Origin of the sequence: Pseudoduganella rivuli, from assembly GCF_009674485.1 — a bacterium.
In the GTDB taxonomy this organism is placed as follows: Bacteria; Pseudomonadota; Gammaproteobacteria; order Burkholderiales; family Burkholderiaceae_D; genus Rugamonas; species Rugamonas rivuli_B.
Genome location: NZ_WKJJ01000025.1, coordinates 57,672 through 98,931, shown reverse-complemented (window position 1 = coordinate 98,931; position 41,260 = coordinate 57,672). Strand labels below are relative to the sequence as shown.

49 protein-coding genes and 1 tRNA gene (1 of these 50 running past the window's edge) are annotated in these 41,260 nt (G+C 61.7%); 36 read left to right on the top strand and 14 right to left on the bottom strand.

Annotated features, from left to right (window positions below; all coding sequences use genetic code 11):
• Nucleotides 1-162: 162 nt before the first annotated feature.
• Genes GJ700_RS30060 through GJ700_RS30050 form a run of 3 tightly spaced genes read left to right on the top strand, consistent with a single transcriptional unit; the run spans nt 163 to nt 3,437 of the window.
• Nucleotides 163-1,419: a hypothetical protein gene (locus tag GJ700_RS30060; protein ID WP_154381000.1), complete on the top strand. Its 1,257-nt coding sequence runs from the start codon at nt 163-165 to the stop codon at nt 1,417-1,419.
• Between the two features lie 10 nt (nt 1,420-1,429).
• Nucleotides 1,430-2,251 carry a metal-dependent hydrolase gene (locus tag GJ700_RS30055; protein ID WP_154380998.1) on the top strand — a complete coding sequence of 274 codons (822 nt, stop codon included), beginning with the start codon at nt 1,430-1,432 and terminating at the stop codon, nt 2,249-2,251.
• 37 nt (nt 2,252-2,288) lie between these two features.
• Complete coding sequence (locus tag GJ700_RS30050; RefSeq protein ID WP_154380996.1) at nt 2,289-3,437, top strand: alkane 1-monooxygenase; 1,149 nt, start codon at nt 2,289-2,291, stop codon at nt 3,435-3,437.
• A 6-nt stretch (nt 3,438-3,443) separates the two neighbouring features.
• Here the strand turns inward: GJ700_RS30050 and GJ700_RS30045 are convergent, their stop codons facing one another.
• From GJ700_RS30045 to GJ700_RS30025, 5 genes are read right to left on the bottom strand one after another with little or no spacing between them, the layout of a single operon-like run.
• Nucleotides 3,444-4,688, bottom strand: a complete 1,245-nt coding sequence (locus tag GJ700_RS30045) for a hypothetical protein (RefSeq protein ID WP_154380994.1) — start codon at nt 4,686-4,688, stop codon at nt 3,444-3,446.
• The gene (locus tag GJ700_RS30040) at nt 4,685-5,425 is read right to left on the bottom strand and encodes an outer membrane lipoprotein-sorting protein (protein ID WP_154380992.1); all 741 of its coding nucleotides are present in this window, start codon (nt 5,423-5,425) and stop codon (nt 4,685-4,687) included. The genes GJ700_RS30045 and GJ700_RS30040 overlap by 4 nt, the downstream gene beginning before the upstream one ends.
• Nucleotides 5,418-6,716 carry an ABC transporter permease gene (locus GJ700_RS30035; RefSeq protein WP_154380990.1) on the bottom strand — a complete coding sequence of 433 codons (1,299 nt, stop codon included), beginning with the start codon at nt 6,714-6,716 and terminating at the stop codon, nt 5,418-5,420. The genes GJ700_RS30040 and GJ700_RS30035 overlap by 8 nt, the downstream gene beginning before the upstream one ends.
• The gene (locus tag GJ700_RS30030; protein WP_154380988.1) at nt 6,713-7,453 is read right to left on the bottom strand and encodes an ABC transporter ATP-binding protein; all 741 of its coding nucleotides are present in this window, start codon (nt 7,451-7,453) and stop codon (nt 6,713-6,715) included. Before GJ700_RS30030 ends, GJ700_RS30035 begins: the two co-directional genes overlap by 4 nt.
• A gap of 23 nt (nt 7,454-7,476) precedes the next feature.
• The gene (locus GJ700_RS30025; protein ID WP_154380986.1) at nt 7,477-8,355 is read right to left on the bottom strand and encodes a UbiA family prenyltransferase; all 879 of its coding nucleotides are present in this window, start codon (nt 8,353-8,355) and stop codon (nt 7,477-7,479) included.
• Nucleotides 8,356-8,503: 148 nt separating this feature from the next.
• Between GJ700_RS30025 and GJ700_RS30020 the strand changes: the two genes are divergently transcribed.
• The 23 genes from GJ700_RS30020 (at nt 8,504) to ispF (ending at nt 28,770) form a co-directional block, all read left to right on the top strand.
• On the top strand, nt 8,504-9,484 hold the full coding sequence (locus GJ700_RS30020; RefSeq protein WP_154380984.1) for an NAD(P)H-quinone oxidoreductase: 981 nt from the start codon (nt 8,504-8,506) through the stop codon (nt 9,482-9,484).
• A 121-nt stretch (nt 9,485-9,605) separates the two neighbouring features.
• Nucleotides 9,606-10,364: a triose-phosphate isomerase gene (gene tpiA, locus GJ700_RS30015; protein WP_154380982.1), complete on the top strand. Its 759-nt coding sequence runs from the start codon at nt 9,606-9,608 to the stop codon at nt 10,362-10,364.
• Between the two features lie 35 nt (nt 10,365-10,399).
• A complete protein-coding gene (gene secG, locus GJ700_RS30010) occupies nt 10,400-10,858 on the top strand; it encodes a preprotein translocase subunit SecG (protein ID WP_154380980.1) in 459 nt (152 codons plus the stop codon).
• A 105-nt stretch (nt 10,859-10,963) separates the two neighbouring features.
• Nucleotides 10,964-11,048, top strand: a tRNA-Leu gene (locus GJ700_RS30005).
• A gap of 278 nt (nt 11,049-11,326) precedes the next feature.
• Nucleotides 11,327-11,686, top strand: coding sequence for an NADH-quinone oxidoreductase subunit A (locus GJ700_RS30000; protein WP_371868202.1), 360 nt, complete (start codon nt 11,327-11,329; stop codon nt 11,684-11,686).
• Nucleotides 11,687-11,689: 3 nt separating this feature from the next.
• On the top strand, nt 11,690-12,166 hold the full coding sequence (locus GJ700_RS29995) for a NuoB/complex I 20 kDa subunit family protein (RefSeq protein WP_154380978.1): 477 nt from the start codon (nt 11,690-11,692) through the stop codon (nt 12,164-12,166).
• An 18-nt stretch (nt 12,167-12,184) separates the two neighbouring features.
• Nucleotides 12,185-12,778, top strand: a complete 594-nt coding sequence (locus GJ700_RS29990; RefSeq protein WP_154380976.1) for an NADH-quinone oxidoreductase subunit C — start codon at nt 12,185-12,187, stop codon at nt 12,776-12,778.
• A complete protein-coding gene (locus tag GJ700_RS29985) occupies nt 12,778-14,031 on the top strand; it encodes an NADH-quinone oxidoreductase subunit D (RefSeq protein ID WP_154380974.1) in 1,254 nt (417 codons plus the stop codon). The genes GJ700_RS29990 and GJ700_RS29985 overlap by 1 nt, the downstream gene beginning before the upstream one ends.
• Nucleotides 14,032-14,049: 18 nt before the next feature.
• A complete protein-coding gene (gene nuoE, locus GJ700_RS29980; RefSeq protein ID WP_154380972.1) occupies nt 14,050-14,529 on the top strand; it encodes an NADH-quinone oxidoreductase subunit NuoE in 480 nt (159 codons plus the stop codon).
• The gene (nuoF, locus tag GJ700_RS29975; RefSeq protein WP_154380970.1) at nt 14,526-15,821 is read left to right on the top strand and encodes an NADH-quinone oxidoreductase subunit NuoF; all 1,296 of its coding nucleotides are present in this window, start codon (nt 14,526-14,528) and stop codon (nt 15,819-15,821) included. The genes nuoE and nuoF overlap by 4 nt, the downstream gene beginning before the upstream one ends.
• An 18-nt stretch (nt 15,822-15,839) precedes the next feature.
• Nucleotides 15,840-18,164: an NADH-quinone oxidoreductase subunit NuoG gene (gene nuoG / locus GJ700_RS29970; RefSeq protein WP_154380968.1), complete on the top strand. Its 2,325-nt coding sequence runs from the start codon at nt 15,840-15,842 to the stop codon at nt 18,162-18,164.
• Nucleotides 18,164-19,246: an NADH-quinone oxidoreductase subunit NuoH gene (nuoH, locus tag GJ700_RS29965; RefSeq protein WP_154380966.1), complete on the top strand. Its 1,083-nt coding sequence runs from the start codon at nt 18,164-18,166 to the stop codon at nt 19,244-19,246. The genes nuoG and nuoH overlap by 1 nt, the downstream gene beginning before the upstream one ends.
• Before the next feature lie 9 nt (nt 19,247-19,255).
• On the top strand, nt 19,256-19,744 hold the full coding sequence (gene nuoI, locus GJ700_RS29960) for an NADH-quinone oxidoreductase subunit NuoI (RefSeq protein ID WP_154380964.1): 489 nt from the start codon (nt 19,256-19,258) through the stop codon (nt 19,742-19,744).
• A gap of 24 nt (nt 19,745-19,768) precedes the next feature.
• Nucleotides 19,769-20,392 carry an NADH-quinone oxidoreductase subunit J gene (locus GJ700_RS29955; RefSeq protein ID WP_154380962.1) on the top strand — a complete coding sequence of 208 codons (624 nt, stop codon included), beginning with the start codon at nt 19,769-19,771 and terminating at the stop codon, nt 20,390-20,392.
• On the top strand, nt 20,389-20,697 hold the full coding sequence (nuoK, locus tag GJ700_RS29950; RefSeq protein WP_154380960.1) for an NADH-quinone oxidoreductase subunit NuoK: 309 nt from the start codon (nt 20,389-20,391) through the stop codon (nt 20,695-20,697). Before GJ700_RS29955 ends, nuoK begins: the two co-directional genes overlap by 4 nt.
• Before the next feature lie 41 nt (nt 20,698-20,738).
• On the top strand, nt 20,739-22,835 hold the full coding sequence (gene nuoL, locus GJ700_RS29945) for an NADH-quinone oxidoreductase subunit L (protein ID WP_154380958.1): 2,097 nt from the start codon (nt 20,739-20,741) through the stop codon (nt 22,833-22,835).
• A gap of 24 nt (nt 22,836-22,859) precedes the next feature.
• Nucleotides 22,860-24,362 carry an NADH-quinone oxidoreductase subunit M gene (locus GJ700_RS29940; protein WP_154380956.1) on the top strand — a complete coding sequence of 501 codons (1,503 nt, stop codon included), beginning with the start codon at nt 22,860-22,862 and terminating at the stop codon, nt 24,360-24,362.
• A 19-nt stretch (nt 24,363-24,381) separates the two neighbouring features.
• The gene (gene nuoN, locus GJ700_RS29935; protein WP_229507325.1) at nt 24,382-25,887 is read left to right on the top strand and encodes an NADH-quinone oxidoreductase subunit NuoN; all 1,506 of its coding nucleotides are present in this window, start codon (nt 24,382-24,384) and stop codon (nt 25,885-25,887) included.
• Entirely contained in the window at nt 25,887-26,222 is a 336-nt protein-coding gene (locus tag GJ700_RS29930; RefSeq protein WP_154381016.1) for a DUF2818 family protein, read from the top strand. Before nuoN ends, GJ700_RS29930 begins: the two co-directional genes overlap by 1 nt.
• A gap of 41 nt (nt 26,223-26,263) precedes the next feature.
• Nucleotides 26,264-26,821, top strand: coding sequence for an NUDIX domain-containing protein (locus GJ700_RS29925; RefSeq protein WP_154380954.1), 558 nt, complete (start codon nt 26,264-26,266; stop codon nt 26,819-26,821).
• A gap of 3 nt (nt 26,822-26,824) precedes the next feature.
• The gene (locus GJ700_RS29920) at nt 26,825-27,532 is read left to right on the top strand and encodes a hypothetical protein (protein ID WP_154380952.1); all 708 of its coding nucleotides are present in this window, start codon (nt 26,825-26,827) and stop codon (nt 27,530-27,532) included.
• Nucleotides 27,533-27,556: 24 nt separating this feature from the next.
• Nucleotides 27,557-28,270 (top strand): 2-C-methyl-D-erythritol 4-phosphate cytidylyltransferase, encoded by a 714-nt coding sequence (gene ispD / locus GJ700_RS29915; protein WP_154380950.1) that lies wholly within the window; start codon nt 27,557-27,559, stop codon nt 28,268-28,270.
• Nucleotides 28,271-28,272: 2 nt separating this feature from the next.
• The gene (ispF, locus tag GJ700_RS29910; RefSeq protein WP_154380948.1) at nt 28,273-28,770 is read left to right on the top strand and encodes a 2-C-methyl-D-erythritol 2,4-cyclodiphosphate synthase; all 498 of its coding nucleotides are present in this window, start codon (nt 28,273-28,275) and stop codon (nt 28,768-28,770) included.
• Nucleotides 28,771-29,031: 261 nt separating this feature from the next.
• Here the strand turns inward: ispF and GJ700_RS29905 are convergent, their stop codons facing one another.
• Nucleotides 29,032-29,553: a PaaI family thioesterase gene (locus GJ700_RS29905; protein ID WP_308700724.1), complete on the bottom strand. Its 522-nt coding sequence runs from the start codon at nt 29,551-29,553 to the stop codon at nt 29,032-29,034.
• 82 nt (nt 29,554-29,635) lie between these two features.
• On the opposite strand from GJ700_RS29905, the gene GJ700_RS29900 reads away from it, so the two are divergent.
• The 9 genes from GJ700_RS29900 (at nt 29,636) to GJ700_RS29860 (ending at nt 33,672) form a co-directional block, all read left to right on the top strand.
• A complete protein-coding gene (locus tag GJ700_RS29900) occupies nt 29,636-30,118 on the top strand; it encodes a MarR family winged helix-turn-helix transcriptional regulator (protein WP_154380944.1) in 483 nt (160 codons plus the stop codon).
• Nucleotides 30,108-30,410 carry a hypothetical protein gene (locus GJ700_RS29895; protein ID WP_154380942.1) on the top strand — a complete coding sequence of 101 codons (303 nt, stop codon included), beginning with the start codon at nt 30,108-30,110 and terminating at the stop codon, nt 30,408-30,410. The genes GJ700_RS29900 and GJ700_RS29895 overlap by 11 nt, the downstream gene beginning before the upstream one ends.
• A gap of 28 nt (nt 30,411-30,438) precedes the next feature.
• Entirely contained in the window at nt 30,439-30,846 is a 408-nt protein-coding gene (locus GJ700_RS29890) for a VOC family protein (RefSeq protein WP_154380940.1), read from the top strand.
• A gap of 50 nt (nt 30,847-30,896) precedes the next feature.
• Complete coding sequence (locus GJ700_RS29885) at nt 30,897-31,433, top strand: cysteine hydrolase family protein (RefSeq protein ID WP_154380938.1); 537 nt, start codon at nt 30,897-30,899, stop codon at nt 31,431-31,433.
• A complete protein-coding gene (locus GJ700_RS29880) occupies nt 31,434-31,748 on the top strand; it encodes a cupin domain-containing protein (protein ID WP_154380936.1) in 315 nt (104 codons plus the stop codon).
• A 141-nt stretch (nt 31,749-31,889) separates the two neighbouring features.
• Entirely contained in the window at nt 31,890-32,234 is a 345-nt protein-coding gene (locus GJ700_RS29875; protein WP_371868199.1) for an ArsR/SmtB family transcription factor, read from the top strand.
• A gap of 8 nt (nt 32,235-32,242) precedes the next feature.
• A complete protein-coding gene (locus GJ700_RS29870; protein ID WP_154380934.1) occupies nt 32,243-32,500 on the top strand; it encodes a hypothetical protein in 258 nt (85 codons plus the stop codon).
• Between the two features lie 31 nt (nt 32,501-32,531).
• Nucleotides 32,532-32,963, top strand: coding sequence for a hypothetical protein (locus GJ700_RS29865; RefSeq protein WP_154380932.1), 432 nt, complete (start codon nt 32,532-32,534; stop codon nt 32,961-32,963).
• Nucleotide 32,964: 1 nt separating this feature from the next.
• Nucleotides 32,965-33,672, top strand: coding sequence for a DUF4386 domain-containing protein (locus GJ700_RS29860; RefSeq protein WP_154380929.1), 708 nt, complete (start codon nt 32,965-32,967; stop codon nt 33,670-33,672).
• Here GJ700_RS29860 and GJ700_RS29855 read toward each other — a convergent pair.
• Nucleotides 33,669-34,643 carry a threo-3-hydroxy-L-aspartate ammonia-lyase gene (locus GJ700_RS29855; protein ID WP_154380927.1) on the bottom strand — a complete coding sequence of 325 codons (975 nt, stop codon included), beginning with the start codon at nt 34,641-34,643 and terminating at the stop codon, nt 33,669-33,671. The two genes, GJ700_RS29860 and GJ700_RS29855, sit on opposite strands and share 4 nt — an antisense overlap.
• A gap of 104 nt (nt 34,644-34,747) precedes the next feature.
• Between GJ700_RS29855 and GJ700_RS29850 the strand changes: the two genes are divergently transcribed.
• Nucleotides 34,748-35,668, top strand: coding sequence for a LysR family transcriptional regulator (locus GJ700_RS29850; protein WP_154380925.1), 921 nt, complete (start codon nt 34,748-34,750; stop codon nt 35,666-35,668).
• Between the two features lie 40 nt (nt 35,669-35,708).
• On the opposite strand, the gene GJ700_RS29845 is transcribed toward GJ700_RS29850, so the two are convergent.
• From GJ700_RS29845 to GJ700_RS29815, 7 genes are all read right to left on the bottom strand, one after another.
• Nucleotides 35,709-36,320: a GAD-like domain-containing protein gene (locus tag GJ700_RS29845; RefSeq protein WP_154380923.1), complete on the bottom strand. Its 612-nt coding sequence runs from the start codon at nt 36,318-36,320 to the stop codon at nt 35,709-35,711.
• Nucleotides 36,321-36,338: 18 nt separating this feature from the next.
• Nucleotides 36,339-36,956, bottom strand: a complete 618-nt coding sequence (locus tag GJ700_RS29840) for a GAD-like domain-containing protein (protein WP_154380921.1) — start codon at nt 36,954-36,956, stop codon at nt 36,339-36,341.
• Between the two features lie 24 nt (nt 36,957-36,980).
• On the bottom strand, nt 36,981-37,592 hold the full coding sequence (locus tag GJ700_RS29835; protein WP_154380919.1) for a GAD-like domain-containing protein: 612 nt from the start codon (nt 37,590-37,592) through the stop codon (nt 36,981-36,983).
• 67 nt (nt 37,593-37,659) lie between these two features.
• Entirely contained in the window at nt 37,660-38,271 is a 612-nt protein-coding gene (locus tag GJ700_RS29830; protein ID WP_154380917.1) for a GAD-like domain-containing protein, read from the bottom strand.
• An 11-nt stretch (nt 38,272-38,282) separates the two neighbouring features.
• The gene (locus GJ700_RS29825; protein ID WP_154380916.1) at nt 38,283-39,683 is read right to left on the bottom strand and encodes a DUF6861 domain-containing protein; all 1,401 of its coding nucleotides are present in this window, start codon (nt 39,681-39,683) and stop codon (nt 38,283-38,285) included.
• A 73-nt stretch (nt 39,684-39,756) separates the two neighbouring features.
• Nucleotides 39,757-40,734 (bottom strand): FHA domain-containing protein, encoded by a 978-nt coding sequence (locus GJ700_RS29820; RefSeq protein ID WP_154380914.1) that lies wholly within the window; start codon nt 40,732-40,734, stop codon nt 39,757-39,759.
• Nucleotides 40,731-41,260 carry the 3' end of a S1 family peptidase gene (locus GJ700_RS29815; protein ID WP_154380912.1) on the bottom strand. The gene runs 856 nt beyond the window's last position, so 530 of the gene's 1,386 nt are visible here — the last part of the coding sequence; its start codon lies off the right edge, out of view — the gene reads right to left on this strand; its stop codon occupies nt 40,731-40,733. Before GJ700_RS29815 ends, GJ700_RS29820 begins: the two co-directional genes overlap by 4 nt.

Below are 41,260 nucleotides of genomic sequence, written 5' to 3'. Positions count from 1 at the left end.
TGTGGCTGGCCGCCGCGCCGGCGCCACAGGGCTGGTGCGCGCACGTTGCGTCGGCCGGGCCGTTCGGCCGGCTGGACGTGGTATGCGCCGCGCCGCGGCGTGCGCTGCTGGCCGGCGCGGGCGGCATGGACATGGAATGGATGGATCATGAAAGGAAGACCGATGCAATTCTCCGCTGAACTGGTACGCCAGGCCGGTGACGCTTATTTCATGGCGCTCGACAGTCTGGGTTGTCCGACCGACATCGTGATTGTCGGCGACCTGGCGCGCGCCGCGCCGCTGGAACAGGCGCTGGCCGCCTACGCGCGCCTGGTGACGGCCTGGCCGGAACTGCAGCTGGTGCGCCAGCGTAGCGGCAATGGATGGCACTGGAGCGCGCGGCCGGAACCGGCCTGGCGCGCGGCGCTGGAGCAGGCCTGCGCGGCCTTGCGCGGCCACGGGCCCGTGGCCGCGGGCGATGCCGCGCTGCCGCTGCGGCTGACCGCGTGGGAGGCGGGACGGGTTGAATTCCGTGTCGACCATACATTTGCCAACGGCCGTGCCGGCTACTGGTGGGTCGAACAGTTCTTCCGCCAGCTCGATGCCATGGCCGACAGTGCGGCGGCGCCGGCGGTGCCGGCGCCGGCCGAACCTCCACCGGGGCCGGCCGTGCTGCCGGCCCTGATGCACGGCATGGTCTCCCAATGGCGCTGGCGCGCCCTGCGCGGCCGCTCCCCATTGCGGCGGGCGCAGCCGGAATCGGCGTTTCGCCACCATGTGGTGCGCCATGTGCTGACGGAGCGGCAGGTGGCGCAATTGATCGGCACGCGCCGCGACGGCGAAAGTTATACGCAGGCGCTGACCAGGCAACTGGCGGCGCACGTCCTGGAATGCTGCCCAGACACGCCCGGGTTCGGCATTCAAGTCGCTGCCGACCTGCATCCGGCATGCGGTGCGCCGATGCGCGCCCCCGGCAATTACACGGGCGTCATCACCGGCTATGTGCGGCGCGGCCCGCGCCTGGCGGCGCAGGTGGCGGAATTGTTCGGGCGTGTCCGCGCCGGCGCGCCGCTGGGCCTGATTCGCCTGTTCCAATGGTCGTCGCCGGGGCAGTCGCGCATGACAAGCTGGTTGGCGCGGCGGTTTGCCTTGCTGTTGCAAGGCAAGGGCGAAGTCATGCTGGATCCGCTCATGACCATTTCCAACCTGGGCCAGGTCGATGGCGCCCATACGCGCCGCTGGCTGAGCGCGGTATCGCTGGGCACCACCACGACCTTCATCCATGTCGGGGTATCGCGCATCCATGACACCACCACGCTCGAATTCACCTTCCCGGTCAACCTGTATGAACAGGCGGCAGTGGCGGACATGATCGCCCGCTGGCTGGAACGCGCGGCGCCAGCGGCCGCCAAACCGGCCGCAGCCGCTTCCTGCGTTTGAAAGGATAGTTATGCAACACACACCCATAGTGCACCGGCGCATGGAGTTCAAACTCGACGAGTTCGAACTGAACTGGAACGGTGGCGACGCCTACCGCAGCCAGGCGCTGAACGCGATTTCCATGACGTTCCCGGTGGGGGAACGCTGGCTGATCGATACCGTACGACGCGCCATCGACACGCTGCCGGAAGACAAACAGCCGTACTGGCGTGAATATGCGCGTGGCTTTATCGCGCAGGAATCCACGCACAGTGCGATCCACCGCAAATACAATGCCCGCCTGGAGCAGCTGGGCCTGGACAACTGGTGGGAGCGCCGCATCAGCAAGCGCGCCGAGTGGGGCGCGACGGGAACGCCGCTGAACCAGCTGGCGTCGTCGGTCGCCTACGAGCATATGACCGCCGTGCTGTCCGGCGCCACGCTGCGCAACCAGCAATGGCTGGCCGGCGCCGACCCGGAACTGGCGCGCCTGTGGAACTGGCATTCGTCTGAAGAGATGGAACACAAGCACTTCATCCACGAACTGTACCTGGCGATCGGGGGCGGCAAGACGCGCCGCGTGCTGTGGTACCTGTGGGCGCTGGCGATCTTCATGTATGAGTCCCATGCGCAGGCGTTTTACAACCTGTACCGCTCGGGCGCGCTGCGGCGCTGGAAGACGCTGGGTGAAGCGCTGCGCTTCAATTTCGGATGGCGTGGGTATGTCTGGTCGTGTACCTGGGGACTGGTGAGCTTCGTCAATCCCTGGTACAAGTTCCGGCGCGACGTCACCGACAAGCTGGCGCAGCAATGGCTGCAGGATAATCCGCCGGCGGCACGGCCGCAGGCCTGAAACCGGACCTCTGTTCATTCTTTTTTAATTCAATATCATGACTATTGCGCAAAGCGCCGGCGTGGCGCTGAAGGATCCCAACAAGGCGCTATGGCTGTTCAGCCCCCTGGTGCCGATCATGGCGCTGTTTTACCTGGGCCTGGGCTACTGGACCGGCCAATTGGCCTTTTACTGGGCGTTTCCGGTCGTAATCTACGTGTTCATTCCGGTGACGGACTGGCTGGTCGGACGCAACACCCGCAATCCGTCCGCCGCGCTGATCGACGCCATGGAGCGCGATCCCTATTACCCCGCGCTGGTCTACGCGTTCGTGCCGTTCCAGTTCATCGTCACGGGCTTCGGCGCCTGGGTCATCGCGATGTCGCCGCCGCTGCCCTGGTGGGCCATCTTCGGCCTGGCGCTGTCGGTCGGCGTGGTCAACGGGGTCGGTTTTATTGCCGCCCATGAGTTGACGCACAAGAAAAACGCGCTGGACCGCTGGCTGGCCAAACTGTCGCTGGCGCCCACCGCCTATGGCCACTTCTTCGCCGAGCACGTGCGCGGCCACCATAAGAACGTCGCCACCCCGGGCGATCCGACCAGTTCGCTGCTGGGCGAATCGTTCTGGCGCTACCTGCCGCGCGCGGTGCTGACCGGTATCGTTTCGGCATGGCGGATCGAGCGCGACCGCTTGCAGCGCCAGGGCCGCAGCACCTGGATCCCTGCCAATGAAAACCTGCATACGTGGGCGATGACGGTCGCGCTGTTTGGCGGCCTGGTGCTGTGGCTGGGCTGGATCGTGTTTCCTTTCCTGCTGGCCCAGGCGGCTTACGGCATCATCCTGCTGGAAGTGACCAACTACATCGAGCACTATGGCCTGTTGCGCAAGAAACTGCCGAACGGCAATTATGAACCGTGCTCTCCGGCGCACGCCTGGGACAGCAACCATTTCGTCTGCACGCTGTTCCTGTTCCAGTTGCAGCGCCATGCCGATCACCACAGCAATCCGGGCAACCGCTACCAGAGCATGCGCTGCTTCGACGGCACGCCGCAATTGCCCGCCAGTTATGTGACGATGATGCTGGTGGCGTATGTGCCGCCCCTGTGGTATCGCGTCATGGACCACCGCGTGGCCGCACACTACAACGGCGACCTGAGCCAGGCGCATGTGCACCCGTCGCGCCGCGCGGCGCTGGGGCTGGTGTAACGGCGATCAGAAAAGGAACAACTTGACGCCGGCGCTCAGTTGCGTGTGCGACAGGGCGCCGAATTCGCTGCGGCGCGCGCCGCCGTTGATGGTGGCGCCGCCGAAGATGGACAGGTGGCGCTGAAGGTTTTCTTCCCGGTAGATGCGCAACTGGCTGCTGCCGTCCTGCGGGTTGTGCGCCAGGTCGAGCCGCCAGTAGCGGCCGGTCTCCTGCGGGTTACTCTGCCAGCCCAGCCAGGCGGTGCGTGCGCCCAGCGGTTGCGGCGCCAGCGCCAGCGATTGGGCCAGCCGGAGCGCGGCGCCCGGATCGCCCATGGCCGAACGCAGCGCGTCGGTCGCTTGGCGGGCCTGGAAGGCGCGCTGCGCGGCGGTGCCAAGGCCATGCTGGCTGTACAGGTATTCCAGGCTGACCGACTGGCCGTTCTCACGCGTATAGCTGGCGCCCAGCAGCACGGTCTGGCCACGGCGGCCGGCTTGCGGCGCCGGCGCGTCCGCAGGCAAGACCGATTGCGGGCGCCGGCTGTTCCATTCCCCGTACAGCAGCCACGCATCATCCGGTATCCATTGCGCGAACCCGCCGATGAACAGCGCCTCCCGCGGGCGCCGGCTGAGCACGAGGCTGGCGACATGGCTGTCGCCCTGGCGTTCAAACCTGGCGAGGGTGGCGCCGTCGGAGCGCGGCAGGTCCATGCTGTGCGCCAGGGTGCGGGACGAGGTGACGCGGGCCAGCGTGACGCTGCCAGCCTCGCTGCTGTGACTGACGCGCAGCAGGTCGACCCCGGGCGTGTTGGCCAGCGGATTGCTGCGCGCCGAATTGAAATACAGCGGATGGCTGGGGGAGCGGTAGGACGCCGGTCCCCATGTCAATAGCTCGCGTCCGGCAGTCACGCTGGCGGCGCCGGCGCGCAGCCGCAGATAGGCCTGGTTCCAGACCAGTGGCGCGCCGCACGCATCGGCGGCGGACGGCGCGCTGCACGTGGCCACCCAGCTGGGATGCAGCACCAATTCAGGTTGCGCTGGCCATTCAGGCCAGCGCGCGCGGACGTTCAGGCGTGCATCGGCCAGCCATTGCCGCTCGGGCAGGCGCAGCGCATTGCCCGGATTCAGTTCGGCGTCCTGGCGCAAGTCCGACCGGGCGCCGTACAGCCAGACCTCCAGCGCGCTCGCCACATCGGCCCCGGCCGCCCTGGCCGGCGTCGCGGCGACCAGGCAGCAAGCCAGCGCGGCGGCCGATGCGCTACCGCCGCTCACAGCGCGTCGACGTTGAAGTCGCTGCCCGACAGCGCCATCGGCTTGACGTTGGTGAAGCGCATCCGGCTTTCCTCAACGGACACCGCATCGACCACCGTCATGTTGCTGACGAACGGCAAACGGCCACTCTTTCCGGTAACCGCGTTGCCATACTCGAAGGTGGCAGACTTCATCAGCTTGCCTGACAACGAATAGAACTCGGCGCGCAGTCCGACGTGCCGGCTGGCCGAGATCCAGTAGACGATATGGTCATATGTCGTATTGCGTCCCTTCGCCACCAGGTCGAGCACCTCGCATTCTTCGCCGTCGATCTTCTCGCGCCGCAGCAGCGTGGCGTTGTAGTCGCGCGCATAGTTGGTGGCGGCGACGTCGCCGATGGCGATCAGGCCGGACAGGCGCTGGCGCGGCGAAATCGGCACGGCCTTGCGCAAGCCGGGTTTGCCCAGCCACAGGTTGTTGTTCACCTGTAGCATTTTGGCGCCCTTGCTGCTGACCGGCTCCAGGATTTCCACTGTGCTGGCGCTGGCGATGGTGCGCACGCGCATCTGGTAATGGTCGTCGGGGCCTTTGCCCACGTTGATCAATTCCACATCCCAGCCCAGTCCGCTTGCACTGGCGCCGCGCGCGGCGTCAGATGCCTGCAGCAATTGCTGGGCGTCGGCAGCCAGCGCCGCGGGCGCTGACAGCAGGGTCGAGAGAAGCAGGGCGCCCGTATGGCGCGGAAGGAATTCAAACATGGCCTAAGGAATTGGGAATGGGCTGGCGTGCCGCGCGCAGCGCCGGCAGCCAGGTGGCCAATGACGACAGCAGGCACAGAAAGATCGCCACCAGCACGGTGTTGAGCACGTCGAGGCCGACATGCAGGGGAATCGCCAGGGTATTCGCCGGCGGCACATAGCGGATGTCGGCCAGGTTGACGCCGTAGCGGGCCGCCAGCATCAAGGCGAGGCCCGAGCCAATGCCGAGCACGACCATGATGGCCGACTCTTTCATGAACAACTTCACCACCGCTGCCGGCGTCATGCCCAGCGCGCGCAAGGTGCCGATCTCGCGCGTGCGCTCAATCACCGCCATGCTCATGGAGTTGGCGACGCTGAGGATCACCACCGCCAGCACCACGGCCAGCATCAATACGTAGGTGATGTCGTAAATGCCCTTGATTTGGCGGTAGAAGGCGGACACTTCCTGCCAGGTGCGCACTTCCAGGTCCAGGCCGTTGGCGCGGAATGCCGCCGTCAACCGGTCGCGCATGCCGGCGGTGGCGGCTTCGCCGGGATTTTCCTTGACATAAATGCGCTGCATGCGTGTGCTCGATTGCAACGGCGAATTGTCCTGCACCAGTTCCTTGGTGAACAGCACGGTCAGGCGGTCGGCCATGCCCGGCGCGTCCAGCAGCGTGCGGGTGCCAGACAGCGGCAGCAGCAACAGCTTGTCGTTGGTGGCGACATTGCCGCTGTTGAGCGTGTCGTGCACGTCGACATCCATCGCGTTGACCTGGCCGTGCAGCGTGCTGACCAGCATGGTGCCGTAGTCGCCACGCTTCAGGTTCAGGATCTGGCCCAGCCCCTCGGCCAGGATGGTCACGGCGCCCTGGCCCGACGGCAGCGGGCGGGCTCCGCCGTTGAACGGCCCCTGCAGCACCTGCAAGTCATCCGGGTCCACGCCTTCGCCGACGAAGATCGTGCTGCTCTTTCCATTGGACAGCAGCCCAAACGAACCCATGCGAGGAACCAGGTAAGCCTGCGGCAATTCGGTGCGGATGATGCGCTCGGCCCGGGCGAGGTCATCGGGGGTCAGCATGTAGCGGGCCGGCTCCAGGCGCCCCTGCGTCAGCCAGCCGCGCTTGTTGATCATCAGGTGGCCGGTCAGTTCGCCGTGCACGGCCACGTTGCCCAGGCCGACATAGATGCTTTTGGTATAGCCGGCAAACAAACCCAGCGCCATGAAACCGACCGCGATGCTGGCGACCATCACGATGCTGCGGCGCCAGTTGCGCCACAAGTTGCGCCATGCCAGGATCCAGTTCATGCGGCCTCCCTTGCGCAGTCGTCGACGATGCGGCCGTCGGTCAGGCGCACCAGGCGGGGCATGCGCTCCATCAGGCGCGGATCGTGGGTGGCAATGATGCACGTGGCGCCGGTGCTGCGGTTTAGCGAAGCCAGCAATTCCATGACTCCGTCGCCGGTGCGGGAATCCAGATTGGCAGTCGGCTCGTCGGCCAGCAGCACGCGCGGTTCGGTGATCAGCGCGCGGGCGATCGCCACGCGCTGGCGCTGGCCGCCACTGAGCCGGTCGGGCCGGAAATGCAATTGCCCTTCCAGCCCGACCTGTTCCAGCCAATGGCGCGCGCGGGCGGACGCCTGGGCTGCGGACTGGCCCTGGATATGCAGCGGCAGCATCACGTTTTCCAGCGCCGACAGGACCGGCACCAGGTTGAAGTTCTGGAAGATGAAGCCAATCTTGCGGCTGCGGCACTCGGCGCGGCGGACTTCGTCCAGCGCGGCGACATCGTCGCCTTCCAGCCGCAGCGTGCCGCTGGTGGGAAAATCAATCAGGCCCAGCAGGTTTAACAGCGTGGACTTGCCGCTGCCGGAAGCGCCGCACAGGGCGAGGTACTCGCCGTGGCGGATGGCCAGCGACACGTCGCGCAACGCTTGCACGTCGGTACGGCCGAACGGAAAGGTTCGGCTGATGGCCTGCAGGTCGTACAGGGGCGCGCGCGGGGGCGGCGTGGCGCCCCCGCTAATGGTCAGGTGGGAATTCATCAGGGATGGACGACAGTGAGGATTCAGCGCAATTGCGCGTCGAGCAGCGAAATGCAGGTCAGCGCGCCGCATACGTACAGCACGTACAGATGGGAAGCCAGCCGCTTGTCCTGCAGGCGGAAGTAGTACTCGGTGAAGGCCAGCATGGCCGCCAGGTGGACGTAGATCAGCATGAAGCCACGCGGCAGCAGGCCGTACTGCATGCCGCCGATGACCAGCGCGCAGACCGCCAGGTGGGTCGCATGCAGCAGCCACCTGGACGCCGTCAGCCCGAGCATGTTGGGGATGGTCATCACGCGGGTCTGGCGGTCGCCGTTCAGGTCGCGCACATCCCACAGCAGTTCGACAAAGTAATTCATGCCGAAACAGATGCCCACGATCAGCAGCGTCAGCGCTGTGGGGGCGGTGCCGGTATAGGCCAGCGCCAGGCCGATCAGCACCACCGACCAGTGCAGCGCCGCATACAGGTTTTTGACGTAGGGCAGGGTCTTGATGCGGACGGTTTTCCCCCCGATGCGCAGCGGCGCGCTGTAGGCGCCCGAGGTCAGCATCACTACGACGATCAGCATGCCGTAGCCCAGGTCGTGGCTGGCCGCCGCCGCCCAGGTCAGCGTAAACACGGACAGCGACATGGCGCGCGCATTCCTGCTGCGCGGCACCACCCGGCCGGGCGTGATTTCCGCATTCGCTGTATCTTCGTGCTCGTCGAAGTACATGTTGATCAGGTAGGCGAACAGTACCGAGCCCAGAATGGTCAGGTAAGCCATCGTGTCCAGCGGCAGTTGCAGATATTGGTTCCAGAAAGCCACGATCACGACACCCATGGCGATCACGTGTATGCGGTTGTGGAAAACGAAATTCATGGCGGCGCTGGCGCGCAGGGACGGGGCGGAGGAACGCATCAACGGGGGCTTAAAAGAAAGCTAAATTTATAAAAATGGAAAAGGTTGTAAAGTTTCCATCTTTCCTCGCTTTGCGTCAATCCTTTCCTTGATCGGCAACATGGCCATGCGCGTGGCTATAATGGCGCACCAGACTTTGGGAGGAGCGATGCGTGCAATAGAAATCACCCAGCCGGGCGGAGCGGACGTGCTGCAGTTGTGCCACAGGCCGGTGCCGGTGTGCGGTCCCGGGGAGGTGTTGATTCGTGTCCGCGCGGCCGGCATCAACCGTCCCGACGTATTCCAGCGCATGGGCAGCTATGCGCCGCCGCCCGGCGCGTCCGACATCCCGGGCCTGGAAGTGGCTGGCGAAATCGCCGGCGGGGATCTGTCGGGGACGCCGTTCAGGCAGGGCGACCTGGTGTGCGCGCTGACGCAGGGCGGCGGCTATGCCGAATACTGTACGGCGCCCGTGCGGCAGGTGCTGCCCGTGCCGGAAGGATTGAGCGTGCTGGAGGCGGCCTCGTTGCCGGAGACGTTCTTTACCGTGTGGAGCAACGTGTTCGACCGCGCCGGACTGGCCGATGGCGAGACCTTGCTGGTGCAGGGCGGCACATCGGGCATCGGTGTCACGGCCATCCAGTTGGCCCGGGCGCTGGGGCATCGCGTGTTTGCCACCGCCGGCAACGACGACAAGGCGCGTGCGTGCGAGCGCCTCGGGGCGGAGCGCGGCATCAACTATAAAACCGAGGATTTTGCGGCCGTCGTCAAGGAAGCGACCGGCGGGCGCGGTGTCGATGTCATTCTCGACATGGTGGGTGGCGATTATTTGCCGCGTGAAATCGCTTGCCTGGCCGATGATGGCCGCATCGCCATCATTGCGCTGCTGGGCGGCGCCAAGGGCACGCTGGACATGGGGCAGGTGCTGCGCCGCCGCCTCACGGTGACCGGATCCACCTTGCGTCCGCGTTCGGTGGAATTCAAGGGACGCATCGCCGCGCAATTACAGGCCCGGGTCTGGCCGCTGTTGCAACAGGGCGCGATCAAGCCGGTGATTTTCAAGACGTTCCCGCTGGAGCAGGCGGCGCAGGCCCATGCACTGATGGAAAGCAGTGCCCACATCGGCAAGATCATGTTGGCAGTCCAGTGAGGTCACGTCATCCCGGCATGACACGGGCTGATGTTGCAGGCAAGTTAATAGATCAACGGTATTCTTTGACCCCGATTAACGCCTCGCGTTAAAATAACGGGTTATTGAATTTTAGGCTACTATGCGACGCAAACTTGTAATCGGCAATTGGAAGATGAATGGCAGCCGCGACAGCATCAACACGCTGTTGTCCGGCATTATCGCCGGCCTGGGTGCCCAGTCAGCCCAAAAAGCGGATGTCGCGGTTTGTGCCCCGGCTCCGTACCTGGCGCAGTGTCAGCAGATGCTGGCCGCTACGCCGGTGGCATGGGGTTCGCAAGACGTGTCGGCCTATGCGGCCGGCGCCTACACGGGCGAAGTCGCGGCATCGATGCTGAATGACTTCGGCTGCCGCTACGCCATCGTTGGCCACTCGGAGCGCCGCGCGTATCACGGCGAGTCCAATGAACTGGTGGCGCAAAAAGCGCTGGCCGCCGTCACGGCCGGCCTGACCCCGGTGGTGTGTGTGGGCGAAACGCTGGAACAGCGCGAGGCCGGCCAGACCAGCGTCGTCGTGTGTGCGCAGTTGCAAGCGGTGATGGATGTGCTGGAAACCGCGCTGCTGTCGAAAATCGTGCTGGCTTACGAGCCGGTATGGGCGATCGGTACCGGCAAGACGGCAACGCCCGCCATGGCGCAGGAAGTGCACGCGGAATTGCGCAAGCAACTGGCGACCCGCAGTGCGGAAGTCGCGCAGGGCATGCAGATCCTGTATGGCGGCAGCATGAAGCCGGACAACGCCAGGGAATTGATGGCGCAGCCGGATATCGACGGCGGCCTGATTGGTGGTGCAGCCCTGAAGGCGGCCGACTTCCTCGGCATTATTTACGCGGCTGATTAAGCCGCCGAACATTTAAAAAACTGGAATAGAAACACATGAACGCTTTTTACAACGTAATCATCATCGTGCAAGTCCTGTCGGCGCTGGCCATCATCGGCCTGGTGCTGCTGCAGCATGGCAAGGGCGCCGACATGGGCGCGGCTTTCGGTTCCGGCGCGTCGGGCAGCCTGTTTGGCGCCAGCGGTTCGTCGAACTTCATGTCGAAATCCACGGCGATCGCCGCCGCGATCTTCTTCGGCGCGACCCTGGCGCTGGCATCGATGGCAACGCACCGCGCCAGCAGTACGGGCGGCGGTGTGTTGGAGAACTACAAGGCCGCACCAGCCGCACCGGCTCCGGCCAAGGGTGCGGACGCGATTCCTGGTGCGGCACCGGCGGCGCCTGCCGCACCTGCTGATGGCGTTCCGGCTGCTGCGGGCGTGCCTGCCGCCGCGACCGCGCCGGCTGCTTCGGCGCCTGTCGCGCCGGCATCGGCGCCAGCCCAGCAGAAGTAATCCGAGTACTCTAGGATTTTAGTCAAGTTTGTTCGTTTTTCTTCTTGTTTAAGCGCAATACGCATTAACAAAGGCGTTGAAACCGAGTAGAATAGCGGCCTTAATGCCGACGTGGTGAAATTGGTAGACACGCTATCTTGAGGGGGTAGTGGCGCAAGCTGTACGAGTTCGAGTCTCGTCGTCGGCACCATAATTAGAAAAAGCCAGCAAGGAGGCCTGGGTTATGCACCCTGACCAACCGCTGGTTTTTTTACGAGGATGTTTAGCCCGTGCCTTGCCTAACGCTGGGAAGGTGCGGGCGGCAAGAGCTTGTTTCAAATTGAACGCAGTTAGGCGTGGCAAAGAAGCCAGTGCGCTGCACGGTGAAAAGTCGCTTCGACGCTGTGTTCCGTAAGGAGCAGGCGCTCGCGCCGCGGTTGCTGCCGCGGTGTCATCTCAACCGAACGTTCAACATTAAGCTCAACCACCGTGAACCTCGAAAATTATTTCCCCGTCCTCCTGTTCCTTCTCGTCGGCATTGGTGTCGGCGTCGTTCCGCAAGTCCTGGGCCGTCTGCTCGGCCCCCACAAGCCTGATGCGGCAAAACTGTCTCCCTACGAGTGCGGCTTCGAAGCGTTCGAAGATGCGCGCATGAAATTCGACGTGCGTTACTACCTCGTCGCGATCCTGTTTATTCTGTTCGACCTGGAAACGGCATTCTTCTTCCCATGGGGCGTCTCGATGCGCGAACTGGGCTGGCAGGGTTTCATCACGATGATGGTGTTCATCGCTGAATTCGTGGTCGGTTTTTGGTATATCTGGAAGAAAGGTGCCCTTGATTGGGAGTGAGCCATGGCTATTGAAGGCGTATTAAACGAAGGTTTCGTCACCACGACGGCGGACAAGCTGATTAATTGGGCGCGCACCGGGTCGATGTTCCCGATGACGTTCGGTCTTGCATGCTGCGCAGTCGAGATGATCCATGCTGGGGCGGCGCGTTATGACCTGGACCGTTTTGGCGTTGTGTTCCGTCCGTCGCCGCGTCAGTCCGACGTCATGATTGTTGCCGGCACCTTGTGCAACAAGATGGCGCCGGCGCTGCGCAAAGTCTACGACCAGATGGCCGAACCGCGCTGGGTGATCTCCATGGGCTCATGCGCCAATGGCGGCGGCTACTACCACTATTCCTATTCCGTGGTGCGCGGTTGCGATCGCATCGTGCCGGTCGACGTCTATGTGCCGGGTTGCCCGCCGACCGCGGAAGCGCTGCTGTACGGCATCCTGCAACTGCAGAACAAGATCAAGCGCACCAACACGATCGCACGTTAATCGGGGCGCTTAAAAAATATGAGTACACAACTGGAAGTATTGCAATCCACCCTGGCCGCCGCGCTGGGCGAACGCGTTACCGTGACGGTGGCGCTGGGCGAAGTCACCCTGGTGGTGAAAGCCGCCGATTACTACAGCGTCATGCAGGCGCTGCGCGATAACGCCGCACTCGGCTTCGATCAATTGATCGACCTGTGCGGCGTCGACTATTCCACTTACGGCGAAGGTGCGTGGGACGGCCTGCGTTTCGCGGTCGTATCGCACCTGCTGTCGGTCAAGCACAACTGGCGCGTGCGCGTGCGCGTGTTCGCACCGGACGACGAGATGCCGGTCCTGGCCTCCGTGACCTCGCTGTGGCGCGTGTCGAACTGGTTCGAGCGCGAAGCGTTCGACATGTTCGGCATCATCTTCGAAGGCCACAACGACCTGCGCCGCATCCTGACCGATTACGGCTTCATGGGGCATCCGTTCCGCAAGGACTTCCCGATGTCGGGCTACGTGGAAATGCGCTACGACGAAGCACAGAAACGCGTCATCTACCAGCCTGTGACGATCGATCCGCGCGAAAACGTGCCGCGCGTGATCCGCGAAGAAAACTACGGGATGAAATAATGGCTGAGATTAAGAATTACACCCTGAACTTTGGTCCGCAGCACCCGTCCGCGCACGGTGTGCTGCGCCTGGTGCTGGAGCTGGACGGCGAGGTGATCCAGCGCGCCGACCCGCATATCGGCCTGCTGCACCGCGCCACTGAAAAACTGGCGGAACAGCGCACCTATCTGCAGTCCGTGCCGTACATGGACCGTCTCGACTACGTGTCGATGATGTGCAACGAGCACGCGTATGTGATGGCGATCGAAAAGATGCTGGGTCTGGAAGTGCCGTTGCGCGCCCAGTACATCCGCGTGATGTTCGACGAGATCACCCGTTTGCTGAACCACCTGCTGTGGCTGGGCGCGCACGCGCTGGACGTGGGCGCCATGGGGCCGCTGCTGTACGCGTTCCGCGACCGCGAAGACTTGTTCGACTGCTACGAAGCCGTATCGGGCGCGCGTATGCACGCGGCGTATTACCGCCCGGGCGGCGTATACCGCGACTTGCCGGACTCGATGCCGCAGTATAAGCAATCGCCGATCAAGTCCGCCAAGGCCATCAAGGAACTCAACGAAAACCGCCAGGGTTCGCTGCTGGACTTCATCGAAGATTTCACCCGCCGGTTCCCGACCTATGTCGATGAATATGAAACCCTGCTGACCGATAACCGTATCTGGAAACAGCGTACCGTCGGTATCGGCGTGGTGACGCCGGAAGATGCGCTGGCCATGGGATTCACCGGCGCCATGCTGCGCGGCTCGGGTATTGCCTGGGACCTGCGCAAGAAGCAGCCGTACGAAGTGTACGACTTGATGGACTTCGACATCCCGGTCGGTACCAATGGCGACTGCTATGACCGCTACCTGGTACGGGTGGAGGAAATGCGCCAGTCGAACCGCATCATCAAGCAGTGCGTGGAATGGCTGAGGAATAATCCTGGTCCGGTGATGTCGGACAACCGCAAGGTGGCGCCGCCGTCGCGGGTGGACATGAAGACCAACATGGAATCGCTGATCCACCACTTCAAGCTGTTCACCGAAGGCTTCCACGTACCACCAGGCGAAGCATACAGCGCGGTGGAACATCCGAAGGGCGAGTTCGGCGTCTACCTGATATCGGACGGCGCGAATAAGCCGTACCGCATGAAGTTGCGCGCTCCGGACTACGCCCACCTGGCGTCGCTGGATGAAATGGCGCGAGGCCACATGATTGCCGATGCCGTGACCATCATTGGTACACAAGACATCGTGTTCGGCAGTATCGATCGCTAAGTCCGAGAGGCAAAAAGAATGTTGTTATCCGAGCAGTGCTATAAAAAAATCGACCGCGAGTTGGCCAAGTATCCGGCCGACCAGCGCCAGTCGGCCGTGATGGCCTCGCTGGCTCATGCCCAGGTTGAACTGGGCTGGGTTTCCCCTGAAGTCATGAAGGAACTGGCCGACTACATCGGCATGCCGGCCATCGCCGTGCAGGAAGTGGCCACCTTCTACAATATGTACAACCTGAAGCCGGTCGGCAAACACAAGATCACCGTGTGCACCAACCTGCCATGCGCGTTGTCCGGCGGCGAACGCGCCGCGCATCACCTGAAACAGAAACTGGGTATCGATTACCGCGACACCACGGCCGACGGCGAATTCACGCTGATGGAAGGCGAGTGCATGGGCGCGTGCGGCGACGCACCGGTGCTGCTGGTGAATAACCACCGCATGTGCTCGTTCATGAGCAACGACAAGATCGACGCCCTGGTGGAGGAATTGAAGAAATGACCTGTCTGCACGACCGTCACATCCAGCCGCTGATCCTGAAGGACCTGACTGGCGACAACTGGCACCTGGCCGACTACGTGAAGCGTGGCGGCTATTCGGCGCTGCGCCGCATCCTGGAAGAAAAGATCGCGCCTGAAACCATCATCGCCGACCTGAAAACGTCGGGCCTGCGCGGCCGCGGCGGCGCTGGTTTCCCTACCGGTTTGAAGTGGAGCTTCATGCCGCGTCAGTTCCCTGGTCAAAAGTACCTCGTCTGCAATACAGATGAGGGCGAGCCGGGCACTTTCAAGGACCGCGACATCATCCGCTACAACCCGCACGCACTGATCGAAGGCATGGCCATCGGCGCGTACGCGATGGGTATCACCGTGGGCTACAACTACATCCACGGCGAGATCTTCCAGGAATACCTGCGCTTTGAAGAAGCGCTGGAAGAAGCGCGCGCGGCGGGCTTCCTGGGCGACAAGATCATGGGCAGCGAGTTCAGCTTCCAGCTGCACGCGCACCATGGCTACGGCGCCTACATCTGCGGCGAAGAAACCGCGCTGCTGGAATCGCTGGAAGGCAAAAAAGGCCAACCGCGCTTCAAGCCGCCATTCCCTGCGTCGTTTGGCCTGTACGGCAAGCCGACCACCATCAACAACACGGAAACGTTTGCCGCTGTCCCGTTCATCCTGAACATTGGCGCGGAAAACTACCTGGCGATGGGCAAACCGAACAACGGCGGCACCAAGATCTTCTCGATCTCGGGCGACGTCGAGCGTCCGGGCAACTACGAAGTTCCACTGGGCACGCCATTCGCGAAGTTCCTGGAACTGGCCGGCGGCATGCGCGGCGGTAAAAAGATCAAGGCCGTAATTCCCGGCGGTTCGTCGGCGCCGGTCGTGCGTGGCGAACTGATGATGAACACCGACCTGGACTATGATTCGATCGCCAAGTCGGGTTCGATGCTGGGTTCGGGCGCGATCATCGTCATGGACGAGACCCGCTGCATGGTCAAGGCGCTGGAACGCCTGGCGTACTTCTACTTTGAAGAGTCGTGCGGCCAGTGCACGCCGTGCCGTGAAGGCACTGGCTGGATGTACCGCATGGTCCACCGTATCGAGCACGGCCAGGGCCGTCCGTCGGACCTGGACATGCTGAACTCCATCGCCGACAACATCCAGGGCCGCACGATCTGCGCGCTGGGCGACGCTGCCGCGATGCCGGTGCGCGCCTTCGTCAAGCAGTTCCGCGAAGAATTTGAATATCACGTCGAGCACAAGCATTGCTTGGTGCCCGCTTACCTCTAAGCCTGCGTAACGATCACCATGGTTGAAATCGAAATAGACGGCAAGAAAGTCGAAGTCCCTGCTGGTAGCATGGTGATGGACGCTGCCAACAAACTGGGTACCTACATCCCGCACTTCTGCTATCACAAGAAATTGTCGATCGCAGCGAACTGCCGCATGTGCCTGGTCGAAGTGGAAAAGGCGCCGAAGCCTTTACCTGCTTGCGCCACGCCCGTGTCGGCCGGTATGGTTGTGCGCTCCGCCAGCGACAAGGCGGTGCACGCACAGAAGTCCGTGATGGAATTCCTGTTGATTAACCACCCGCTGGATTGCCCGATCTGCGACCAGGGCGGCGAATGCCAGCTGCAAGACCTGGCCGTCGGCTACGGCAAGAGCTCGTCGCGCTACGAAGAAGAAAAGCGTGTCGTGGCGCCGAAGCAAGCCGGCCCGCTGGTGTCGATGGAAGAAATGTCGCGTTGCATCCAGTGCACCCGTTGCGTACGCTTTGGCCAGGAAGTGGCCGGCGTGATGGAACTGGGCATGATCGGCCGCGGCGAACATTCGGAAATCACGACCTTCGTCGGCGAAGCCGTGTCGTCGGAAATGTCCGGCAACATGATCGACCTGTGCCCGGTCGGCGCGCTGACGTCGAAGCCATTCCGCTACAGCGCCCGCTCGTGGGAACTGTCGCGCCGCAAATCCGTGTCGCCGCATGACTCGCTGGGTTCGAACCTGATCGTCCAGGTCAAGAACGGCAAAGTCATGCGCGTGCTGCCGCTGGAAAACGAAGCGGTCAACGAATGCTGGATTTCCGACAAGGACCGCTTCTCGTACGAAGCGCTGGACAGCGCCGAACGCCTGACGCAGCCGATGCTGAAGCAGGGCGGCGAATGGAAGGAAGTCGACTGGCAGACCGCGCTGGAATACGTGGCGCACGGCCTGAAGAACATCAAGCACGAACACGGCGCGGACAGCATCGCATCGTATGCGACGCCGCATTCGACCGTGGAAGAGCTGTACCTGCTGCAAAAGCTGACCCGCGCCGTGGGTTCGGAAAACGTGGACTTCCGCCTGCGCCAGACCGACTTCGCGCTCGACGGCCAGGTGAAACCTTGGCTGGGCATGCCGATCAATGACGTCACCATGCTGCAACGCGTGTTCGTCATCGGCTCGTTCCTGCGCAAGGACCACCCGCTGCTGGCAACCCGCATCCGCGCCGCCGTGAAATCCGGCGCGAAACTGTCGGTGCTGCATGGCGCGGACGAAGAAAACCTGATCACCACCGCCAACAAGATCATTGCCGCGCCATCCGACTGGCTGGCCGCGCTGTCGCAAGTGGTGGTGGCTGTCGCCACCGCGAAAGAAGTGGCTGCTCCGGCCGGCTTCGACGGTATCGAAGCGTCCGACGCCGCCAAGGCGATCGCCGCTTCGCTGCTGTCGGGCGAGCGCAAAGCAGTCTTCCTGGGTAACGCCGCCGCCGCGCACCCGCAGGCATCGCAGCTGCACGCCGCCGCGCAGTGGATCGCCGAGCAGACCGGCGCCAAGCTGGGCTACCTGGTGGAAGCGGCCAACACGGTCGGCGGTTACCTGGTGGGCGCGAATGCGAAGAACGCCGCTCCTGCCTTCTTCGCACCGAAGAAAGCCTACGTGCTGCTGAACGTGGAACCGGAACTGGATGCGGCCAACCCGCAGCAAGCGATTTCCGCCGTCAAGGGCGCCGAGATGGTTGTGGTGATGTCCGCCTTCAAGCATGGCGCCGAATATGCCGACGTGCTGCTGCCGATTTCGCCATTCACCGAAACGTCGGGCACCTTCGTCAACGCGGAAGGCCGTGCGCAATCGTTCAACGGTACGGTGAAACCTGCCGCCAACGCGCGTCCTGCATGGAAAGTGCTGCGCGTACTGGGTAACATCCTGGGCCTGTCGGGCTTCGACTATGAAACGTCGGAAGCCATCCGCGACGAACTGTTCGGCGCCGGCGTGACGGACCTGTCGGCTAAACTGGGCAACGTGGCCAAGGCTGCGCCAGTGGCCGCCAAGTTCGGTTCCGGCGAGCAGACCGAGCGCCTGGCCGATGTGCCGATCCACTTCGCCGATGCGCTGGCGCGCCGTTCCGGCCCGCTGCTGGCCACGCCGGATGGCGCCGCACCGTCGGTGCGCGTGTCCGCCGCGCTGGCCGCGAAGCTGGGCGTGAAAGCCGGCGACCGCGTGGTGGTCGCTCAGGGTAATGGTTCGGCCGTCCTGCCAGCCATGATCGAAGCCGGCCTGCCCGCCAACGTGGTTCGCGTTGCCGCCGCCCACGCATCGACCGCCGCTCTGGGCGCGATGTTTGGTCCAGTCACCATCGCCAAGGAGGCCAAGTAATGGCGTTGCCTGAGTTCGTAACTGTTATTCAAACCCAGGGCTCCGCATTGCTGGGTCCGGTCTGGCCACTGGCCTGGACCATGATCCGCCTGCTGTGCGTGATGATGCCACTGCTGTTGCTGGTGGCTTACCTGACCCTGTGGGAACGCAAGCTGATCGGCTGGATCCAGATCCGTATCGGCCCGAACCGTGTCGGTCCCGCCGGCCTGCTGCAGCCGATCGCCGACGCGCTGAAGCTGCTGCTGAAAGAAATCGTGATTCCGACCAAGGCCGCGAAGGGCCTGTTCGTGATTGGTCCGATCATGACCATCATGCCGGCGCTGGCCGCCTGGTCGGTGGTGCCGTTCGGCCCGGAAGCGATCCTGGCCAACGTCAACGCGGGCATGCTGGTGCTGCTGGCGATCACGTCGATGGAGGTGTACGGCATCATCATCGCCGGCTGGTCGTCGAACTCGAAGTACTCGTTCCTGGGCGCGATGCGCGCCTCGGCGCAGATGATTTCGTATGAAATCCCGCTGGGCTTCGTGCTGGTCGTGATCCTGATGGTGTCCGGTTCGCTGAACTTCATCGACATCGTCGTGAGCCAGCAAAAAGGCCGGATGGCCGACATGGGCCTGAACTTCCTGTCGTGGAACTGGCTGCCGCTGCTGCCGCTGTTCGTGATTTACCTGACGTCCGGCCTGGCCGAGACCAACCGCCACCCGTTCGACGTGGTGGAAGGCGAGTCGGAAATCGTGGCCGGCCACATGGTGGAGTACGCAGGCATGTCGTACGCGATGTTCATGCTGGCCGAATACGCCAACATGATCCTGATCGGCGTGCTGGCATCGATCATGTTCCTGGGCGGCTGGTCCGCACCGGTGAAATTCCTGGATATCGGCGGCGGTTTCGGCGGCTTCTTCTGGCTGTTCGTGAAGACCTTTGCCATCGTGTCCGTGTTCATCTGGGTGCGCGGTACGTTCCCACGCTACCGCTATGACCAGATCATGCGTCTGGGCTGGAAAGTGTTCATCCCTCTGACGCTGGTATGGCTGGTGCTGGTGGCCGGTGTCATGCAGACGTCCTGGAATATTTGGAAGTAAGGAAGCGACATGGATAAAGTAAAAGACTTCTTCGGCAGCCTGATGCTGTCGGAACTGATCAAAGGCATGGCCCTGACGGGCAAGTACATGTTCGCGCGTAAGATCACCGTGCAGTACCCGGAAGAGAAGACGCCGATGTCGCCGCGCTTCCGCGGCCTGCACGCGCTGCGCCGCTATCCGAATGGCGAAGAGCGCTGCATCGCCTGCAAACTGTGCGAAGCAGTGTGCCCGGCCATGGCGATCACGATCGAGTCGGAGCAGCGTGACGACGGTTCGCGCCGCACCACGCGCTACGACATCGACCTGACCAAGTGCATCTTCTGCGGCTTCTGCGAAGAATCGTGCCCAGTGGACTCCATCGTGGAAACCCACGTGCTGGAATACCACGGCGAGAAACGCGGCGACCTGTATTACACCAAGGAGATGCTGCTGGCCGTGGGCGACCGCTATGAAGCGGAAATCGCCGCCAACCGTGCAACGGATGCAGCGTACCGCTGACCGCTACCAGGAAATAACAAGACTATGGACTTTACTAGTATTTTGTTTTACGTGTTCGCGACCGTGCTGGTGCTGGCGTCGCTGCGCGTGATTACCGCCCCGAACCCGGTGCAGGCTGCCCTGTTCCTGGTGCTGGCGTTCTTCCAGGCTGGCGGCATCTGGATGCTGCTGAAAGCTGAATTCCTGTCCATCGTACTGGTGCTCGTGTACGTGGGCGCCGTGATGGTGTTGTTCCTGTTCGTCGTGATGATGTTGGACATCAATATCGTCAAGATGCGCGAAGGCTTCTGGGGCTACCTGCCGATGGCCGGCCTGGTTGGCGGCGTGATCGTGCTGGAAATGGCTTCCGTGCTGTGGCGCTCGTTCGGCCTGAACGCCGTGACGTCGCCGGAAGCGGCCAGCATGATCGGCACCACCAAGGCGCTGGGCCTGCTGATCTACACCAAGTACATCTATGCGTTTGAAATCGCGGCCGCCGTGCTGCTGGTGGCCATCATCGCCGCCGTGGCGCTGACCCTGCGCAAGCGCAAGGACATCAAGTACTTCGATCCGGCCGACGCCGTGCGCGTGAAACGTAACGACCGCCTGCGCATCGTGAAGATGGCTGCAGTGAACAACCGTCCGGCTGAAACCAAGGAGGCCCCATGACCTTATCGCTGGCTCACTACCTGGTCCTGGGCGCGATCCTGTTCGCAATCTCGATCGTCGGTATTTTCCTGAACCGCAAGAACATCATTGTTCTGCTGATGGCCATCGAGCTGATGCTGCTGGCAGTGAACATGAACTTTGTCGCCTTCTCGCATTACCTGGGCGATGCGGCCGGTCAGATCTTTGTCTTCTTCATCCTGACCGTGGCCGCCGCCGAATCGGCGATCGGCCTTGCGATCCTGGTGGTGATGTTCCGTAACCTGGACACCATCAATGTGGAAGACCTGGACAGCCTCAAAGGCTGACCGGGATCGAAAATTTCGAATAATAAACATTAAGGTTCAACATGGCGGGGCTTAACCCTAACATCCTTCTAACCGTCGCACTGGCGCCGCTGGCAGGTTCCGCGGTCGCCGGTTTATTCGGTACCCGATTCTTCGGGAATCTGATCGGCCGCACGGTGGCGCACAGCGCCACCATTCTCGGTGTGCTGATTTCGTTCGTGCTGTCCGCTCTGACGCTCAAAGACGTCATGGGCGGCGCGACGTTCAACGAGACCATCTATACGTGGATGACGGTCGCCGGTATGAAACTGGAAGTTGGCTTCCAGATTGATTCGCTGTCGGCCATGATGATGTGCGTGGTGACGTTCGTGTCGCTGATGGTGCACATCTATACGATCGGCTACATGCAGGAAGACGAAGGCTATAACCGCTTCTTCTCCTACATCTCGCTGTTCACGTTCTCGATGCTGATGCTGGTCATGTCCAACAACTTCCTGCAGCTGTTCTTCGGCTGGGAAGCGGTGGGCCTGGTGTCGTACCTGCTGATCGGCTTCTGGTATACCCGTCCGACGGCCATCGTGGCCAACATGAAGGCATTCCTGGTCAACCGTGTCGGTGACTTCGGCTTCATCCTGGGCATCGGCCTGCTGGTGGCGCATACCGGCACGATGAAGTATTCGGAAGTGTTCGCACTGAAAGACGTGCTGGCCACCGAACACCTGGCTGCGTTCGACTGGAACCTGCTGACGGCCGCCTGCATCTGCCTGTTCATCGGCGCGATGGGTAAATCCGCGCAATTCCCGCTGCACGTGTGGCTGCCGGATTCGATGGAAGGCCCGACCCCGATTTCCGCACTGATTCACGCGGCAACCATGGTTACCGCCGGCATCTTCATGGTGTCGCGCATGTCCCCGCTGTTCGAACTGTCGGACACCGCGCTGTCGTTCGTGCTGGTGATCGGCTCGATTACCGCGCTGTTCATGGGCTTCCTGGGCATCATCCAGAACGACATCAAACGCGTGGTGGCGTACTCGACGCTGTCGCAGCTGGGCTACATGACCGTGGCGCTGGGCTGCTCGGCGTACTCCGTGGCCGTGTTCCACCTGATGACCCACGCGTTCTTCAAGGCGCTGCTGTTCCTGGGCGCGGGTTCCGTGATCATCGGCATGCACCACGACCAGGACATCCGCAACATGGGCGGCCTGCGTAAATACATGCCGATCACGTGGATCACGTCGCTGCTGGGTTCGCTGGCCCTGATCGGCACGCCGCTGTTCTCCGGCTTCTACTCGAAGGATTCGATCATCGAAGCCGTGGCCGCGACGCACATCGCCGGCGCCGGTTTCGCCAAGTTTGCCGTGCTGGCAGGCGTGTTCGTGACCGCGTTCTACTCGTTCCGCATGTACTTCCTGGTGTTCCACGGTGAAGAGCGCTTCGGCAAGGCGCATGCCCACGACCATGGCCATGACGACCATGCGCACGACAAGCATGCGGCCCCGGCGCACGATTCCGACGCGCACCATGACGAAGAAGACGACCACGGCCACCATGGCCTGGGCCCTGGCGAAAAACCGCACGAATCGCCATTCGTGGTCTGGTTCCCGCTGGTGATGCTGGCGATTCCTTCGGTGCTGATCGGTTTCATCGCGATCGAGCCAATGCTGTATGGCGAATTCTTCAAGAACGTGATCTTCGTGTCCGAGCACCATGAAGCGATGGCTGAACTGGCGCACGAGTTCCACCACGTCGGTGGCGCCATGGGCATGGCCCTGCACGCGCTGACGTCCGTGCCGCTGGCCCTGGCCGCTGCCGGTGTGGCGTTCGCGTACTACTGCTACATGATCAATCCAAAAGTACCGGCCTGGTTCTACGACAAGTTCAAGGCCATCCACACCTTGCTGGATAACAAGTACTACATGGACAAGTTCAACGAAGTGGTGTTCGCCGGTGGCGCGCGCCTGCTGGGCAACGGCCTGTGGAATGTGGGCGACCGTACCCTGATCGACGGCCTGGTGGTCAATGGTTCCGCCAAGGTGGTGGGCTGGTTCTCGTCGCTGACCCGTTTGGCGCAGACCGGTTACATCTACCACTATGCGTTCGTCATGATCCTGGGCATCGTTGGTTTCCTGGTCTACTTCCTGCCGTTTTGGCAAGCTTAACCGCTGACACGCAAAGAGAATAAGATGCAGTCAACAACAATATTATTTAGTGCTACTCCTTACCTGAGCCTGTCGATCTGGCTGCCGGTACTGTTCGGCCTGATCATCCTGGCGATCGGCCGCGACTCGCGCGCCGGCCTGGTGCGTGTATTGGCGCTGGTCGGTTCGCTGGTCTCGCTGCTGCCGACCCTGCCGCTGATTACTCGTTTCGACAGCGCCCACCACGGCGTCCAGTTCGCCGAGAAATCCGCGTGGATCGAACGCTTCAACATCTTCTACTGGCTGGGCGTCGACGGCCTGTCGCTGTGGTTCATTCCACTGACGGCCTTCATCACCGTGATCGTCGTGATCTCCGCCTGGGAAGTGATCCAGGAACGCGTGGCCCAGTACATGGGTGCTTTCCTGATCCTGTCGGGCCTGATGATCGGCGTGTTCGCGTCGCTGGATGGCCTGCTGTTCTACTTCTTCTTTGAAGCCACGCTGATCCCGATGTACATCATCATCGGCGTGTGGGGCGGCGCCAACCGCGTGTATGCGGCGTTCAAGTTCTTCCTGTACACGTTCTTCGGTTCGCTGCTGACCCTGGTTGCAATCATTTACCTGTACAACAAGTCCGGTTCGTGGGACGTGCTGGCATGGCATCAGCTGAAGCTGTCCATGAAAGAGCAGACCTTGATCTTCTTCGCCTTCTTCATGGCCTTTGCCGTGAAAGTGCCGATGTTCCCGGTCCACACCTGGTTGCCGGACGTCCACGTGGAAGCGCCGACGGGCGGTTCCGCCGTGCTGGCCGCGATCATGCTGAAACTGGGCGCGTACGGCTTCCTGCGTTTCTCGCTGCCGATCGTGCCGGACGCATCGCGTGACCTGGCCTGGTTCGTCATCGGCCTGTCGCTGATCGCCGTGATCTACATCGGCCTGGTGGCGCTGGTACAGAAAGACATGAAGAAACTGGTGGCGTATTCGTCGATCGCCCACATGGGCTTCGTGACCCTGGGCTTCTTCATGTTCAACGACATGGCGGTGCAGGGCGGTATCGTGCAGATGGTGTCGCACGGCTTCATCTCCGGCGCGATGTTCCTGTGCATCGGCGTGCTGTATGACCGCGCCCACTCGCGCCAGATCGCCGACTACGGTGGCGTCGTGAACAAGATGCCGCGTTTCGCAGCGTTCTTCATCCTGTTCTCGATGGCGAACTGCGGCCTGCCGGCGACTTCGGGCTTCGTGGGTGAATTCATGGTGATCATTGGCGCCGTGAAGTTCAACTTCGTGACCGGTATTGCCGCCGCCACCGCCGTGATCTTCGGCGCGGCCTACTCGCTGTGGATGGCCAAGCGCGTGATCTTCGGCAAAGTGACGAACCACCACGTGGCGGAACTGACCGACATCAACAACCGCGAATTCCTGATGCTGGGCATTCTGGCGATCGCGGTGCTGGCGATGGGCCTGTATCCGGCGCCGTTCACCGACACGATGCAAACCTCGGTGGCCGACCTGCTGAAGCATGTCGCAATCAGCAAGCTGCCATAAATAAACAGGGATTTTTGTAATGATGACACCTGAAACGACCCAGCAAGCGGCCAATATGGCGCCGCTGTACGCTGAAGTCTTCCTGCTGGTCGCCGCTTCGGCGATCCTGCTGATCGACATGTTCCTGGCCGAAAGCAAGCGTTCGGTCACTTACGTTCTGTCGCTGCTGACCCTGGCCGGTTGCGCCTTCTTCAGCCTGGCCGACTACAACACCGGCGCCACCGTCTACACGTTCAGCAACATGTTCGTGTCCGACCCGATGGCCAACCTGCTGAAACTGGCGTCGTACGGCGCCGTGGCAGTGACCCTGGTGTACTCCCGCCAGTACGCGCACCAGCGCGGCATGCTGGGCGATAGCCTGGGCGGCGAGTTCTACGTGCTGGCGCTGTTCGCGCTGCTGGGCCAGATGGTCATGATCTCGGGCAACAACTTCCTGTCCATTTACCTGGGCCTGGAACTGATGTCGCTGTCGCTGTACGCACTGGTGGCGCTGCGCCGCGATCACTCGATCTCGACCGAAGCCGCAATGAAATACTTCATCCTGGGTGCGCTGGCTTCCGGCTTCCTGCTGTATGGCATTTCCATGCTGTACGGTGCAACCGGTTCGCTGGACGTGACGGAAGTGGCCCTGAAAGCCGCCAGCGGCACCATCAAGCCGACCATCCTGGTGTTCGGCCTGGTGTTCGTGGTTGCCGGCCTGGCGTTCAAACTGGGCGCCGTGCCATTCCACATGTGGGTGCCGGACGTCTACCAGGGTTCGCCAACGCCTGTGACGCTGCTGCTGGGCGCCGCGCCGAAACTGGCCACGTTCGCCATCTGCGTGCGCCTGCTGGTGGAAGGCATGCTGCCGCTGGCCAAAGACTGGCAGCAGATGCTGATGATCCTGGCTGTGCTGTCGCTGGCCGTGGGTAACCTGACGGCAATCGCTCAAACCAACCTGAAGCGTATGCTGGCGTACTCGACCATCGCGCAAATGGGCTTCGTCCTGCTGGGCCTGATGGCTGGCGTGGTCGGCCTGGATAAATCCAATGCCGCTGCCGCGTACAGCTCGGCGCTGTACTACTCGGTAGTCTATGTGTTCACCACGCTGGGTACCTTCGGCCTGATCATGGTGCTGTCGCGCCAGGGCTTCGAAGCGGACGAACTGGCTGACTTCAAGGGCCTGTCCAAGCGTTCGCCAACGTATGCGCTGATTATGTCGCTGCTGATGTTCTCGCTGGCCGGTGTGCCGCCGATGGTGGGCTTCGCTGCCAAGTTCTCCGTGCTGCAAGCCGTGCTGAGCACGGGCGCAACGTGGCTGACCGTACTGGCTGTGATGTTCTCGCTGATCGGTGCGTTCTACTACCTGCGCGTCGTGAAAGTCATGTGGTTTGACGAGCCGACCGACACCGCGCCGATTTCCGTGTTCGCCGACACCAAGCTGGTGCTGGGCCTGAACGCGGTGGCCGTGGTGGCGTTTGGCGTGATTCCCGGTCCGCTGCTCAATGCATGCCTGACCGCGATGACCAAGACCCTGGCTTCGTGATGGATATTGGCGCCTCCAGCTGGCTGGTGATTTTGCTCGCGATTGCGGGCGCCAACCTGCCTTTCTTTAATGACAAGGTATTCGCCGTGTTTGCGCTGAAAGGCGCAACCGGCGAGGCAGGGCAGCCGTGGCACAAGCCATTGCTGGCCCGCCTGGGTGAAATGGCGGTACTGTACGCGCTGGTGGGCGGCATCGCCGTCGCGCTGGAAAACCGCATTGGAGGCGTATTCCCGCAAACGTGGGAGTTTTACGCCATCACCGCCTGCTTCTTCCTCGTCCTCGCTTTCCCCGGTTTTACGGTGCGCTACCTGCTCAAGCATAGGCATACCCACTAAGCTGATACACTGCGGGTTTCGATCTCAGCAGAGGAGAGCGCATGGATGCACACCTGAAAGAAACCCGCATCAGTGGTGAAATTGCCTACGATGGCAGCTTCCTGAAAGTCCACCGCGACATGATTCGCTTGCCAGATGGTAAGGAAGTCAGCCGCGAATACATCAAACATCCTGGCGCCGTCGTGATCCTGCCTGTGCTGGATAACGGCAATGTGCTGCTGGAACGCCAGTTCCGCTATCCCAACGACCGCGTGTTTATCGAACTTCCAGCCGGCAAGATCGACCCGGGTGAAGACCATCTTGCTTGCGCCAAGCGCGAACTGGTGGAGGAAACCGGTTATACGGCGTCGCAGTGGGACTTCGTCTGCACCATCCATAACGCCATCGCGTACTCCGACGAATTCCTCGATATCTACCTGGCGCGGGGCCTGGTGGCCGGCGAAACGCAGCTGGACGACGGCGAATTCATTGAAACCATTTCCATGCCGCTGGCCGAGATGCTGGACGCCATCCGCACGGGCGCCATCACGGACGTGAAAACCATCATCGGCGCCTTCTGGCTGGAGAAAATCCAGGCTGGCACCTGGCAGCCGGGTTGATTGATGCGCAAGTGGCTGTTCCTGCTGGTGGCGTTGGTGTGCCTGTATACCGGATCAGCGGCCGCCGCGCCGGCCCGCACGGCGTTCCAGGCCCGCTGCGAAGATACGCTGGACAAGACGATTTCCGTGTTGACGGCCCAGCAAAATGGTTATTCGATCAATACACAACTGTCGTACAAGGCGCTGACTGCCATGGGTGGCCGCGGCGGCCACCATGAGTTTGTATTGGGCCTGACCAAAGCGGAATCCTGGATTCAGCTGAATCCGGTTCACCTGAAAATCCTGCCCGATGCGCTCAGCGGCTACGAGTGCATCGCACCGAAATTGTCGTTCAGCCTCAGCTATAAACCCTTTGTGATTTACGTGGGCAACGAATTCGTGCCGGGAACGTGTGCATACAAGGAAATCCTGGCGCACGAATTCAGCCACATGCAGGCATACCTCGACCACTTGCCGAAAGCGGAACAAACCGTGCGCGACGCGCTGGCCAGGCGCTTTGCCGGCAAGCCGTTTTATGCGCCGCAGGGCACGGCGGTGTCGGCGCTGAACCATGAAGTGTCCGCGTCGTGGCTGCCGTTTATCCGCAACGAAATGCAGAAAGCGGAGTTGGCCCAAGTGGCGATCGATGCGCCGGAGGAATACCAGCGCATCAGCAATGCCTGTGACGGCGAGATTCAACGTATCCTGAAACAGGGCCGCAGCCAGCGTTGAGATGCCGGTTGGCCCCCTAAAAACATGACAGAAAATCCACAACATTCACGGCGTTGCGTGGCGCTGATCCCCGCCGCGGGAGTCGGCGCCCGCATGGCGGCCGCCAGTCCCAAGCAGTACCTGGCCATTGCCGGCAAGCCGATGCTGCGCCATACGGCCAATGCATTCCTCGCCAGCCCGCTGATTTCCCATACATATATCGTCGTCAGCGAAGGCGACGGCTACATCGACAGCGTGATTTCGCCTGACGAACCCGGCGTCACGGTACTGCGGTGCGGCGGGGCCACCCGCATGGATTCCATCCTCAACGGCTTGCGCGCCGTGCGTGCCGAGGTGGCCGATGGCGACCTGGTGCTGGTGCACGACGCGGCCCGTCCCGGCCTGACACCCGGCCTGATCCGCAAACTCATCGATGGCGCAGGCGATGCGCCGGGCGGCGGATTGCTGGCTTTGCCCGTGGTCGACACCGTGAAAAGCACCAGGGGCGAGGGCCTGGCAACGGTGCCGCGCGATGGCTTGTGGCTGGCGCAGACGCCGCAAATGTTTCATTACGCCTTGCTGTTGCGGGCGCTGAGCGAAGCGCCCGATCCCCATGCGATTACCGATGACGCCAGCGCCGTGGAGATGCTGGGCTTGTCGCCGCTGTTGATCGAAGGCCATCCCCGTAATTTAAAAGTCACTTTGCCATCGGATATCCGCATTGCGGAAATGTATATGGCGCAACCTGATCAGGAATAATCATGAGTGTTTTACTTCCTTTCCGAATCGGCCAGGGCTACGATTGCCACCAATTGGTCGAAGGCCGCAAGCTGATACTCGGCGGCGTTGAAATTCCCCATGTGAAGGGCTTATTGGGCCATTCCGACGCGGATGCCTTATTGCATGCCATTACCGACGCGATTCTCGGCGCGGCGGCGCTGGGCGATATCGGCAAGCATTTTCCTGATACCGATGTGGCTTTTAAAGGTGCGGATTCTCGCGTATTGCTGCGCGAAGCCGCCAAGCGCGTGAAGGCGACCGGCTACGATATCGGTAATATCGATTGTACGATTATCGCGCAGCGCCCAAAAATGGCGCCCCATATTCCCGTGATGGCGGCCAATATTGCGGAAGACCTGGGCATTACTGTCGGGCAAGTGAATGTCAAAGCCAAGACCAATGAACGCATGGGTTATCTGGGACGGGAAGAGGGAATTAATGCGGAAGCCGTGGCATTGCTGATCCGCCGCGATTCCTGATTTTTCACAGCATCGTTGAAAGCCGGATGGCAGCATGCCCTCCGGCTTTTTTTTGCCCGAAAAGGGGCGAAAAAGCCAGTTTCATACCACAAACTGGCGCAATCAAGCCAGGAGTTGGCATAAACTGCCATGTCGGCGCAAAATCCGCAGGGTGGGTTGGCGCAACAGCGCCAAGCCGCCAGTGCGTGCAAGCCGGTCAAGCAGGCAAAGGCGGCTTTCGCTGACGCGAAAACCGCCCTACGTATTTCAATACAACTTAACTCAAATTTCGAATATCAAGCAGGTCGTTGTCGCATGCGCATAAATCTTCCCGTTTGAATCGATAATCCGCCCTTCGGCCACCGCCACCTGCCCGCCTGCCGTAATCACTTTCCCCTCGGCGCGAACCGGCCCGGTTTTATCGCTCATCCCGCGGATATAATTAACCTTCAATTCCAGCGTGGTAAAACCTTTACCAGCGGGCAAAGTGGAATGCACAGCGCACCCGACCGCGCTATCCAGCAACGTGGCGGCATAACCCCCATGCACCATCCCGCTGGGATTGTAATGCTGCGGCCCTGGCGTTCCCTGGAATACTACCGTCCCATTCTCCGCACTGATCAGCACGAACCCCATCAATTCCGCAATCGGCGGCGGCGGAGTTTCACCCGTATTCACCCCATTTAAAAAATCCTTGCCGTTACGCGAACGCAGGTATTCACGGCTGGATACGCCGAACGGCGACACTTTCGCGCGAATAGCTGTTTCTTCGGCCAGCCACGTCTGTAACAATGTTGTTTCCATGCTCATGGTTCCTCAAAGTAGGTGGGGGAATCGGTGTGCATACACTATAATGGTTTTTCAACACTTATGTGTAGCTACACGCATGATTGCCGACCCGGACTTCGAGGCCATTTCCAGCGCCTGTACTTTTTTTCAATTGCGCAAACTCACGCGCACCGTGTCGCGCCTGTATGACCGCCACCTGGCTGCCGCCGGATTGAAGACCACGCAGTTTTCCGTGCTGGTCCATGTCAGCGTCAAGGCCTTGCCAATGATGCAACTGGCTGCCTTGCTGGGCGCCGAGCGCACCACGCTGACGCGCAACCTGAAGCCGCTGGCCGATGCCGGCTGGCTGACCGTGGCGCCGGGACCGGATCCCCGCCAGCGCATCGTGACCATCACGGAAGCGGGCAGGGCGAAAGTCCGCCATGCGCGCCACGCATGGCGGGCGGCGCAGGACGAGATGGGGAATTTGCTGGGTGCGGGGGCGTTGAATACCCTGCATCAGGATTTGTCCGCCCTGCAAAGCAAACTGGAAAAGCTCGAAGCCGGCGGCAAGGACGGGGAGGAAAACGATGGGGCGTGACACTTACGCGTACCGCGACGTGGCGGTGCAATCATGTATATTGGACAACGAGGTCAAGATTTGCCCGGTGCCTGGACAGGCTTATTCGCCGGCGCTGATTGCGCATTGCTCAAAAGCCATGTCGGATTTGGCGCAATATCCGCTGGGAACGTATTTCCTGGTGTCCGCCAAATTGACGGACCGCATGGGTGGCTTGCCATACTTATACGTCTACCATGGCGATCCCGTGAAAGTGTTGTCTGCCGAACAAGCGGCTAAATTCCTTGCGGAATTCAAACGGGGCCGCATATAGTTGAAACTACAACTTTGCCGGAGTTGACATGATCAAGCTGCGCGACATCGACCACATTGTTTTGCGTGTCCGGGACCTGGACAACATGATCACCTTTTATACGCAAGTGCTGGGGTGCTCCATTGAAAAGCGGCAGGAAGCCATCGGCCTGATCCAGTTGCGGGCGGGCGCGTCGCTGGTCGACCTGGTGCCTGTCGATGGCAAGTTGGGCAGGATGGGTGGCGCCGCGCCGGGCAAGGAAGGGCGCAATGTCGATCACTTCTGCTTCCGCGTGGACGGATTCGATGAAGCGGCCATCCTCGCGTGGCTGGCGTCGCATGGCGTCGAAGCAGGGCCGGCCGAATCGCGCTATGGCGCGGAAGGCGAGGGGCCGTCGATTTATGTGAACGATCCGGAAGGCAATACCGTCGAGCTGAAAGGACCGGCGTGGCAATAAGCCCGATTTCCTTCGTTGAACCGATCCCTCACCTTGGATAACACACTGATATGAAAACAGCCCTGCTCATCATCGACGTCCAGCAAGCCCTGTGCCACGGCGAATATGCCGCCTGGGATAGCAGCCGCATCCTGGCCAATATCAACGCCGTCGCAGCCCGCGCGCGCGTGGCCGGTGCACCCGTGTTCTTGATCCAGCACGACGAACCGGGCGGTCCGTTGGCGGCGGGCAGCGCAGGCTGGCAGCTGGCTGACGGACTCGATACGGCGGCCAGCGATCTTCGCTTGCGCAAGCAGGCGTCGGACTCGTTCCACAACACGGACTTGCACGCGCAATTGCAGCAGCGCGGCATCGACAATCTGGTGATTTGCGGCTTGCAAAGCGATTTTTGCGTCGACACCACCACCCGCCGCGCGATGGCGCTCGGTTATCCGGTACAACTGGTGGCCGATGGCCATTCCACCGTCGACAACGACGTGCTGACGGCGCAGCAGATTGCCGCCCACCACAATGCCACGCTGTCCAGCCTGTCCAGCTTCGGTCCCCGCACGAAAGCCGTGCCTGCCACCGGCGTGGAATTCCACTGAATGTCCCGGCCTGCCATCGGCAACCTGCACGCGGATGCCGCGCCGCCAGAGCAGGGCGAACGCTTCGATGTCCTGCTGTCGCACAAGGGACTGGTGATCGAGCGCATCGTCAGCACATCGAAAATCGCTTCGCAACAGTATGTGCAGGAACAGGATGAGTGGGTGGTGCTGTTGAAAGGCAGCGCCACGCTGGATGTCGCCGGCGAGCAAGTCGCGCTGCATGACGGCGATTACCTGTTCCTCCCCGCGCGCACGCCGCACACGGTGCTCACGGTGTCGGACGGCGCCATGTGGCTGGCCGTGCATTTGCATTAGGCGAAGGGCGCCCCTTCCCGCGCCCGGTATATCCAACACCTCTGATTCCCTTATCTGAAATTGCCTGAAACGGCAGGTGCTTGTCTGCACCTGTCAATTTTGACAGTTGTATTCCTTTCACATGTCAGTTATTGTTTACACGTGAATACAAAATTAAACCCTGAAATCGACTCTGGTGATGGCGACCGGCTGCTGGCGGTGCTGAATGCGCTGGCCAACCCGCATCGCCTGCGCATCATTGCGGCGCTGCAGGGCGGGGGGCGCAACTATGTGAGCCAGCTGGCGCGGGAAATCGGCATCAGCCGGCCGCTGCTGCACTTGCACTTGCAAAAGCTGGAAGCGGCGGGGCTGGTCAGCAGCACGATGGAACTGTCGCACGATGGCAAGGCGCTCAATTATTTTGAAGTGAATGCTTTTAATGTGCCGCTGACGCCGGAGGCGATAGCCGGCGCGGCGAAAACCCTGTCCCACAACCCTGATTCGTAGAGATTGCCATGTCTGAAAATGTATATTTCGCGGCGTTTTTCTTCCCGGCCGCCGCCGCCGTCGTGATTTTCTTCTGGAAGTATGTGGCCGCCGTGATGGAGGCGAAAGTCCGGCTGGCGCAGGACGAGGCGTACCGCGACATCGCCGCCAAAGCCGTGGCGGCGCAGGCGGATACCGCGCAGGCGCTGGCAACGGTCGGCGCCGCGCTGGCCGATATCCAGTCGCGCGTGACGTCGCTGGAAAAAATATTGAAGGAAGTCGAGTAGTCCCACCGTATCCCATTATCAGGAGCCGATCATGAACGAAGTACCGCTGTACCGTTTGTATATGCTGCGCGCCATGTACTTGTTGATCGCCGTGGCGATGGGTTCGCAGATTTGGCGGGATATCCTGCTGCACGCCGCGTCGTGGGAGCGCAACGAGGGTGTCATGATGTGCATGCTGGGCGCACTGTCCGCCCTGTGTCTGCTGGGGTTGCGCTACCCGTTGCAGATGCTGCCATTGCTGATGTGGGAAGCCGCATGGAAAACCATCTGGCTGGCATTCGTGCCGCTGCCGCAATGGTGGGCCAATGGCCATGTCGATGCGGCCATCAGTTCCACGGTCTTTGACTGTTCGTTCGTGGTGCTGGTCTACATTGCCATCCCCTGGGGCTACGTGGTGCGCCGCTATGTGAAGCAGCAGGGCGAGCGCTGGGGGGCGATCGCCGGCCGCGCGGCGGTGCACTGAGATGGCCGTCTCCCCGGCGTTTTTTGCGGCCGAGCGGCCGCACGCTTGGCAGTTGCGGATGGCGGGCCTGCTGTACCTGGTGCTGATCGTGCTGGGCGCGTTTGGCGAAATGAAAGTGCGCGGCGCGCTGGTGGTCTCCGGCGACGCGGCGGCCACGGCGCACAACATCATGGCGTCCGAAGGCTTGTGGCGCGCGGCCATTGCCGGCGACTTGCTGATGCACGTGCTGGACTTGCCCGTGATCGTCGTGCTGTACCTGCTGCTGCGGCCCGTGCATCGCGGCGTGGCGTTGTTCGCCACCTTGATCAACCTGGTGCAGACCGCCGTGCTGGCGGCAAATAAATTGAACCTGCTGCTGCCGCTGTTCCTGCTGGGGAATGCGGCATACCTGAAGGCGTTTCCGCCCGAGCAGTTGCAGGCCATGGCGTACCTCGCCGTGAAAGTGCACGGCTTCGGTTTTGGCATCGGCCTGATTTTCTTTGGCGTGGCCTGTGTGGCGCGCGGCTGGCTGCTGTTCCGCTCCGGCTTCGCGCCGAAGGCGCTGGGCGTGCTGATGGCGCTGGCGGGCGCCAGTTACCTGGTCAACAGCTTTGCGCTGCTGCTGGCGCCAGCGGTGGCGGACATGCTGTTCCCGTTCATCATGCTGCCGCCGCTGGTGGGGGAAGCCGCATTTGCCTTGTGGCTGCTGGCGGCGCGCCACAGTCGTTAAGGATTCGCCTGGCCGAACAGTTGGGCCATGACCGGCAAATCCACGTTGCCGCCGCTGACGATCACGCCCACGCGCTTGCCCTGCAGCGGCCAGGCGCCGTGCAGCGCGGCGGCGGCGCCCAGGCAGCCGGTCGGTTCCACCACGATTTTCATGCGCGATGCGAAGAAGCGCATGGTGTCGGCCAGTTGCGCATCGCTGACCGTGACGATCTGCTTCACATGACGCCGGATCACGGCGAAATTATGCTCGCCGATGTGGGTAACCTTGGCGCCGTCGGCAATGGTGTCCGGCACGGGAATATGGACGATGCGGCCTTCGCGCAGCGATTGCTGGCCATCGTTGCCCGCTTCCGGTTCGACGCCGATCACGTCGCAATCCGGCGCCATGCCGGATGCTGCCAGCGCGGAACCCGCCAGCAGGCCGCCGCCGCCAAGGCAGACCAGCAGCACGTCCAGCGTCCCCACTTCCTCGAACAATTCCAGCGCCGCCGTACCCTGGCCGCAAATCACGTCCGGATGGTCATACGGCTGCACCAGGGTCATGCCGCGCGTTTGCGCCAGCTCGCGGCCGATCGCCTCGCGGTCTTCCGTATAGCGGTCGTAGGCCAGCACTTCCGCGCCATAGCCTTTGGTGGCGGTGACTTTGGTTTGCGGCGCGTCGTGCGGCATCACGATGGTGGCGGGAATACCCAGTAACCGGGCCGCCAGCGCGGTGGCCTGCGCATGGTTACCTGATGAATACGTCACGACGCCGGCCTTGCGCTGTTCCGGCGTGAAGCGCGACAGGGCGTTATACGCGCCGCGGAATTTGAACGCGCCCACGCGCTGGAAGTTTTCACATTTGAAGAACAGTTCCGCGCTGGCCAGCTGGTTCGCGGCGCGCGACGTCAGCACCGGCGTGCGGTGGGCGCTGCCCGCGATGCGCGCGGCGGCCTGGCGGATATCGTCGAATTGCAGGGGAGTGTGGTGCATGGCATGTCCTTGGCTGGTCAATGAAGTGCAGGCAGTGTAGTTGCCCGATCCGGCGCGTTGTTGCAATATCTTGTTGCGGAAATCGCGTTTATTGAAGGAGAACCATGCAAGGTCGCACATTGTGGGAACTGAAAGTGTTTTGCGCCGTGATCGAACGCCACAGCTTCGTGACGGCGGCGCGCATGCTGGGCATCTCGCCCAGTTCCGCCACCCGCACCGTGCAGGCGCTGGAAACCCAGCTGGGCATGGCGCTGTTGCAGCGCTCGCAAAAAAGGGTGGCGCTGACGGCGGCGGGCGACGTGTATTACGACTATGCGCGGCGCATCCTCGACATGCAGGCTGAAGCGGAAGAATCGCTGGCGGATGTGCAGGAAACGCCGAAAGGGTGGATCCGGTTTTCCGCGCCGGAGATCGGCAGCCGCCATTTCTTTCCCGCGCAGATAGCGCGGCTGGCGGCGCGCTTCCCGGACGTGCAGATCGATGTGCTGTATTCCGATGCGCTGGTCGACCCGATCCAGGAAAAACTGGATTTCGCGATCCGCGGCGCGTTTCCGGCGCCCAGCGATTTACTGGGCTATCCGCTGTGGGAATACGACCGCCTGCTGTGCGCGGCGCCGGGCTATGTGGAGCAGTGGGGCAGTCCGGCCGAACCGGAACACCTGGCGGAACACCGGCTGGTGCAGCATATTGCGCCGCGTATTTTGAAGGACTGGCACTTTGCGTCGGCACAGCGCACGGTGCGCGTGCATATGCGGGCGGCGCACCGCGTCAACACGGGCAACGGCTTGCTGGAGCTGGTGCTGGCCGGCGCGGGGATCGGCCGCGTGGCCAGTTGGGTGGCGGCGCCATACCTGCAAAGCGGCGCACTGGTGCGGGTGTGTCCCGCTTACGTCGTGGTATCGGCCAGCGGGCAACCGGCGCAAATGCACGCGGTCTATGGCTCGCGCGGCTTGCCGAAGCGGACGCGGATGTTCCTTGATGCGCTGCGCGTGGCGGCGCGGCAGCAGGGGTTCAGGGTTGCCTGAGCTGCCGATGCGGTACGAACGGCGGCGCATGTGCCGACCCTTATGGCGGCGTCATGACTTCCAGCGGGGCCAACTGGGCGAGGAATACCAGGTGCTCGACGGCCTTGACCTTTTGCAGGTGTGCCAGGTCTGACGGGCCGCACAGGGCCAGCGCGGGAACGAAGCCGTACATGTCGTCGTAACCCAATGGACCCAGCTTGTTCATCGCTGGTGCAAACAGGTCCGCGAAATCGTTCTCCTTGCGTTTCCGTGCGCCGAAAAACATGCGTAACTCAAAATCGAGATCGTCGTCCGGGGCGACTTCGTCGCTGGGGAAGCAATAGGTTCCAGGCGCGAAAATCTTTAACGAATGGCCGGTGCGTTCGCCCCAGAGGTACAGCTTTCCAAAGGCGCTTCTTGCGATGATGTGATAAGCATCCTTTTCCATAAAGGATGTATCCCCGATCCAGGCCTCCAGCACAGGTTCGTACTCTTGCGGATCAACGGTCCAGAACAAGCCATCGGCGTAACCACACCAGCCATGTTCCTGCCAGTATGCCAGCAACTGGTCGGGTAACTTGCCCCGGTAACGTTCTATGCTGGACAGCGGGACAGGTCGTCGGTGTATGTCCGGGCCCATCTTCGCCAGAAAAAATTCGAAATCCTCGTCCATAAGTCTTGATGACTTACCTCATAGGCAGGGCGGCGTCATGATTTCCAGCGATTCAAGCTGGGCGAGGAATACGAGATGTTCGACCGCCTTGACCTTTTGCAGGCGCGCCAGATCTGACGAACCGCCCAAGACCAGAGCCGGAACGAAGCCGTACATTTCGTCGTGAGCCAGCGGCCCAAGTTTCTTCAATGCGGGTGTGAACAAGTCACCGAAATCATTTTCTTCGCGGTCACGGTTGCCGAAGAAAATGCGCAACCCAAAATCCAGCTCACTTTCTTCATACATCGCTTTACGAGGGAAGCAATACGAGCCTGGCGCGAAGACTTTCAATGAGTCGCCAGTGCGTTCACCCCAAAAGTACAATTCGCCAAATGCGCTCCGTGCAATGATGTGATAAGTGTCCTTATCCATTAAGGACGTCCCCCCGATCCAGGCCTTCACCACAGGTTCGTACTCCTGCGGATCGACGGTCCAGAACAACCCATTGGCGTAGCCACACCATCCGTGTTCCTGCCAATATTCCAGCAATTGGTTGGGTAACTTGTTGCGGAAACGTTCCACGGTTGATCGTGGCACATGACGTTGGAGTATGGCTGGCCCCATCGTCTGCATGAAATATTCGAAATCTTCATCCATAAGTTTTGATGACTTACCTCATTGTCAGGGCGGCGTCATGACTTCCAGCGGTGCGAGCTGGGCGAGGAATACCAGGTGCTCGACGGCCTTGATCTTTTGCAGGTGAGCCAGGTCTGACGGGCCGCCCAAGGCCAGCGCGGGCACGAAGCCGTACATTTCGTCGTGGGCCAGCGGCCCGAGCTTATCCAGGGCAGGAGCGAATAGGTCTGCAAAGTCGTTTTCATCACGATCTCGGTTGCCGAAGAACGCACGTAGCCCGCGTTCCAGTTGGCCGTTCTGATATAACGATTCGCGAGGAAAGCAACACGAACCTGGCGAGAAGACCTTTAATGACTCTCCTGTACGCTCACCCCAAAAGTACAATTTCCCAAAGGCGCTTCTTGCAATGATGTGGTACGCATCCTTTTCCATGAATGCCGTATCGCCGATCCAGGCCTCCAATACCGGCTCGTATTCTTGCGGATTGACAGTCCAGAACAATCCATCAGCGTAACCGCACCATCCGTGCTCCTCCCAGTAGGCCAACAATTGCTCGGGGAGTTTGCCGCGATAGCGATCAATGCTTGAAGGCGGTACGAGGCGCGTGTGAGTGGCAGGTCCGAATTCCCCCCAGAACATTTCGAAGTGTTCATCCATTCCCAATTCCTATTTTCCTCGTTCTGGGTTTATTCCATTCTGGTACGGATGTGCCCAAGTGTGCTAACTACGGCGGCGTCATGACTTCCAGCGGTGCGAGCTGGGCGAGGAATACCAGGTGCTCGACGGCCTTGATCTTTTGCAGGTGCGCCAGGTCTGACGGGCCGCCCAGTGCCAGCGCGGGCACGAAGCCGTACATTTCATCGCACGTTAACGGTCCCAGCTTATTCATCGCTGGAGTGAACAAGTCATCGAAATCATTTTCTTTGCGGTCCCGGTTGCTGAAGAATATGCGCAACCCAAAATCCAGCTCACTTTCTTCATACATCGCTTTACGTGGGAAGCAATATGAGCCTGGCGCAAAGACTTTCAATGAGTCGCCCGTGCGTTCCCCCCAAAAGTACAATTTGCCGAAAGCACTCCGAGCAATGATGTGATAAGCGTCTTTTTCCATTAGCGGTGTGTCGCCTATCCAAGCTTCCAGCACTGGCTCATATTCTTGCGGGTCAACTGTCCAGAACAGGCCATCGGCATAGCCACACCAGCCATGTTCTTCCCAGTACGCCAGCAGTTGGTCCGGAAGTTTTCCTCGGTAGCGCTCAATGCTTGAGGTGGGGACGGTGCGTTTGTGAGTCGATGGCCCCATTTGTTCCAAGAAATATTCGAAGTCCTCATCCATAATTTTCGTTCCTATTTGCATCGCTCAAGTTTTGCATTCATTTTGGCATGCGGTCGCATTGGTTCCGGTACTTCTGCTGCGGCGTGATCTAGAATTCCTACACGGCTTCTCCACTGAGGTCCGATACGTGAATTAATGTTACGGTCACCAAAATCGCGGATCACGTCTTGGCCACCTGCAATCATGTCGGGATTGTGCAAAGCCGCCAACGCACTCATTTTTTTAGCAGCATCTCCTTCAGCTTTAACCCGTGCGTCGTGTGAAGACCACCCCGCCTTACGAAGCTCTAAGTGTATCGATTCGATGAGTTCCTTCTTGTAATCCTCCCGAGCACTTCTTGCTGCGGATGCGCTGCGTTTGATATCGCCATTTTCAAATGCTTCCCGTCCCTTAAGATATTGCTCCACCGTCATATCATTCAACCCCGCCTCCTGCCCGGCCAACTGCCGGTCAAACTCCGGATAGCTGGCCTGCGGCAAGTCGTTGGGCTGGAAGCAGGGGACCTTCTTCTGCGGCATGCCGGCTGGCGCCCGGCGCGGTTCGTTTTCCTCGGGCTGGCGGCCGCGTTTCGGCGGCGGAGGTGGCGGCTCGCCGGCGGCGCCGCCCACTGCATTGCTGCGGCGCGATTGCAAGGCTGGATGGTTTGCCAGCTTTTGTTCGTTTTCCTCGATCCACCGGGCGACTTTCGGGCCCAGGCGCGCGCTGTCGCGGATCTCCTGCAATACCAGGGTCTTGCTGCCTTTGCCGCGCGATACATACGCCATCAGCGCCGTCAGGATGGCCGCGACCATCACCACGTGGCCATTGGCGAACTCGAAGGCAGCCTGGCGTACGTTGCCGCCGGCACTATCGCCAAACACCTGGATGGCCGCCGGCCTGTCCTGCGGGGCCGCACCCCACGCTTCGCGAAAGCCCCGTTCGTAGTAGTGCAGGGCATCGGGAATTGCCGTCGCCAGCCCCTCCACCAGTGACTTCAATCCCAGCGCCGCCATGACCCAGCCGCCGACCTGGGCGCCTGCCGTGGCGCCCACTGCCGCACCGGGGATGGCGCCCACGCCGCCGAAAAACGCACCGCCCGCCGCGCCGACCGTGGCGCCGGCCACCACCGAGCCGCCGTAGTAGAGGGCGATGTCTTCGCAGCTTGCGATGAGTATGGGCCAGATGGCGTCGAGGGAGATGCCGGATAGCCGGTTGATGAGGAGGCGCCGGGCCAGTTCGCCCGAATCGGCAATGGCCTGCCGCACGCGCTCGACACGGGACAATTGGCTGGCCAAGTCGCGCAGGCCGAATCCGTGCGATGCGTCCTTTACCCGCCCCAGGCTGTCATAGCCGGGCCGCCAGCCATCGCCATGGCCAAGCCGGCGCTCGTGCTGCTCGAGCGCAAACCAGATACTGGACGAATTGTTCGGCAAAACGGCTCTCCGCAGTGGAAAGCCGTCAGGATATCAAAATAATAAAATTTCAATTATTTCAATTGTGCGCCGATCAATCCCCATCGTCATCATCCAGCTCCGCCTTCACGGTCTTGGCCTTGGCCGCATCGGCCTGGTGCTTCAGCTTGGCGGCCTGCTGCATGAAGTCGTCGACGGAATGGTCGGGGCTGTGGCGCGCCACAGGCGGCAGCAGCACCGACATGTACAGTTCATTCGACAGCCGGCCCGTGCTCTGGTAATTGTTCATCAGCATCAGCCCGGACCCGGCCGCCATCAGCAGGCAGGACATCGCGGCCAGGCGGCGCGGGTGGCGGGGCAGGATGGTGCGCAGGTGGAAGAACACCATGCCGCAGCCCAGTCCCAGCGTGGCAAGGTTGCCGTAGCGGGTAAACACTTCGGCCGACCACGCATAGGCCAGCACGCTGCTGATGGCTTTCCAGGCGCCGATGGCAATCAGGCCGCTGCCGAGGATGAACAGGTGGCGGCCGAAGCGTGCGTGGCCGCCGAACAGCCGGTTGGCCAGCGCCCACACGCCGCACCAGACCAGCCCCGCGCCCAGGCCGGACGCGATCACCAGCAGGTAGCGGATGGCGTTGAACGATTCCGCGTCCGACAGCGCCACGTCGACACCGGTGAACAGCGCGATCAGCGCCAGGCCCGCCAGGGCGGGCACGCCGCCTTCCCACGCATGCATGGTGGTGTCGGCCACTTCCGGCGGCACGGGGAAATCCGCGTTGCGCACGCGCAGCCGCGTGTGTCCCAGCCGCACCACCGTGGTGCCGGACAGCGGCACTTGCGGCAAGCGTTTGCCGAGGTGGATCACGCCATTCTGGCTGCCCAGGTCGTGCATCACCAGGTGGCCGTCGGCATCGGCGTCGATTACCGCGTGGCGCTCCGCCGTATGCGCATCGTCGAGGATGAATTCGTTGTGGTAGCCACGGCCGATATGGATCGGCAATTGCTCGAAGCGGTGGCGTTGCAGGATGTCGCCGCTGCGCGACAAGACTTCAATATAGTAAGGCGCGGTCATTGGGCCGTCCCGCGCGACAGCGCTTCCAGGAAAGCGCGCGCGGTGCGCATGCCGTTTTCATAGGACACGCCCCGCGCGTCGAGGCGGCTCTGCAAATTCATCAGTCCTTCATCGGTGCTGGCTGTCAGCAGCGCGAAATCGTATAAACCCTGGAACTTGCGGTAGGCCCGCACGCACAGCACGGCGCGCAGCGGCACGCTGTTCGGGCCCTGGCCGCGCACGAATTCTTCCGTGCATTGCGGTCCCGTCAGGCGGCTGTCCTTGTGGCTGCCAAAGCCTTCGTTCTTGAACGACGCGCTGGACAGTTGTGCGAAGCGCACCGGGTCGAGCCCCGTGCTGCGCATGAACTGGTGGCGGATGCCGATCGCGCCCGTTTGCAGCGTGCCCGACACGAAGATCGCCGATTCCATGGCGCAGCTGGTGATATCGACCGTGAACGGTTTATCCGCCTTGACGTTGGAGCGTCCCCAGCAGCGCATCTGTTCCGATTCGCGCACCGGCACTTTATACGGGCCCATGGCTTTCA

Excerpts from the sequence above, each read along its gene's own strand:
- GJ700_RS30040 (WP_154380992.1), bottom strand. The coding sequence starts at position 5,425 with ATGTTTGAATTCCTTCCGCGCCATACGGGCGCCCTGCTTCTCTCGACC.
- ispD (WP_154380950.1), top strand. The coding sequence starts at position 27,557 with ATGACAGAAAATCCACAACATTCACGGCGTTGCGTGGCGCTGATCCCC.
- nuoI (WP_154380964.1), top strand. The coding sequence starts at position 19,256 with ATGGATAAAGTAAAAGACTTCTTCGGCAGCCTGATGCTGTCGGAACTG.
- nuoE (WP_154380972.1), top strand. The coding sequence starts at position 14,050 with ATGTTGTTATCCGAGCAGTGCTATAAAAAAATCGACCGCGAGTTGGCC.
- GJ700_RS29940 (WP_154380956.1), top strand. The coding sequence starts at position 22,860 with ATGCAGTCAACAACAATATTATTTAGTGCTACTCCTTACCTGAGCCTG.
- GJ700_RS29860 (WP_154380929.1), top strand. The coding sequence starts at position 32,965 with ATGGCCGTCTCCCCGGCGTTTTTTGCGGCCGAGCGGCCGCACGCTTGG.
- GJ700_RS29930 (WP_154381016.1), top strand. The coding sequence starts at position 25,887 with ATGGATATTGGCGCCTCCAGCTGGCTGGTGATTTTGCTCGCGATTGCG.
- GJ700_RS29880 (WP_154380936.1), top strand. The coding sequence starts at position 31,434 with ATGTCCCGGCCTGCCATCGGCAACCTGCACGCGGATGCCGCGCCGCCA.
- GJ700_RS30055 (WP_154380998.1), top strand. The coding sequence starts at position 1,430 with ATGCAACACACACCCATAGTGCACCGGCGCATGGAGTTCAAACTCGAC.
- GJ700_RS29855 (WP_154380927.1), bottom strand. The coding sequence starts at position 34,643 with ATGCACCACACTCCCCTGCAATTCGACGATATCCGCCAGGCCGCCGCG.
- GJ700_RS29900 (WP_154380944.1), top strand. The coding sequence starts at position 29,636 with ATGATTGCCGACCCGGACTTCGAGGCCATTTCCAGCGCCTGTACTTTT.
- nuoF (WP_154380970.1), top strand. The coding sequence starts at position 14,526 with ATGACCTGTCTGCACGACCGTCACATCCAGCCGCTGATCCTGAAGGAC.
- GJ700_RS29985 (WP_154380974.1), top strand. The coding sequence starts at position 12,778 with ATGGCTGAGATTAAGAATTACACCCTGAACTTTGGTCCGCAGCACCCG.
- GJ700_RS30060 (WP_154381000.1), top strand. The coding sequence starts at position 163 with ATGCAATTCTCCGCTGAACTGGTACGCCAGGCCGGTGACGCTTATTTC.
- GJ700_RS29890 (WP_154380940.1), top strand. The coding sequence starts at position 30,439 with ATGATCAAGCTGCGCGACATCGACCACATTGTTTTGCGTGTCCGGGAC.
- GJ700_RS29835 (WP_154380919.1), bottom strand. The coding sequence starts at position 37,592 with ATGGATGAACACTTCGAAATGTTCTGGGGGGAATTCGGACCTGCCACT.
- secG (WP_154380980.1), top strand. The coding sequence starts at position 10,400 with ATGAACGCTTTTTACAACGTAATCATCATCGTGCAAGTCCTGTCGGCG.
- GJ700_RS29840 (WP_154380921.1), bottom strand. The coding sequence starts at position 36,956 with ATGGATGAAGATTTCGAATATTTCATGCAGACGATGGGGCCAGCCATA.
- GJ700_RS29925 (WP_154380954.1), top strand. The coding sequence starts at position 26,264 with ATGGATGCACACCTGAAAGAAACCCGCATCAGTGGTGAAATTGCCTAC.
- GJ700_RS29820 (WP_154380914.1), bottom strand. The coding sequence starts at position 40,734 with ATGACCGCGCCTTACTATATTGAAGTCTTGTCGCGCAGCGGCGACATC.
- GJ700_RS30020 (WP_154380984.1), top strand. The coding sequence starts at position 8,504 with ATGCGTGCAATAGAAATCACCCAGCCGGGCGGAGCGGACGTGCTGCAG.
- GJ700_RS29955 (WP_154380962.1), top strand. The coding sequence starts at position 19,769 with ATGGACTTTACTAGTATTTTGTTTTACGTGTTCGCGACCGTGCTGGTG.
- GJ700_RS29865 (WP_154380932.1), top strand. The coding sequence starts at position 32,532 with ATGAACGAAGTACCGCTGTACCGTTTGTATATGCTGCGCGCCATGTAC.
- GJ700_RS29885 (WP_154380938.1), top strand. The coding sequence starts at position 30,897 with ATGAAAACAGCCCTGCTCATCATCGACGTCCAGCAAGCCCTGTGCCAC.
- GJ700_RS29905 (WP_308700724.1), bottom strand. The coding sequence starts at position 29,553 with ATGGAAACAACATTGTTACAGACGTGGCTGGCCGAAGAAACAGCTATT.
- GJ700_RS30050 (WP_154380996.1), top strand. The coding sequence starts at position 2,289 with ATGACTATTGCGCAAAGCGCCGGCGTGGCGCTGAAGGATCCCAACAAG.
- GJ700_RS29995 (WP_154380978.1), top strand. The coding sequence starts at position 11,690 with ATGGCTATTGAAGGCGTATTAAACGAAGGTTTCGTCACCACGACGGCG.
- GJ700_RS29850 (WP_154380925.1), top strand. The coding sequence starts at position 34,748 with ATGCAAGGTCGCACATTGTGGGAACTGAAAGTGTTTTGCGCCGTGATC.
- GJ700_RS30025 (WP_154380986.1), bottom strand. The coding sequence starts at position 8,355 with ATGCGTTCCTCCGCCCCGTCCCTGCGCGCCAGCGCCGCCATGAATTTC.
- tpiA (WP_154380982.1), top strand. The coding sequence starts at position 9,606 with ATGCGACGCAAACTTGTAATCGGCAATTGGAAGATGAATGGCAGCCGC.
- GJ700_RS29830 (WP_154380917.1), bottom strand. The coding sequence starts at position 38,271 with ATGGATGAGGACTTCGAATATTTCTTGGAACAAATGGGGCCATCGACT.
- GJ700_RS29895 (WP_154380942.1), top strand. The coding sequence starts at position 30,108 with ATGGGGCGTGACACTTACGCGTACCGCGACGTGGCGGTGCAATCATGT.
- GJ700_RS29845 (WP_154380923.1), bottom strand. The coding sequence starts at position 36,320 with ATGGACGAGGATTTCGAATTTTTTCTGGCGAAGATGGGCCCGGACATA.
- nuoL (WP_154380958.1), top strand. The coding sequence starts at position 20,739 with ATGGCGGGGCTTAACCCTAACATCCTTCTAACCGTCGCACTGGCGCCG.
- GJ700_RS29870 (WP_154380934.1), top strand. The coding sequence starts at position 32,243 with ATGTCTGAAAATGTATATTTCGCGGCGTTTTTCTTCCCGGCCGCCGCC.
- GJ700_RS30035 (WP_154380990.1), bottom strand. The coding sequence starts at position 6,716 with ATGAACTGGATCCTGGCATGGCGCAACTTGTGGCGCAACTGGCGCCGC.
- GJ700_RS30030 (WP_154380988.1), bottom strand. The coding sequence starts at position 7,453 with ATGAATTCCCACCTGACCATTAGCGGGGGCGCCACGCCGCCCCCGCGC.
- nuoN (WP_229507325.1), top strand. The coding sequence starts at position 24,382 with ATGATGACACCTGAAACGACCCAGCAAGCGGCCAATATGGCGCCGCTG.
- nuoH (WP_154380966.1), top strand. The coding sequence starts at position 18,164 with ATGGCGTTGCCTGAGTTCGTAACTGTTATTCAAACCCAGGGCTCCGCA.
- nuoK (WP_154380960.1), top strand. The coding sequence starts at position 20,389 with ATGACCTTATCGCTGGCTCACTACCTGGTCCTGGGCGCGATCCTGTTC.
- GJ700_RS29990 (WP_154380976.1), top strand. The coding sequence starts at position 12,185 with ATGAGTACACAACTGGAAGTATTGCAATCCACCCTGGCCGCCGCGCTG.
- nuoG (WP_154380968.1), top strand. The coding sequence starts at position 15,840 with ATGGTTGAAATCGAAATAGACGGCAAGAAAGTCGAAGTCCCTGCTGGT.
- GJ700_RS29920 (WP_154380952.1), top strand. The coding sequence starts at position 26,825 with ATGCGCAAGTGGCTGTTCCTGCTGGTGGCGTTGGTGTGCCTGTATACC.
- ispF (WP_154380948.1), top strand. The coding sequence starts at position 28,273 with ATGAGTGTTTTACTTCCTTTCCGAATCGGCCAGGGCTACGATTGCCAC.